The organism is Butyrivibrio sp. NC3005 (genome assembly GCF_000424545.1).
Lineage (GTDB): Bacteria > Bacillota > Clostridia > Lachnospirales > Lachnospiraceae > Butyrivibrio.
On record NZ_AUKC01000014.1, the window covers coordinates 35,260 to 92,930 of the forward strand.

Here is a 57,671-nt window from a genome sequence, read left to right on the forward strand (position 1 = left end):
GTTTCGTGAGAACAAAAGTCAAGCGGCAAACTGGTCCAAGGCGAAGCCTTTTTAAATGGCCAGTTTGCGTAGTTTTTGGAACGTAGTGACAAAAATTTATATATTGAAAAAAGAAAAACCCGATTTGCATTTAGTATTGCAACTATGCAAATCGGTTTTTTTTAGCAGATATATGAAATAAGGAGTTTGAGAACGTTTTCTGCTCCTTCTTTGTGGCTTCTTTCATAGCCATGAGATGCATATACGCCTGCACCTATAAGCCCGTGTTTGAGATCATTTCCGGAACGAAGAGTTGCTTCAACATCGCTTCCGTAATGAGGATATACGTCAACTGCATAATCAGCGTTTGATTTTTTGGCAGCAGCTATGAGTCCTTTGACGACATCGTAGTTATATGGGCCTCCGCTGTCTTTAGCACAGATTGAAACCTGTTTTTCTGTACAGGAAAGACCTTCTCCTACACATCCCATATCTACAGAGATTGCTTCGCTGCATCCAGAAGGTACGCTTGAACATCCGCCGTGTCCTACTTCTTCGAATACTGTCACATGTCCATAGATTGCTCTATCAGGGGTTATATCGTTATCTACAAGATATTTTCCAAATCCCAGAAGGATTCCAACGCTGAGTTTATCATCGAGGAATCGGGATTTTATATATCCGCTTTTGGTAACGCGAACGTTAGGTTCAAAGCATACTATATCGCCTATGCTGATTCCGAGCTTTTCTACGTCTTCTTTGGAATTTACGTCTTCATCAAGTACTACTTCACAGGATTCCCATGTACGTTTGATGTTGTTATACTCTCCATTTACATGGATTGATGCATTGTTTAACTGGAATGTTCCTTCATAGATTCCGTCGAATTTTGTGACTACGCGCACGTTTTCGGTTTCTGCGTTATTAGGATTCATTCCGCCAAGATTTGTGAGCTGAAGGCGGCCGTTTGATTTGATAGTGGCTACCATTCCGCCAAGTGTATCAGTATGTGCTTCAAGGAGAAGACCATTTTCTTTATCTTTTCCGCCAAAGTCAATGATTACACCGCCCTTTGTGGTAAGCTTTGTTTCGAATCCGAGTTTGGAGAATTCATCTTTTACCCATTTTGCAGCATTCTCTGTGTAGCCTGTCGGGGAGTCTATATTAAGAAGCTGTGTTGTTTTTTCTACGATGAAATCGGTGTATGATTTAAGGTTTATCTTTTTCATTTTGCTACTCCTTTGTTTATGTCAGACTTTATCTAAACAGTACCACTTTAGCACATTTATCTGTGATTGGATAGAAGCGAGTGGCAATTGCCGAAAAAACGATGTATAATTAACTATAAATTAAGAAAAACTATAGTTTTCATAAATTTATCCGATATATTGTTTGTAACTGTGTTTTATATTTGAGGAGGCAGTGATGGCAGAGAAAGAGTTATCATTCGACAAAGAATTATTTAAACGCAGTGTGCTTTATAATATTAAAACTTTGTACAGACGCACACTTGAAGAGGCGACTCCGCAGCAGATTTATCAGGCTACGGCTTATGCAATCAAGGATCAGATAATTGATTATTGGATGGATACCCAGAAAGCTATAGAAGAAAGAGACCCTAAAACTGTTTACTATATGTCCATGGAATTTCTTATGGGAAGGGCTCTTGGCAACAACTTAATTAACCTTAAGGCTTATGAGGGGGTTCAGGAGGTTATGGATGAGCTGGGCATTGACTTGGATCTTATCGAAGATCAGGAGCCTGACCCTGCGCTTGGTAACGGCGGTCTTGGTAGACTTGCAGCATGCTTTTTGGATTCTCTTGCTACTCTTGGTTATCCTGCATATGGATGTGGCATTAGATATAAATATGGTATGTTCCGTCAGGAGATTCATGATGGTTATCAGGTAGAAAAGCCGGATGATTGGCTTGTTAATGGTAATCCGTTTGAACTTAGGCGCCCTGAGTATGCCAAAATCGTTAAATTTGGCGGATATGTAAATTCATTTACTGATGAAAACGGGCGCATGATTTTTCGTCAGGAGGGTTATACTGCTGTTCGTGCGATTCCTTATGATCTTCCAGTTATTGGATATGGTAATGGTGTAATTGATACTCTTCGTATATGGGATGCTGAACCTATTAATAGTTTCCAGCTTGATTCATTTGACAAAGGTGATTATCAGAAGGCTGTTGAGCAGGAGAATCTTGCCAGTCAGATTTGTGAGGTTTTATATCCTAATGACAATCATATAGCTGGAAAAGAGCTTAGATTAAAACAGCAGTATTTCTTTATTTCTGCTTCTGTTCAGACGGCAGTTCAGAAATATATGAAGAATCATAATGATATTAGAAAGTTCTATGAAAAGAATTTGTTCCAGCTTAATGATACGCATCCAACTGTTGCGGTTGCTGAGCTTATGCGTGTTCTTATGGACGACTATTTCCTTTCATGGGAAGATGCATGGGAAGTTACTACTAAGACTTGCTGCTATACTAATCATACTATTATGGCAGAAGCACTTGAGAAATGGCCTGTTGATCTGTTCCAGAGACTTCTTCCTAGAATTTATCAGATTGTAGATGAAATCAATCGTCGTTTCTGCAATCAGATTATTCAGACTTATTCACATATGTCTGATCATAGCATCGATGTGGATGAAAAGATTCGCAAGATGGCTATTATTTATGATAATCAGGTTAAGATGGCACACCTTGCAATCGTTGGTGGTCATAGTGTAAATGGTGTTGCAAAGCTTCATACTGAGATTCTCAAGAAGAGAGAGCTTAAGGATTTCTATGAGATGATGCCTGAGAAGTTCAATAATAAGACTAATGGCATTACACAAAGACGTTTCCTTCTTCATGCTAATCCAAAGCTTGCCAAGTGGGTTACCAAGAAGATTGGTGATGGATGGATAACTGATTTGTCACAGCTTTCTGGGCTTAAGAAATCGGTAGATGTGGCTAAGGCTCAGAAGGAATTCATGGATATCAAACGTGAGAACAAGGTTCGTTTATCCAAATATATTTTGGCTCATAATGGTATAACAGTTGATCCTGATTCTATTTTTGATTGTCAGGTTAAACGTCTCCATGAGTACAAGAGGCAGCTCCTTAATATTCTTCATGTTATCTATTTGTATGATCAGATAAAGAAGAATCCTAAGATGAAGATGCAAAAGGAAACTTTTATTTTCGGTGCCAAGGCAGCAGCAGGATACAGAAATGCGAAGCTTACTATTAAGCTTATTAACGCTGTGGCAGATGTTGTGAATAACGATTCTGATGTTGATGGCAGGATAAAGGTTGTTTTCATAGAAGATTATCGTGTTTCCAATGCTGAGCTTATTTTTGCGGCAGCTGATGTATCTGAACAGATTTCTACTGCCAGCAAGGAAGCATCCGGTACCGGTAACATGAAGATGATGTTAAATGGTGCGGTTACTCTTGGTACTATGGATGGTGCCAATGTTGAGATTGTGCAGGAGGTTGGAGAAGAGAATGCATTTATCTTCGGTCTAAGTTCGGATGAAGTTATTGAGCATGAACGTTTGTGTGATTACAGACCTGAAGATATTTATAACAAAAATCAGGAGATTAAGCGTATTGTAGATCATCTTGTTGATGGAACTTTCTCTAAGGATCGTGAACTGTTTAGACCATTGTGGAATTCACTTCTTAATACTAAGGATTCTGCAAGAGCTGATACCTATTTTATCCTGAAGGATTTTGAGTCCTATAAGGATGCTCAAGAGAGAGTTCGTGAGGCATATGGTGACAAGAAGAAATGGGCACACATGGCTATGATGCAGACCGCATGCTGTGGAAAATTCTCTTCTGACCGTACTATTCAGGAATACGTTGATGAAATCTGGTACCTGGATAAAGTTGAGAATTGATTGTTTTTGTGAGAATAGGATACATTTGACAAAAATTTATAGATTTTTGTCACTACGTTCCAAAAACTACGCAAACTGGCCATTTGAAAAGGCTTCGCCTTGGACCAGTTTGCCACTTGACTTTTGTTCTCACGAAACTCGCAGTAAATGCGAGTTTCTGATTATAAGTGACAAGAAGTCATGACTTCTTGCTGAGATTTAGGATAATCATCAGCAAGAATCCTACTTCGCAGGACAAAATTTGTCTTAACGACGAATTTTGGTCTGGTACGGTTCTTGATTTTCCTGATGAAAACAAGAAACTATATGATGTTACTGCTTACATATATAGGCGTGTAAGCGGTAACATCATATTATTGTTAATAGATTTTGGAGTCAGATTTAATAAAGTTGCATACAAGCGGTGTATTCTGTTATACTTATGAAGAATGCAGACTTTACCAATTTACACCAATGAAGTAGGAGGAGAAATTATGATAAAAACGTTTAATTGTGGTGCGTATCTTATAGATGGCAGAGATTTGATTTGCGATGAAGACGCTGCAGTATCTGAACTTGGTTCCAAGTATGGGATTACAGAAAGCAAAGAAGAAGCAAAGAAGAACACTATTGCATATGATATTCTGAAAAATCACAATGTTTCAGGTTCTATGGAGCAGTTAAATATTAAGTTTGACAAACTTACAAGCCATGATATCACATATGTAGGCATTATTCAGACTGCAAGAGCTTCAGGTCTTACAAAGTTCCCTATTCCATATGTTCTTACTAACTGTCATAACTCTCTTTGTGCTGTTGGTGGTACTATAAATGAAGATGATCACATGTTTGGTCTTACTGCTGCAAAGAAATACGGCGGTATCTATGTTCCACCTCATCAGGCTGTTATTCATCAGTTTGCAAGAGAGATGCTGGCAGTTTGTGGCGGTATGATTCTGGGTTCTGATTCTCATACCCGTTATGGTGCTCTTGGTACTATGGCTATGGGTGAAGGCGGACCTGAGCTTGTAAAACAGCTTCTTGGTCAGACTTATGATATCAGTATGCCTGAGGTTGTTGCTATTTTCCTTGAAGGTGAAGTTGTTCACGGTGTGGGTCCTCAGGACGTTGCACTTGCTATTATAGGTGAAGTATTTAAATCCGGTTTTGTTAAGAATAAGGTTATGGAATTTGTAGGTCCTGGAGTATCAAAGCTTTCAGCTGATTTTAGAATCGGCATAGATGTTATGACTACAGAGACTACATGTTTGTCCTCTATCTGGCAGACAGATGATAAGATTAAGCAGTTCTATGAGATTCACGGAAGAAAAGAGGATTACAGAGAGCTTAAACCAGGAAGAGTAGCATACTATGACAAGGTTGTAAAGGTTGATCTTTCCAGTATAAAACCTATGATTGCTATGCCGTTCCATCCTTCCATGGCGTATGAAATTGATTTTGTGAATGCAAATTTAGAGCAGATGCTTCATGAAGTTGAAGAGCGTGCCAAGGTTAGCTTTGGTGATAAGATTTCTTATTCTCTTAAAGATAAAATTGTTGATGGTAAGCTTTTGGTTGATCAGGGTATTATTGCTGGCTGCGCTGGTGGCGGTTTTGAGAATATTTGTGCGGCAGCAGATATTATGAAGGGTAAGTTTATTGGTGATGATAAATTTACTATGTCTGTTTATCCTGCATCTACACCTATTTATATGGAACTTCTCAGAAATGGTGTTGCTGCATCACTTTTGGAAACAGGTACTATTCTAAAGACAGCATTTTGCGGACCATGTTTTGGAGCTGGAGATACTCCTGCAAACAATGCATTTAGTATACGTCATTCCACTCGTAACTTCCCTAACAGAGAAGGTTCTAAGGTTCAGAACGGACAAATTTCTTCTGTTGCACTTATGGATGCCCGTTCAATTGCTGCTACAGCTGCAAATAAAGGTTTTCTTACTCCTGCAACAGAATTTGATGGAACATTTAATGAGTATACTTACCATTTTGATTCAAAGATTTATGCAAACAGAGTCTTTGATTCAAAGGGTGTTGCTGATGAGAATACTCAAATACAGTTTGGTCCAAATATTAAGGACTGGCCAAAGATGGTAGCACTTACAAACAACCTTCTTCTCAAGGTGGTATCTGAGATTCATGATCCGGTTACTACAACAGATGAGCTTATTCCTTCTGGCGAAACTTCATCTTACAGATCCAATCCTCTTGGACTTGCTGAGTTTACTCTTTCAAGAAAAGACCCAGAATATGTTGGAAGGGCTAAGGAGGTTTATGCTCAGGAGATTAAGAGACGTGAGAATACTCCGTTTGATGAGCTTGACTTAGATACTGCTTTAGCAATAAAAGCTATACTGTCTAAGTATCCTGATGTTAACTGTGCTAATACGGGTATTGGTTCTACTATTTTTGCAGTAAAGCCGGGCGATGGTTCAGCCAGAGAGCAGGCTGCATCCTGTCAGAAAGTTCTAGGCGGATGGGCTAATATTGCAAATGATTATGCAACAAAACGTTACAGAAGTAATCTTATTAACTGGGGTATGCTTCCTCTTATTATCAAGGAAGGTGAGCTTCCATTTACAAACCTTGATTATGTATTCCTTCCGGATATTAGAAAAGAGGTTGAGGATAAGGCAGACGCTATTAAGGCTGTAGCTGTTACGAAGGATGGCCTTAAGGAATTTACTATGACTCTTGGAAGTCTTACAGACCATGAGCGTAGAATTATTCTTGATGGATGTCTTATCAACTACAATAGAGAATTAGCTAACAAGTAAACTTGCTTTTATGCAAGAAGTCATAATTAAAAAATAGGGGGATAAAATGTATTGTTCTAATGCATTTATCAAAAAACTATTATGGGGAAGCGGGAAATGTGGCTGTAAAAGGCCACATTTTTTCCCTGTGCTTATTTCTTTATTCATATCATCTTCTGTCATTTTGTCTGGATGCAAAGATGATTCCAAAGATGAAGGTACTAGGAAAAAGATTGCAGACAGTTCGTATATGAACAGTCTTGAAGAGGAGGATCCTGCTCTTAGTCTTGTCCAAAATGAGTTTACGATTTCTCCTAAAATTGTGCTCAATCAGGATGGTTATCAGGTTGGGGCTGAGAAAACTATTCTTTTTATCGGAAAAACGTTCCCTGAGACTTTCGAAATAAGGCGAATTGAGGATGATTCTGTGGCTTTCACTGGGTCTATAGGTGCATCAAAGCATAGCGATGAACTTGATAGAGAGGTGGCTTTTGCTACATTTACAGATTTTCAGTCGGAGGGTGATTATTACGTTTATGCGGATACATTAGGGGATTCCTGCGCTTTTTCTATTCGAAATGATGCTTATGATATTTTATACAAACAGGCAAGTAAATCTGTTTATTATTCAAGGTGTGGAACGGATTTCGGTGAAGATGAGGAGAGGGATTCCAGAAAGCTGAAAGATGGTTGTCATACAAATGAAGCTTTTACAAAAGAAGACAATTCTGTAAAAAAGAATGTTAGTGGAGGGTGGCATACTGATAGCAAGGGTAACAGAGATGTCCGAACAGGGTGCCGGATTTTGAATAATATGCTGTTATCGTATGAGCTTAATAGTGGAGCTTTCGGAGATGATGCAGGAATTAAGGAAACTGGTAACGGTATTCCGGATATTCTTGATGAAGCATTTTATGAGGCTAAGTGGCTTCTAAAGATGCAGGATGCGGTATCAGGGAAGGTGTATGAGAGTGCAATAACTGATGGTGAGAAGATTGTACTTATTCCTTTTAATGAAAATACTGCTATGGAATGTGCAGGTAGCCTTGCCTGGTTTTCTAATCTATACAGAAAGTATAATGCTCAATTTGCAGATGAATGCCTAAGTGCAGCAAAAAAAGCTTTTCTAAGCGTTGATGCGTCTTCTAAAAATATTGAAGAGGAAACTAGGTTTTTTGCAGCAGTGGAATTGTACAGAATAACGGGTGATGGGGCGTATTCATCTGTTATAAATCCTTTTCTTAAAAGATCGGACTATTATCAGAGAATAATGGAAAATGATGAGATTTTTCTGGGGGATATCTGCTATCTTATGACCAGCCAGAAGGTTAATAAAAAGGTTTGCGCGAAGATAATAAATGCTCTGATGGTAGAAGCCGAGAAGGTTGCTACAGCCACTAAGACATCCGAGTTTAAAACTTCTGTGAAAAATCTTGATGCTCAGAAATTACTCAATAATGTCAGGTGTATGGTTGTAACAGAACATATTTTATCCAGTAATGAATACACTAAGATTTTGGAAGATCAACTGCATTATATTCTGGGTAGAAATGAACTTGGGGTTAATCTGGTGCAGACAGATTCGGAGTTTTCATATAAGAATTTGAAAGATTATGAGCTTTTGGGTGTTATGGATAATTTATATTTAAATTCAGAGTTTTTGGTTCTTCTTGGAACAATGAGGCGATGAAAATGGCGCAACCTTGATTTTGGAGTTTTTCCATAAATTAAGGTTGCGCCAGTATTTTTATTATTTGTTTTTTTGATATGCTTCTAAGATGATGTCATGGAAATATTTGTCGATATTTTTTTTCTGATCATCTTCAAGTTCGTTATATCTTCTTGGAGGAAGGTATTCGATTGTGACTTTCTGCCCTTTAATAAATGGGAGATGGTCTTCGAATACTTCTCTGGTGCGTGTTACAACTACAGGAACAACGGGACAGTTAGTGCGCTGGGCTGGTTTGAAACTTCCTTTGTGGAACTCTAACATATCATTGTCTGTGGTGTTTCTTGTTCCTTCTGGATAGATGGTAATGGATATGCCGGATTTTATTTTATTAATGGCATTTACGATTACTTTTGCGCTTTGTTTTATATCTTTTCTATCCATAAATTCGCAGTCAAGCAGTTTCATCCACCATGAAAGAACCGGTACTTTCAGGATTTCTTTTTTGGCAATATATCCTGTTGGATTTGGCACGAGCGGATAGCTTACGACGATATCGAAGAAGCTTCTATGGTTCCCGACGAAAAGAACAGGTTCGCCTGTAGGTACGTTTTCTTTGCCTATAACTGTCAAATGAATTCCGGACAGAAATGTTATGACTCTAAATGCCCAGGATACTATTGCAAGGGAACTTTTTTTCATAGTCATTGGAGAAAAATGCCCAATGATAAGTTCAATTCCTATTATCGGAATTGAGACGAGAAGAAAAGTTACAAGGAATAAAAAAACAAGTATCAGTCTTATCATATTTACCTCAATTTCGCTATTAAATATTTTTTTGTTGTGGTATTATAATTTAAGTTTTGTTTTGAATGTTTACTCAAAACAAAGTGTATTTCCATTCTTTTAATTATAAGTGAATGACAGGTTAATTACAATATTAACTTGTGCATGGAGGTTTCAATGATTCTGATTAAAAATGGGCATCTGATTAACCCTGAAAATGGGGATGAGTACGAGGGGAATCTGCTTGTTGGTGATGATGGAAGGATTGCCAAAATCAGCAAAGAAGATATCAAAGTTGATGACAGGTGCAGTGTAATAGATGCATCTAACCTTGTTGTTACTTCTGGTTTTGTAGATGCGCATGTGCATTTTAGAGATCCTGGACAGACACACAAAGAAGATATTCTTACAGGTGCAAAGGCGGCAGCAAAAGGCGGTTTTACAAGTGTAATCATGATGGGAAATACTATTCCTAGGATGGATAATGCTGATACTATTCGCTATGCTCTTAAAAAGGGAAGAACTACAGGTATCAACGTTTACTGCTGTGCGAATGCTACTAAGAATATGTCTGGAAAAGAGATTACAGATTTTGACAGTCTTGTAGAGGCGGGAGCAGTTCTTTTTACTGATGATGGTGTTCCGATAAGAGATGCTAAGCTTATGGAAGAAATCTGCGTGCAGGTTGCAAAGAAGAACATGGTGCTTAGCCTTCACGAAGAAAATCCCGAGTATATAAAAGAAAATGGTATAAATTCCGGCAAAATAGCAGAAAACCTTGGTTTGACAGGTTCTGACAGGATGGCTGAGATTTCTATGGTGGAGCGTGATATTGAGATTTCGAGGAAAACTGGTGCGAATCTTACTATTCAGCACATTTCTACCAAAGAAGCTGTAGACATGATTAGAGAAGCTAGGAAAGAAGGAGTAAATATTCATGCTGAGGCAACTCCTCATCATTTTACTCTGACTCAGGATGCAGTGCTTAAGTACGGAACTTATGCCAAGATGAATCCTCCGCTTAGACTTGAATCGGACAGACAGGCTATTATAGAAGGTCTTACAGATGGCACTATTGAAATGGTGGCAACTGATCATGCTCCTCACAGCATAGAGGAAAAAAATCAGGATTTCGTCAAGGCTCCAAGTGGAATTATTGGCCTTGAAACATCTTTTTCCTTAGGTTTAAGAGAACTTGTTCAAAAAAATCATATGTCTCTTGCGACTCTTTTAAACAGGATGTCATATGGAGCTGCAAATTTGTATAATCTTCCAGCAGGAAAGCTACGTGAAGGCGAATCTGCAGATCTTGTAATAATAGATTTGAATAAAGAATGGGTGTGCGATAAATTCTGTTCCAAGGCATGCAATTCTCCATTTACAGGAGAGGTTTTGCCGGGCGTTATAATGTACACTATTTGTAACGGAAAAGTTGTATACAAAGGTTGATGCAAAACCTTGTATTGAATAAATATGTGCGATATTAAATGTTTTTTGCAGAAAAGGAATAAGGTATGTCTAAGAAAAAGGAATCAGGAATTGTAATATCTCAACGTGAAATTGCTGATGGAATATTTGATTTGTGGATAAATACAGATATTTCAAAAACAGCAAAAGCAGGTCAGTTTGTAGGTGTTTATCCAGCAAATGGCGCTATGCTTCTTCCTCGTCCTATCAGTATATGCAAGGTTGATAAAGATAATAATGCGTTAAGACTTGTGTATAGAGTGGCAGGAAAGGGAACTTTAGAGTTTTCATTTCTTAAAAAGGGAGATAGAATCGATGTTCTTGGACCTTTGGGAAATGGCTATCCTGTCGATAAAGCTTGTGGGAAAAAAGTTATCCTTATGGGCGGAGGTATTGGTGTGCCTCCGTTACTGGAAATGTCAAGAGTTTTGAAGGATTTGGATGATAATAAAAAGCCTAGTGAAGTGTCTATTGTTATGGGATACCGCAATTCTCAAGATTTTCTTGCCGATGAATTCAGGGAAAATGGACAGTTCTATGTGGCAACTGATGATGGTAGTCTTGGAGTTCGTGGAACTGTAATTGATGCACTTAACAAAGAGAATATTGAAGGTGATGTTATTTTTGCCTGTGGCCCTATGCCGATGCTTCGCGCTATTAAGAAGTACGCAGGTGAACATAACATGGAAGCTTATATTTCTCTTGAGGAAAAGATGGCCTGTGGTGTGGGTGCCTGTCTTGGGTGCGTTGTAAAAACAAGAGATGTAGATGCCCACTCTCATGTAAAAAATGCAAGAATATGCACAGATGGCCCTGTGTATGATGCAAGAGATGTTGAGATTTAAGGGAATAAAAAGCAGTTTGCGCAGTTTTTATAAATAAATGTTGGAAAGGTTTCTTATGAATACTAAGGTAACAATAGCAGGTGTTGAATTTAAAAATCCGGTGATGGTAGCGTCAGGAACGTTTGGCTCTGGTCAGGAGTATGGCGAATTTGCTGATTTGAACAAGCTTGGCGCAGTGGTAACAAAGGGTGTTGCTAACAGGCCTTGGGAAGGCAATCCTACTCCAAGGGTTGCAGAAACTTCCAGTGGTATGCTCAATGCTATCGGTTTGCAGAATCCTGGAATTGATGTTTTTGTAGAACGAGACATTCCTTTTTTGCAGCAATATGATACCAAAATAATTGTTAATGTCTGTGGTCATTCAATCGAGGAGTATCTTGATGTAGTGGAGAGACTTTCCGATGAGAAGATTGATATGATGGAGATAAATGTTTCCTGTCCTAATGTCAAAGAGGGCGGAATAGCATTTGGTACAAGGCCTGATGCTCTCTTTGAAATTACAAAAGAGATTAAGAAAAAAAGCAAACAGCCTATTATTATGAAACTTTCTCCTAATGTTACAGATATAACTGAAATGGCGAAGGCAGCAGAGGCAGCAGGTGCAGATGCGATTTCTCTTATCAATACATTAACTGGAATGAAGATTGATATTCACAGGAGATGCTTTGCACTTGCCAATAAAACCGGTGGTCTTTCAGGTCCTGCTATTAAGCCGGTTGCTGTTAGAATGGTTTATCAGTGTGCAAATGCAGTTAAAATTCCGATTATCGGAATGGGCGGAATCGCAAATGCTGAAGATGCAATTGAATTTATGATGGCGGGTGCCAGTGCAGTTGCAGTTGGTATGATGAATTTTCATAACCCATATGCTACTATGGAAGTAGTAAAAGGTATTGAGGATTTCATGCAGAAGGAAAAGATAGAAGATATAAAGGATATCATTGGAATCGTAAAATAAAGCTCTAAAAAACTGTTGCAACCGTTTTTGGATGCAACAGTTTTTTTAGCTGTATAGGCAATGTTAAAAAGAAACTATAGGTTATTGTTTTCATCAGGAAAATCAATAACCGTACCAGACCAAAATTTGTCGTTAAGACAAATTTTGTCCTGCGAAGCAGGATTCTTGCTGATGATTATCCTAAATCTCAGCAAGAAGTCATGGTAATCGAAAAAACTTCCTGAAATTTAATTTAAGTTTCCTGATCGCTTTCGTCTTTTAGTTCTTCGATTCCGGTAAGTGTGATCCCGTTTTCTTCGGCCAGCTTTTTGAATCCATTCATTACTGCGTTATAGGTCTTTTGAGATATCTCAGGGAGTTTTCCGCCCCAGGTTTTTTCTGCCTGTTCATATCCTTTTTTGAAAGCATCAACCATAGTCTGAAGTTTAGAAGGATCTCCACCTGTCAATGCATTTGCAAAGTCCAGGATACGTTCAGATGTCTTATTAACACCCCAGTAGCCATCTTCGGAGATATCTTCTGTTGCCTGTTTTTTAGTTTCTTCGTCAACTTCGAATTTACCACTAGCAAGTGTTTTCCATAGTTCATCTTCACTTGGAATCTTAATGTCTACATTAGCAGTTGCTACAGTTGTTGCCTGCTGATTGAACATTTTTCTAACTAAATCCAGAAGTTGTTGCTTGCGTGTTTCCTGATCTTTTTTTAGCTTTTCAACTAATTCAGGATTTGGCTTGTAGGTTTTTGTCTGCTTTGAGGAAGATTCAGATGATTTCTCATATACTACACCAGTTTCTACGGCATCTTCTTTAATTTTGTCTTTTACAGTATCTTTTGCAACTTGCTCTTTTGCAGCTGCTTCATAAACTGGAGACGTGGTAGTAGTGTTGGAAATGTTGGATATATTTGATATTTCACTCATAGGGACTCCTTTCCCGCATCATTTGTGACAGCGATTTCTTCAATCCATTGAAGCTTTTGTTGAAACAGTATCAAAATTTAAATATCGAAAAATTCAGCAAGAAGTAACGACATTCGATATGAAATTTAATGATAAGGTTATTATTATACGTATCCATTTTATTTATCGGAAAATAATCCGAAATACATTAGAGATATTAATCTGTCTTGTTTTTTGTTTTAAAAAAAAATATAATGTTTTTTGTTGCATTAAAACGGAAAGGAATGAACATGATTACAAAGAATGCTTATGCAAAGATAAATCTTGGTCTGGATGTTACAGGCAGACGTGAAGATGGTTATCACATTGTCAGAATGATAATGCAAAATGTTGATATATATGATACTTTGACTTTTGAAAAAACAGCTGAGAATAAGATTGTGCTTACAGCTAATAAAGAGGATATTCCTACAGATGAGCACAATCTTATTGTCAAGGTGTGCAAAGTTCTTGTGGAAAAGTATGGAATTAAAGAGGGTGTAAGAATTCACCTTGAAAAGCGCATTCCGGTGGCAGCTGGTATGGCAGGTGGAAGTACAGATGCAGCAGCTTCTTTTTATGGTATGAAGGAACTGTTTGATTTGCCTATTACAGTTGATGAAATGTGTGATATGGCTGTTAAGCTTGGAGCTGATATACCGTATTGTATTAAAGGTGGTACCATGCTTTCGGAAGGCATTGGTGAAGTGTTAACAAAACTTCCTGATATGCCTGATTGTTACATTCTAGTAGGTAAGCCTTCAATCGGGGTGTCTACTAAATGGGTATATACAACTCTTGATTCCAAACCAATTGAAAAGCATCCTGATATTGATGGAATGTGCGATGCTATTAGAGACAATAGCTTAGAAGGTATAGTCAGCCGTCTTTATAATGTTCTTGAACCTGTTACAAAGTCTGAACATGATATTATCGAGAAGATTGAGAATGTGATGAAAGACAATGGCGCAGATGAGTCTATCATGACAGGAAGCGGTCCTACAGTCTTTGGCATTTTTACTGATGAAGAAAAGGCAAAGAATGCTTATGAAGCTTTGAAAAAGACAGAACTTTGCCCACAGCTTTTTTTGACAAGGCCTATTAATCCATTGGCATGATTGGGATTTGAGTATTCTTGTTTTTTATATAAACGTTAAAACAAAAATATTTGTAAACAAAATAGTTAAGATTCTTGTTTACATCAGGAAAAACATAATAAAGATTCGTAAAAATCTTTAGAAAGGTATTATTTTGGAGAATAAAGTAAAAGTTGTTGTTACAGGAGTTCATCTTAGAGGAAACGAGGAACCAGAGCAGATTGTTACTAAGTCGCTTGCGCTGTGGGAGGATTTAGAAAATGGTGCAATAAGACTTACATGTGATCCTATTAAGGATGATGCAGGCGAAGAAATTCTGTCTAAGTATGTTTTCTACGATAATAAGATTAAGAGTATTAGAAGTGGCCTTTGTTCATCTATCATGATTTTTGAAAAAGATAAGCCTTATACTACTACTTACACAACTCCATATGGAAAAATGGATATGGATATTAAAACTACAGCGCTTAAGATTAGAAAGGCAGAAGATAGAAATCTTATCGCAGAGATTGGATATGAATTATTCTCAAAAGGGGATTTGGTGTCTAAGACCGAGATCATGATAGAAGTATCTGCATGCTGACAAGATTTTGAAAATGTCTGAGGCAATGACGTTTTTACCAAAAACATGAGTAGAACAATGTTTTTGACTGATAATCAAATTATATGAATAAGAAAAGAAAAAGCAACAGAAATCAAAGTCTGTTGCTTTTTGCAAATAATCTATTTGAAATTTATTTGATTGGCTTTGCGCCAGCTTTTTCTTGAGCCTTTTCCCAAAGAGCTGCCCATTTACTCTTTTTCTTTTGTTCAACAGGAGCAGTGTTTTTGTTTCCGCGAAGACTCTTTACATAAGTTACGTAGATACCTGAAACGTAAGCTACAACTTCTTTCTTTTCTGGAACAGAATCGAAAATTTCATCTTTACAGATAAGGTTCATTATCTGCGGACCTGCTTTAACTTTAAGGACACAAACTTTGTGGCGACGCATAAGCTTTGGAATAGAATCCATAACCTGAGCTGGAAGTCCGGCGTCTTTATAAGCAACTTTTTTCTTGTTGATAATGAAAAGATTAACTTTCTGCTTTGCAGCTTCAATTTGAGCATCTGCCTCAGCCTGTTTTGTCTGGTACTGACTCCATCTAATGCTCATAAATGATGCAAAAGCTGCAAGTAGAATCAGTAGAATACCAAGAATATAATGATGTCCTACGAAAATAGTAAGGATTGCAAGTATTAATGCAGCGGCATCAAGTGCGACCATTACTGCGTGATTTTTGATAAAAGCTAACAAAATACATACCTCCGGAATAAAAGTACCTTCTTATTTTGAATAATAAAACAATTGCAACTTGCATTTTAACATTATTTGATGCGTGCGACAATGGTATTTGAGTAATTTATAATTTTTTTCGCTTATAACTTCTATTAAATGCTTTTATCGAAGCCAAAGGTATGGTAAAATTGACACGTTATCTTGAATTTATTTTTTTTATATAAAAATATTCTGGTGATTTTAGATATCATTGGAAAAATAGGAGAATGTTATGAAAAGAAAATTGGTTCTAATTCTGCTTACTGCTCTTACAACAGTCTCAATTGCAGGCTGCAAAAATGCTTCTAATGGCAATAATGCAGGTGCTTCTAATAGTTCACTTTCTACAGCACAGGCAGGTGCTTCTAATGCGGACAATGCAACAGGTAGCGCGTCTAATTCCGCAGCAACAGCTGCTTCTGTAAAACAGTTTAGCAAAGATGCATACCTTAGCAGTTACAAGGTATCTGATTATATAACACTTGGTGAGTATAAGGGAATAGAAGTTGAAGTTGCTTCTGTTAAGGTTTCCAATGAAGATGTAGAAGCTAGTATCAAGGATAACTATCTTCCACAGCTTAAAGAAGAAGTTAAGGATAGAGCTATTCAGAAAGGTGATACTGCAAACATTGATTATGTAGGAAAATATGCAGATACCAAGAAGGAATTCGATGGTGGTAGTGCCAAGGGATATGACCTTTCAATTGGTTCTGGAACATTTATTCCTGGATTTGAAGATGGTCTCGTAGGTGCCAAGAAGGGTGAAGTTAAAGATTTAAAACTTACCTTTCCTAAGGATTACAAGAGTAAAGATCTCGCTGGAAAAGAAGTTGTTTTCACTGTAACTGTTAACAGCATCAGCACAGCGGCCAAAGAAGTAACTGACAAAAATGTGGCACAGCTTGGAATTGATGGTGTTAAGAGCGTTAAACAGCTCAGGGTTTATGTTAAAAAAGATCTTGAATCAAAAGCTCAGAGTGAGTATGACAATACTCTTCAGAAAAAAGTTATTGATGCAGTTGTAGCAAAATCCAAGTTTTCTGACAAACTTCCTGAACCTATGGTAGAGAGATACATCAAGATGTACAACAATTCTCTTGAGTATTATGCAACAATGTATTCTTACTATACAGGCCAGAAACTTACAGGTGATGAATACTTAAAGAATTTCCTTAGCACTTCTGAAAATGAGAAGGATAAGAATGTTACTGATCTTGAAGCTTATAAGAAGGATAAGGCTTTAGAGCAGATTAAGGCTACTTTAGTAGCATATGCCATTGCAGAAGCTGAGAATCTTAAAGTTACAGACAAGGAAATCGAGAAAGAAATCACAACAGCAGCTTCTAGTGGTGGATATTCTGATTCTAAGAGTTATACAGATTATTACACACAGTCTGTTGGTATGGATGTAAAAGAACTCATTAAAGAGAGTCTTTTGGATGATAAAGCAGTTCAGTTTTTGGCAAAGAACGCAAAGGTTGTAGAGCCAAAGAAAGATAAAAAGTAATTTTTGACGGTAATGTGGAGGAATTAAAAATGGAGCTGACATATGTAAAGTCTTTGTTTGAAGACATTGATAAATATGCTGGAAAAGAAGTAACAGTAGGAGGATGGATTAGAAGCATCCGCGATTCTAAGGCAATAGGATTCATTGTATTGAATGATGGTACAGCATTCAAGCCACTTCAGGTTGTTTATACAGATGAGCTTGCAAACTTTGCTCAGATTAGTAAATTAAATGTTGGTTCAGCTATTTTTGCTACAGGTAAAATTGTTGTAACTCCTGATGCAAAGCAGCCTTTTGAAATGCAGGCTAAAAGCATTGAAATCGAAGGTGCATCAACAGCTGATTATCCGCTTCAGAAAAAGCGTCATACACTTGAATACCTTCGTACAATTCCGCATCTTCGTCCACGTACTAATACTTTTGAAGCTGTTTTCCGTGTAAGAAGCCTTGCAGCATTTGCTATTCATCAGTTTTTCCAAGAGAGAAACTACGTATATGTAAATACTCCTCTTATTACATCTTCTGATGCAGAGGGTGCAGGTGAAATGTTCCAGGTTTCAACTTTGGATTTGAATGATGTTCCAAAGACTGAAGATGGTGCGGTTGATTTTTCCAAGGATTTTTTTGGAAAGAAGACATCTCTTACTGTTAGTGGTCAGTTAAACGGTGAGACATATGCATGCGCATTTAGAAATATCTATACATTTGGACCAACTTTTAGAGCTGAGAATTCCAATACAACACGTCATGCAGCAGAGTTCTGGATGATTGAGCCTGAAATTGCATTTGCTGATCTTAAAGAAGACTGCGATATTGCTGAAGCTATGCTCAAGTATGTAATTAATTATTGCCTTGAGAACGCTCCAGATGAAATGGAATTCTTTAATCAGTTTATTGATAAGGGACTTCTTGATCGTCTTCATAATGTTGTAGACAATGAGTTTGGTCGCATTACCTATACAGAAGCTATCAAGATTCTTGAAGAGCACAATGATGAGTTTAGCTATAAGGTATCATGGGGATGTGATCTTCAGACTGAGCATGAGAGATTCCTCACAGAACAGGTATTCAAGAAGCCTGTTTTCGTAACAGATTATCCAAAGGAAATCAAAGCTTTCTACATGAAGCTTAATCCAGATGGAAAGACTGTTGCAGCAGCTGACTGTCTAGTTCCTGGAATCGGTGAGATTATTGGTGGAAGCCAGAGAGAAGATAATCTTGAGCTTCTCGAGAATCGTATGAAGGAACTTGGAATGAATGTTGAAGATTATCAGTTCTATCTTGATCTTCGTCGTTTTGGAAGTGTTCGCCACGCAGGATTTGGTCTCGGATTTGAGAGATGCGTAATGTACCTTACAGGTATGGGAAATATCCGTGACGTAATTCCATTCCCAAGAACAGTTGGAAACTGCGAATTATAATTTGTAATTTTGTATTTACTATGCTTTTAGTAAGATTTTGCGATGTTTACAAAATTGACGATTTAGCGCAAAATAAAGACAGAGTGAAAAGAGATTTTTATCTAACGAGGGGAATCGTTTATGAAAGTTGTACGTAGAATTCTGTCAGTTTTTTGCATAATAATACTAATGACAATGACACTGGTGGTGGTCCCTGTTTGGGCTGCCACCAGTTCTGAGTTGCAGAAACAACAGGATGAACTTAAGAAAAAACAGCAGGATATAAGGGAAAGCTATGATGATGCCAAAAGCTCTGCAAATGAAATACAGGCTCAGCAATCTAAGGTCAAAGGAAAGATAAATGAAACTAATAGTCAGCTTGTAACGCTTCTGGCCAATGTTGAGATGATAAAAGAGGAGATTGGAACAAAGGAAACAGAAATCGCCAAGACACAGAAGGAATATGATGATGCTGTAGATAAAGAAAAAACTCTTTATAAAGCTATGTGTCAGCGTATTAAGTATATGTATGAAAAAGGCGATAGAACATATATGGATATTTTGATGAAGGCGACAAGTTTCTCGGATTTGACAACAAAGGCTGAATATGTTGAACAGCTGTACGAGTATGATCGGCTTCAATTGGCAGAGTATGTAAAGGCTCAGCAGGCTGCGGCAACAGAAAAAGAGCGTCTTGAAGAAGAAAAAGGTGAGCTTGAGACTACAAAAGATGAGCTTGGTGAGCAGGAAGGCCAGCTAACAGCTTTGCTGAATCAATATAAAAATGAATATTCAGATTATGAAGTTCAGGTTGCTGCGGCAAAGCAGGAAGCGGCTGCATATAAGAGGCAGCTTGACCAGCAGACTGCGGCAATAGCTTCACTTGGAAATCAGATAAAGGCTAAAAAGGCTGAAGAAGAAGCAGAGCGAAAAGCAGCGGAAGAGGCTGCCAGAAAGGCTGCAGAGGAAGCTGCCAGAAAAGCTGCGGAAGAAAAGAAACAAAAAGAACTCGAAGAAAAAGCTAAGGAAGAGAATAATAGAATTTCTGAGAATTCAAATTCCGAGAATCAGAATTCTGATAATAGCAATTCTGAAAATAATGATACCAAAAGCCAGGAAAATAAGAAATCTTATCAGCCGGCAGGCTCGGCTTCGCCTGGTAATGTAGCAAATTATGCATGTCAGTTTGTAGGAAACCCATATGTTTTTGGTGGAACTAGTTTGACGGATGGATGCGATTGTTCTGGATTTGTATATTCTGTTTACAAGGCATTTGGAATAACTGTTCCAAGAAATTCCTATGCTCTTGCCTCTGCTGGAAGAGGAGTTTCTTATGAAGAAGCTCAGCCTGGTGATGTAATTGTTTATCCTGGACACTGTGCTATTTATCTTGGAAACGACAGGATAGTACATGCAAGTTCTGCACGAACTGGTATAAAGTACGGATATGCATTGTATCGCTCGGTTACGTCTATAAGGCGATTTCTTTAATTTTGTGTAAAAAGAATATTTGAATATTTAGTCAATAACACAAAAATAACCATGTTTTTTGATGTTTTTTCTACTTGCGAAGATTCATATGATTCGTTAAATTATAGTTGGTAGTTTGTTGTTTTTAGAAAACTTGTAACAGAAATGGAGAATATATGGCACAGGAACTTGTTGTCGTTCTCGACTTTGGCGGACAGTATAAGCAGTTAATTGCTCGTCGTGTTAGAGAGAATAACGTTTACTGCGAGATTCATCCTTCAAGTATCGGGCTTGATAAGTTGAAAGAAATGAATCCGAAAGGCATTATTTTAACAGGTGGACCGAACAGCGTTTATGCTGCTGATTCGCCGTCATTTGATCCTGAAATTTTTAATTTAGGTATTCCTGTTTTGGGAATTTGTTATGGTTCACAGCTTATGGCACACCTTTTGGGTGGTGTTGTAAAGACTGCTCCTGTCAGTGAATATGGTCATACAGATGTTACTATCGATAAGAAGAATTCTATTCTCTTTGATGATGTCAATTCTGTAACTACTGTCTGGATGAGCCATACAGATTATATCGCAGAAGTTCCTGAAGGTTTCGAAATTTCTGCGCATACAAAAGATTGTCCTGTAGCAGCTATGGAGAATGAGTCTAAAAAGCTTTATGCTACTCAGTTCCATCCGGAAGTATTGCATACAAAAGAAGGCGAGAAGATGCTTCGTCATTTCGTTCTTGATGTATGTAAGTGTTGCGGCGATTGGCAGATGGGTTCTTTTGCTGAAAAGACTATTAAAGAACTGCGTGAAAAGATTGGTAGTGATAGAGTTCTGTTGGGACTTTCTGGCGGTGTTGATTCAACCGTTACTGCTGTCTTATTATCCAAGGCTATTGGAAAACAGCTTTATTGCGTGTTTGTTGATCATGGAATGATGCGTAAAAATGAAGGTGATGAAGTAGAAGCTGTTTTTGGACCAAACGGACAGTTCGGTGATTTGAACTTTATAAGGGTAAATGCTGGAGAAGACTATTTTGCTATGCTTTCTGGCGTGACTGATCCTGAAAAGAAGAGAAAACTTATCGGCGAGAAGTTTGTTGATATTTTTGGTAATGAAGCTAGAAAGCTTGCTGGTACAGGCGGTTTCAAATATATGGCTCAGGGAACTATTTATCCAGATGTCGTCGAAAGTGGAATGGGAAAAGATGGAGCTGTTATTAAGTCCCATCATAATGTAGGCGGTCTTCCCCATGATCTTGTTGTAGAGCTTGGCTTTGATGAGAATCCGGTTGAACCTCTTAGAGCTTTGTTCAAAGATGAGGTTCGTAAGGTTGGTTTGGAACTTGGAATACCAAGAGAACTTGTATATCGTCAGCCATTCCCTGGTCCTGGACTTGGAATTCGTGTGGTTGGAGAGGTTACACCACAGAAGGTTCATATCGTACAGGAAGCTGATGCAATTTATCGTGAAGAGCTTGAAAAAGCTGGAATAGATATGGGTAAAGGTCAGTTTTTTGCAGCCCTTTCCAATATGCGTAGTGTTGGTGTAATGGGTGACTTTAGAACATATGATTATGCAGTTGTGCTTCGTGGTGTTATAACATCTGATTTCATGACAGCAGAGGCTGCTGAGATTCCGTGGAATGTACTGCAGATTTGCATGAATCGTATTATTAATGAGGTTAAAGGTGTTAATAGAGTAATGTACGATTTAACGAGTAAACCACCAGGAACGATAGAACTCGAATAAAATAACAAGTGTTATTGTATTGGGCCCTGGAAACGCATATACGCGACTTCTAGGGCTCTGTTGTTATACTGGCTGAATTCGTCAGAGTCTAATCCTTAAGGCATAACCGTATGGGAATCAATACGGTTAGAAATCTCTTTACTTTTTTTCTGTGTTGTTATATATTGTCACTTGTATTTCAAGATAGTTCTTTTCAAAGTTCGTTTTGAAATGGCTGTTCTTTCTGGGACAGCTTGGTAATTCCCAAAATAATAGATAAAGAAGGGGCAAAAGAAGACGACTTACGTGAGCAGTGGCTTTTTTGAGCTACTATTCGCGTAGTGACATGCATGATATTCATGGCATCTACGTGAGATGTTGCTCTTGATTCTTGTGGTCCACGTAGAAATAAGTAGATATCAGGAAAATTAACGTGAGGAAGGGCTGGTTAACAAGAGTGTATCACGTAGAATGCCTGAATATCAGTGCAGCACTACGTGATAATAGTCAAAAGATAAAGTAGAGTCACGTAGATCTGAAAAAGGAGTTTGGTGATGCAGGATTACAAGGAAAAATTGGAAAAACAAATACAGGAGATAGATGCTCTAATAACCCAAATTGATAAGAAGGCGTTAAGGGTAAAAAGCTTGAGCAATTGTGGGATTGCAATAAGTAAGAGTAACGGGAAAGATCAGTATTACTGGGTAGACAAGCTTGCACAAAAGCGGAAGTATGCGAGAATCGAAGAAATGGACAAGCTGAAGAAGGTGGCACAGCGAGATTATGAAACGCTACTTAAAAAGAAACTTGTAAAAATCAGAAATGATATTTGGGAGTTTTTAAAGCTCTATGATATAAAGTCACTTGAAAATGTGTATATGGGCATGGCAGATGCAAGGAAAAAGCTTGTTACTCCGATCATTGAACCTCTGGAAATATATGTTGAGAATTGGAAGAAAGAAATCTACGAGCCGATGGGAATTAATGAAAGTGTTACAGATTTTTTTTCAAACAATGGAATAAGGGTAAGATCAAAATCTGAGCTGATAATAGCCAATATGCTGGAACAAAGTGGCATTCCATACAGGTATGAATACCCACTTGCACTTAAGGGAATGGGAGCAGTAAGACCAGATTTTACATGCCTTAATATCCGAACTAGAAAGGAATATATCTGGGAACATTTTGGAATGATGGATAACATAGCTTATGCAAACAAGAATATAGTTAAGATAGAGGCATATGAGCAAAGTGGATATTTTCTGGGGAAAAATATGATCATGACATTTGAGACTTCTCAACATGCCATCAGTTCTAATATAATAAAGGCTATGATTAAAGAATATCTAGTTTAGCAGGTTATGGCGCAATTCAACTTGAGGGATAAATGTCCATATAAAATGCCGGGAGGATAGCAGTTTTGGAAGATTACAGTAAACAACATAAGAAAGCCTGGGAGTTTGATGCTTACGAGTTCTGGGTTAGGACTGCAGGAACGCCGGTGGAAAGATGATCTGCAGTGACTTCCATCCATTTACTAAGAGTTCCGATTTACTTGGGCTGCAGCAGCCTGCCATGAGTTATTTCTCAACAGATATCTTTGAAGGTGAGATGGCGCACGCAAGATTTTACGATGAGGAGATCCGTAAGCAGATCCCGAAATGCCATTACAGGAAATACACCATCAGCGAGATCATCAATTCTATCATCGGGAGCGGATTTACTTTGGAGCGTTTTGATGAGGATCCTTCATGGAAGAATGAGAAACTCCCGGGGGAGTTTACTGCGATAGCAAGAAAGCGGTGAGTAAAGTTTTGTTATAACCATTCTCTCTATATGAAGCTGCCTGGGAGTCAGTTATCATTCTTTTTGTAAGGCGCCGATACAAGTAATAGGAAATAAGCAGAAACGAAAGGATGATAAAAATGAACAGAGATATTTTTATAAAAAACCTGACCGGAGACCGGATAGAAATGAGTCCCAAGGGCAGATGTGCAAACGAGCTTTCCGTTGAAGAATTTGAAAAAGGATATGAGAAGTTTTTCGAAATGGTCTTTGAGATCGCCGATACGGATGTTTCCTCCATAACCGGATATGGGGAATTCAACGAAGACAATAAAGCCCCCTTTGCCACATTCGAGGAATTTGTCCGTGAGACCTTTAACGAGGATCAGGAAGGCTACTGGCATAACTGGACGCAGATGTTTGAAACAACATTCCTCAAGAAAGATTATTATGACAAAATATATGCAAAGATCATGCAATATGCTCCCTACTGCGAAGGGCAGAGATTCCTAGCAAACAACAACACCTTCTTCGTCAACATGATCGTCGACGATGCAGGCAAAGCATACTGCGCAGACTGGGGACGTGCCGGCATCATGGACTTCCTTATGGATTTTGCAATCCTCGACTTGAATAAGCCCTATCTCCTGGTTCCGGAAAAACTGTATGAGTATGCAAAAAGAAAAAATATAGATATAAAAAACTATAAGGAACGTTTTCTGTGCATGGCGTATTTTAAGGGACTGCACACACTCATGTGGCATGCTTCCATCGACGATCTGGAGTCCTGTGAGTCCATTACCAGATCCATAAACCAATTGGAAGAGCGTATGAACAAACTGGTCTGATCAAAAATGAAATATGAAAATGCCAAGGATATTCTCCCCGCAAGTCTTTTGAAAGAAGTGCAAAAGTATGCGGAAGGAAAAGCTATTTATATACCCAAGTGCGAAAAAACTAAAGGCTGGGGAGAAGCATCCGGATATCGTGAAAAACTGAATAAGAGAAATACCCTCATCTGTAGCAGATATGCTGCAGGTGCCGGCATCGTAGAACTGGCTGAAGATTTCTACCTGTCTCCGGAATCAATCAAAAAGATTGTATATGGTAAGAAGATAAAGCTTCCCGTGTATTCCCCGAGCATTTACTCTGCAAAGCAGTATTCGGATGCAGGCGTAGGTGAAGAATGGGTAAGGATATATCTGGAGAATGGAGGACTGGAAACACCTGACGGGGAGGAGTTTTTCCTGTCTGAACTGGTAAAGATACCCCTTCGGCTTATAGAAGATGATGCAGATGTAATCATAAATAAAAAATCGGATGGATACACAGATGTACCGTTGATCGCTTTATTTGAGGGACACAGATTCAGAAGTTTCTGTGGAGAAGAAAATCTTGCTTTGCTGAGAAAGGAAAAGAAGAACGCTCACTGGGCTTTTATTTTCGTGAGCCACAAGGAGTACAGTTACTATCTTAACAACTTCGGCAAGCAGTTTCAGAGAGGAACATAATTACCTGGAAAAAAGCGTGGAGGAATGCGTATTGACAAATGTTTTAGAGAAGGCAAAAGTCATTTATGATTTAGAGAATTATGAGTTTGAACAAGTGGGCGGACATGACGGCGGAAGAAACCTCGTCTATGTCTGCAAACAAGAGGAAGAAAAGAAATGCGTATTAAGAATATCCGCGCTTGGTGACAGGACGATGGAGGAATATGAGGCAGAGACGGAATTCGTGCATTACCTTGCGAAAAACGGTGCATCCGTCGCGGATGTGATCCCTTCGAGGAGCGGAAAACTCGTGGAACGCATGCAGGTAAAACCTTCTGTGATCGGTTTAAGCGAGGCTGCTGATGGAGCAGAAGGGGATGCGGAATGCTTTGTATCTTTGTTTGCGTATGCTAAAGGAATCCTTCTCAGCGAAAACGGATATCATTACAGAGATGGGGCACCGCTTTCCGAGCTGTTTTACAACATGGGAAAGACCATCGGAGCGATTCACAGGCTCTCGAAGCAATATCGGCCGACACACCAAAGGCAACAATATTTTGACAAGTACAACATGGAGTATGTCGATAAGGTGATCCCTGATGCTTATGCGGAGCTGAAGGCGGCCATTGCGGATCGCCTGGAGAGGTTCAGGACGCTCCCCGTGGATCCGGAGAGCTATGGCCTTGTACATTTTGATTTCAGCGACGGGAATTATCACGTGGATTTCAGTGACGGCGCAATTACGACCTTTGATTTCGACAATTGCATCTATTGCTGGTACATGTTTGACCTTGCACATCTTTGGACTCATGGCGTTGGCTGGTGTCAGTGGATGCCGGACGGAGAGAAGCGTCTGGCCTACATGAATGAAGAGTATTTTGCGACCATTTTAGAGGGTTACCGGAGTGAGACAACGGTTTCCGAGGAGCTGTTGGAAAAGCTTCCGCTCTTTATCGACATGGTGCTGATCGAAGGCATTGTGGACGAGTTTGAGTGCTCCGCCAGGGAAGGTGAGGAGCCGGACCCGGAGGACGTGGAAGATTACGTAAAGTGCCTGGTGGAAGCCATTCCATACGCAGGCATAGGAGTAGACTTATAATGGCTCTATCCTGGTTCATAGCGCTGAAAAATAGTGGAGGAAACAGATGGAAGACTACAGCAAGCAGCATAAGAAAGCATAGATTATTGGGGTGAGTGATACCCACCAAGGAAGCTATAGTATTGTCATCCGTGACAATAAAATGACAATACAAACCTTAAAAAGTATAGTAGATACATTCAAACAGTTCAGAAATGAACTGTTAAACCGGCCTAAATTCGCTCAAAATAAACAGTTCAGAAAATGTATTTGCGAGCTGGAATAATTAACGAAGTCTGAAGAATACAGTATTTATGCGGATTCTAAGAATTTTGAAAAGCGATTTGATAACAAAATGATAACACTTGATAAATGAGCATTATTTATGAGTAATGCAAAAGGTTAGCAGGTGAGGTTTCGGCAAAGACTAAAAAAGGTCTTGTTAAGCTAATGAATAGCTTAGCAAGACCTTTTCTTTTTGTCTTTACTTCGAGGGAGAGGATCTCAAGGAAATCGAAAAGGGACGGAACAGCGATTGGTCCAAAGAGTTCTTTGTAAGAAAAAAAGCCGAGGCGTTGGAATCTTTGAATGAACAATATGCAGAAACGACAAATGCCGTTGAGGTGAATGAAACGGTTTTGGAGGAACTGAACAAGCAGACTGAAGAGGCGATTCAGACAATGGTTGAAACGGAAGCTCAGAAAGAATTCATGAGGTACGCATTCCTCAAAGAACCCAAAACTCCAATTGGAAAGCTTGTCGCCGGAGCATGGCGGAAGTTTAAAGAGTGGTGGGATATGCACAAGCGTAAGGAAGTTGAAGAAAAGACCAGGGAAAGTGTTCTTGGCAAACTTGCGGAGTTAAAGAAAGAAACGAAGGAGCATCCAAGGACCCCGGTTGTACCCAAAAAACACAGGGAAACAGAGTTGGAATAACCTTTCCCTTGATTGACAGCGACGGGGGCGTGACACGCTCCCGTTATATGTCGATTAAGCAGGAATTATGTAAAATTATATGGACAAATACGAAACAAAATATATGGACACTTTGCCGTGTCCATGATATAATCACAGAGTATATGAGAGGAGGCTTTAGATGGTTATTGGATCTGAAAGTGAAACCGTTGAGTTTAAGCTTACTACCGGAGAAAAGAATGAGGCTGTAGAAGCTATGGCAGCCATTTTGAATAAACATTGCCGAGGCACAGTGTATTTTGGTGTAGATGATTCCGGATTTGTTAGAGGACAACAGATTAGTGATTCTACCAAAAAGGATATATCAAGAATAATTAGCGACGCCATTGAACCGAGAATTGCGCCAACTATAGAGGTGCTCACTATAGAACAGCGAACGATAATTAAGGTGTCTTTTTCCGGACATAATAGACCCTATGCAGTTAATGGCAAGTATCTAATTCGAACAGGGACAGAGAATAGGCGTATGTCTCCTGATGAATTAAAACGGCTGATAAAGAATGATGATTACTCTTCCAAATGGGAAGAAGAGTTGACGGATTATACTGCTGATGACCTGGATGATGATGCCTTGAAGGATTTTTATCAGTCTGCAAAAGACTGTGGCCGTTTGTCCATGAAGGAGTATGACAAAGAGAAACTGCTCACTACCATTGATATCGTACGCGGAGGACAAATAAACAATGGTGGGTATGCACTTTTTGGGAAAAATGCCAAGATTGGGTTAAAGCTGGCATCATATGCTACAGACAATAAAGTCACTTTCACTGATTTGAAACTCCTTGAAGGTAATATTTATAATCTTGTAAATTCTGCTTTAGATTACATTTTGAATCGTATCAATTGGCGAGGCGAAATCGGAACTAGAAAGAGGAAAGAGATTCCGGAAATTCCGGAAGAGGCAATTCGCGAAATCATAGTAAACGCATTTGCACATGCAGATTATGAAACTGTTCCGGAGATTGAAATCGGTATTCATCCGGGCAAAATTGAGATATATAATCCTGGATCATTTCCGGATGATTTAACGCCGCTTGATTTTATATCTAGGAATTTGCCTTCATATAAGCGAAATAAGCTAATATTAGACATTCTGTTTAGAAGTAAAGACGTTGAAAAGTCAGGTACAGGCTTCCAGCGTGTAAACGATTTTTGCAAGCAACAGAACGTGACTTGGAACTATAGAAAAGAAGCATACGGTTTCTTCTTCGAATTTATCAGGACAAATGTCCAGATAAATGTCCAGATAAATACTGAACTTACAGAAGCAGAGCAGGTCATTTTTAATCTGATTCAGAATAATGATGGTATCTCAAAAGCAGAGATGGCTATAAGAATCGGAAAGTCGGAAAAGACTGTACAGAGGCTTATATCTTCACTCATAAAGAAGCAGGTGATTGAGAGAGAAGGATCTAATAAATCAGGCAGTTGGAAAATAAAGATATAGGGGAGAAAGATAATTATTTATGGATTGGGACGACGATAATGATGCTCACTGTTCAACCATTGCTTTTTCATAGGTTATTTAGATGATTGCATAGAAAGCATATGTAAAGCCAGCGAAAGAGTTATTCTATTCGTGGGTATATGCTAATGGATTAAGATAAAGACTACTTTTTAGATAAAACTTAGCTAAGGAATGAATTAGAATGACAGATTTTTCTACTATCACAGCTTGTGGTGAGTGCTGTGTTGGATGCTCAAAAAAGATAGATGGATTATGCCCTGGGTGTATAGAGGCAGATGGGCATGTCCCTGAATGGGCCCAGTCAGGCATGTGTAAGGTACATGCCTGTTGTAAGGAGCATAATGCTCGGTTCTGTGGTCTGTGCAGCGAGTTCCCGTGTGATAAGCTCCCTCAGTTGATCTCATGGAATCCAGACATCATTCAACACCTTTCCGCTTTGCGGGATGAATATATTATTAATGGATTGTCCGGTGAGTACGTAGTCAGAAGGTTGGCTGAGGAGGATATCCCGGAGATTCTTGCACTTTGTGAAAAGAATACACTCTATTATAGATACTGCCCGCCATTTGTGTCGGAACAGAGTATACGAGATGACATGAACGCGCTTCCGCCCGGAAAGACCGTATCTGACAAGTATTATGTTGGATATTATGACGGAGAGCGTCTGATTGCTGTTATGGATATGATTATGGCATTCCCCGAAAAGACTACATCGTTTATAGGCTTTTTTATGACGGATATAGAGGCACAGAATAAAGGATTAGGTAGTTTCATTATTTCGGAACTGTGCAAAGTTATGACTGGAATGGGAATGAGAGAGGTTCGACTTGGTTGGGTTAAAGGTAATCCCCAGGCAGAGCATTTCTGGAAAAAGAATGGCTTTGTTGAAACAGGGGCAACCAATGAGACAGATAAATATACAGTTGTAGTAGCTCGAAGGGGATTGCAGTAATGAGCAATCATACAATGAATTTAACACCTTCTACATTCAAAATGATTCGAGAAGGAAAGGAGAAATACTTATGGCGAAGATAATAGCGATCTGTGGGAAAATATGTTGTGGAAAAACCTATTACGCCAATCAAATAAAAGAAAAAGAGAAAGCGGTTGTTTTATCATGTGATGAATTGACAAAAGATTTGTTTGATAATGATTTGGGTGAGAAACATGACGAAATGGCGTTAAGAATTTGGAGTTATTTTAAGAAAAAATCGGTGGAATTAGTGAACGTAGGTTGTACTGTTATCTTAGATTGGGGATTTTGGAGATTAGAAAACAGAAGAAGCTTGACCGATTTTTGCCACTCTCAGAATGTTCATTGTGAATGGCATTACATAGAGGTTGATGACCAAACATGGAATAAAAACATTGAAGAACGAAACTGCAGGGTATTAAACGGTGAAGGTGGTTCAGATTATTATCTGGATGAAGGGCTTATGGGAAAATTATTGTCTATGTGGGAAGAACCCACTAAAGATGAAATAGATGTTTGGTATACATTAAAAAGAAAATAGAATTGCTATTAGGCGACTTGATAACACTTCCGTGATAACAATTTGATAACATTAGCTGATACAGTCCATGTGATATGGACAGCTGAAACTAAATGAAGTCAAATCGTGACAGATAACCCTAACAAAAATGTTTAAGATACAGGTTTAGTTAGGGAGCTAGAGTGACGGTGAATTTTTTGTGCTAGCCCTGCTGATTGAAGCAGGGCAGCAATTCTATTAAATTCTTTGTATTCTGATGCCTTTTCGACAGCATCTTACGCTGTGAAGCATCGGAAAATCATGATTATTTCAATCTTGATGCTTATTGCCCGGAATATTTGGGAACGGAGCATCACAAATCCATGAATTAGTCTAAAAAGATGCCTTTCGCCTTCCGGGAATGACGGAAATGCGCCTGTCGACATTTCGGAAAATTAAAAATTTAAAATTATATGCTACGGCTTTCGCACCTTTACGTCGCGTCGCACCTTCCGAAAACCGGCGGCATCAAGAATCTAAAAATATGTTAGTTTTGATGCTTGGGACATGGTAATACATTCATGTGAAGCGTCGAAATAATTGATAACATCTGAAATTGATGCTCTTCACCTAGAAGATACCTTCTATACAGCATCAAAAATCTTAATATGCACCATTCTCGATGCTTATTCCCAAGTTCAAGAATGCATCAACCAAGCTAATTTGAAGCGACTTCGTCGACAGGGCTTGGCTGACTCCTGATTCATGTTCTCACGAAATCCGCAGTCAGTGCGGATCTCTGTAATTTCATTTAAGATGTCACACAAACCTGATTCAGGCTTATTACCCTACCGATTACTCTTCAGATACCACCACTAATATCACCAAATAAAATTTTCAAATCAAGAAAGGATTTTCAAATGAAACAATGCAGAAACAATAATTTACTTCGGAACACAGCATTATATGATGAGGCAATGAGACGATATAAGGAGATTTCAGAGCATCAACTTGTAGCTGAAAGAGAACTACAGAAAACACCGCCTGGTATTATTCATGTTGTGAAGAGTGGGACTAGGATTCAGTTTTATCTTCGAGCAAACAAATCTGACAAAGGCGGTAAGTATATTCATAAATCAGATACTCATACTATACAGACATTTCTTCAGAAGTCATATCAGGAGAAAGTATTGAAATTATTGATAATTGAAGGAAAGAATATTGAATTGTTACTGAAGAAATCTGATAATATTACAGAAAAGATAAAAAGACTCTACTCTGATCTACCGTCGCAAATAAAGTGCTACATCAAACCCATTGATATGTCAGATGAAGATTATGTTTCAAAATGGCAGAGTAGGCCATATGTCGGAAAAGAAATACCTGATTATGTCCCGATGTATGAAACCGCTAGAGGGGAACGAGTGCGCTCCAAATCGGAATTGACCATTGCTAACATGTTGGCAGAGAAGGAAATTCCATATAAGTATGAATGCCCGAATACACTTCCAAATGGGAAGGTTTTTTATCCTGACTTTACTATATTGAATGTGAAGGCGCGGAAAGAAATTTATTGGGAGCACAGAGGAATGATGGATGACAGAGAATATGCCAGACAGGCGGTGTTTAAAATGAAGTCTTTGATGAAAAATGGGATTATTCTTGGTGACAATCTTATTATTACAGAGGAAACTACAACAAATCCTTTAGGGACGGATGAAATAGAGAGCATTATTAGCAAGTGTTTTGGTAAAGCAGATGAGGAAAAGACTGATAGAGCGTGATGCCTCGTCGACAATTTGATAAATTATTTCATTTTGTAATTGCTCAAAAGTCAGTGAGATACCATACATCAATGACACGTGGGGAGTTGGCATCGCAGAGGATGCTGAACTTCATAGAAGAACTGCTATAAGAGTATGTGATTGAAAGAATTGGATTCTCGGGACAGGCTCGTGGCTTATAAAATAGTGAGGACGTGAATTACACATGTTGATTAAAATAGGCGAATTTGATTGTACTGAATGTTGGGATGAAGTCTTTTATAAAAAACTTGCAAATTACCCCGCTATTACAGAATGGGAAATCCAAACTGTATTGGATTTTGAACACTATGAAAAGCAAAATGGCAGGGAATGTTTTATAGAGGTTGATAATTACATTTTAAAAGCGATTGAAGATTATAAAAAAACATATGAATCCGGCAAACGTGCGAATGTTCCGGAAAAGATAACAGAGTGTGTAGCTTGCCCAAAGTATAAAGGATGTATGACAGATTATGTTTGTCATACGGCTCCTGTTGAAAATGCCATTAATATTTTTAAATGCGGTTCGCTCCAAGCTCCTACTAAATGGAGAGGAGTAACTGCTTCGGTGCTAAAAGCAGAGGATAGAAATGCTGCGAATGATCCGGAGGATTATTTTGATTATATCTGTTGGATATCATAGTTAAGTTGGTGATGAATTTGCTGGATATGAAATATTAGGTGGTATGCATTAGAAATTGCAATAAGCCTCATTTATGGCTATTTATATCAGAGAGGTAACATATGAGAACAGAAAAAGAAATACTAGATATAGTTTTAGATACAGCAAGAGAAGATGACGCCGTCAGAGCAGTCATCAGAACAGATTTACTTCCGATCAGGAAGTATTTATATTCATATCAGTTTTGCTTCATCGTAGATGATATTAAAAAATACGATGATGACAAAACTTTCGAGATATGCTTTGGAAAAAGAGTCTTGCTATACAGAGGTGATAAGAACTATCCGGAGATGTTTCCAGGTGCCAAAGCTCATCTGATGGTATTTGAGGACGGAATTACTCTTGTCATTAACACTATGGACAAAGATACATTCCTTAGCAGGTTCAACAGAGAAAACTCTTATGAAAATGTTTGGATAGGTGATACTTATCAAAAGATTCTGGACAAAGATAATATACTTCCTGAAATAGAGCGCCTTGAAGAAACACAGACTATATTTGCTGATACGCCAACTAAAGAGATATTCGATAATACCTGTAATGAATTCTGGTGGGTGATGAAAACATTTGCTGAGTATACTTTGAGAAAAGAGCTTCCATCCGCAATGTTTTATCTTAACGTAGCAGTCAGGGATCTTCTAAATAAAATGCTTAGATGGCATATATACCTGGAATCAGGTAAGCCTGTAGATATGGGCGTTTTAGATAGTAAGCTTGAAGAATTACTTGAGGACGAACTTTTTGCTCTTTACAAAAAGACATATCCAAACGCTGATTATGATCAGATCTGGAGCGCATTTAATGCGGTGGCGACGCTTTGGAATAAAGCTGGGAATATGGTTGCAGATAGCTGCGGATTTCCATATCCGGAAAAAACAGAAATAGAAATGATGGAATTTATCGCAAGGCTTAAGGAAAATTAGGAGGACGAAACGTGGAATATACACATTTTGTTTCTGTAGCAGGTCTTGTATGCAATGACAAGGACGAGATTCTTTTGCTAAAAAGCCCCTCTAGAGGATAGGAATATCCCGGCGGAATGGTTGAGCCAGGTGAAACACTTCAGGATGCATTGATCAGAGAGATCAAAGAAGAAACGAGCGTTGACGTCGAAATCACCGGCTTTATTGGAGTATGTAAAAACATTCAGAAAGATATAGTTAATATAGATTTTTTCTGCAAATACACAGGCGGAGACCTTGTAACAAGTGATGAGAGTCTGGAAGTAAAATGGGTTCGCAGAGATGAAGCGCTGAATCTGGTAACTTTTCCATTGACCAAAAAGAGACTGGAAAATATGTTATCAGCAGACGATACAGTCAAATGCTTCAATTTCAAGAAAGAACCCTTTGAGGTAGTTGCAGAAGAAAAATACACAGTTAGGAGATAAACGTAGTCGTATGAATCAAGTTAGTATACAAAAGCTTACGCCTGACATGGCAGAACAATATGTAGCATATTTTGATAACAGAGCATTTTCGGATGGCAACGAACAAAAAGGCTGTTATTGCGTGTGGCATCATTGGACTGAGCAGAAGGAAGATGAAAGAAGTGCAATGCCTGAAGCAGAGAGAACTTTTTGCAAAAGAAACTATGCCTACGAATTGGTTAAGAATGGAAAATTAAACGGATTCGTAGCAGTTTCTGATGGAGAGATAGTTGGATTCTGTAACGCGGATCTAAAAGAAAACTACTTCAGACACAGTAGAGATAATGACCCAGAAAGCTGGGATGGAATCGAGTTTGATTCTAAGGTATTAACCATAGTATGTTATATCGTTGCCCCGGATATGAGAGGGATGGGAATAGCAGATTCATTATTGGAATATGAAATTCTCGACTAAACTGCCGCATGATATTCAAAAGACAGCGAGAAGAAAGCTTGTTATGATACACTCGGCTACAAACATCAATGATTTGAGAACACCACCGTCCAATCATCTGGAAGAATTAAAAGGTGATCGTGAGGGACAGTATAGTATCAGGATTAATGATCAGTATCGAATATGCTTCTATTGGAACAATGGAAATGTGATTATTGAAGAAATAGGTGATTATCACTAAGGAGGTGACATTTATGATGGATTTAGAACCTATATCACCAGGCGAAATTTTACAGGAAGAATTCCTGACCCCTTTGAATATAACAGCATATAGACTTGCCAAAGAGATTCATATTCCTCAGTCAAGAATTAGTGATATTTTAAGCGGCAAGAGAGGAATTACAGCAGATACTGCAATGAGATTTGCAATGTATTTTGGAACTACCCCACAGTTTTGGCTGAATATTCAGAATCAGTACGACTTGGATATGCTTAAGGTATCCGGTAAGATTGTAAATATGTCTGATATCAGACCATATAATTTGATGCAAGGATAATCGGTTGCAAAAAGGATCGGATTTTACTCCGATCCTTTAAAAATGCAATCCTTATTTTTCTGTAAAAAGAATTATTAAATATCTTTTGCTTCAGTCCATGAACAGTTCTCTATAAAAGACAGGAGTTCATTTGCAAGATCAGTTCCTTTATCAACCTTTTCGATTGAAAGATCATTAAGTGGATGCCATCCGAAATGATTCGCAACTAAAGCAGCGGTATCTTCAACACTTCTGCTATTATCACGCTCAACCCAGAAGTAATTACTCTGCTTAATATAGTTGTATGCTTCAATGTTTAGTTCAGTCAAAGTCTGCTCGCATGTTGCCTTGGCTTTTTCGTAATCAGTTGCGCTGTGGATAAAATCACTGAACGGTTTGTGGTCCGGACGGTTACAATATGTATCCACAATATTCTCAGGCTTGGAGATCATGAAAGCAATTCTGGAAGGATCTGTAATTAGGTCAGCTTCCTCTACAAAGATGTGAAGATCGCACAAAATAATCTGATCTCTTGAAAGCTTGATAAGATCAAGCAGTACATAATCGAGCTGCTCTCGCTTATTTCCCAAAAGCCATTTTTTATACTCATCTACGCTTCTTCCAAAGAACTCATCCGCATCCCTGAAATGGGTATTCATAGAGGGCTGATGCTCTTTGTCTGACATAAGCTGATGAACTGTGAACTGATCATCAATAATATATACGGGAATACCGTATTTTTCACTGAGCGCCTTAGTAACGGTTGTCTTGCCGCTCTTAATTTCATGATTTATATATTAAAACAATATCAGAAAATAACGCAAGACAGGAAATGATTTATTTTTTATGTTATCATTGTAGGGTGTGTTTAGGAGAATAAACATATATTGAATTTTTGATTATGTAATGTTTGCATGGGGTAATTGTCAGGCCGGGGACAGGCTGGTCATGGAGAGAAAACTGAAGCACTTTCCAACTGATGAAGATTTGAGCGAAAATTTTACTCCGGGAGTGAGATTTTTCTTCAAATATGATAAAATCGTAAAACATCCTAATGCCACTTTCGAGGGCGTCTTGCCACTAAAGGTCAAAGACGAAGTGGTTTTGTCAGATTGGGTTCACACAATTATTATTCCATTAGATAAAAGAAATATACTATAATCATACATTCCAGCTAATTTGAAAGATAGAGTATTATACATAGAAAACGACTGTGCTGATATTTGGGCATGGTCTGAGAAGGTATATGAATTTGCAAAAAATCATAAGTGAAAAAGATAAGCAAGGATGATAAAAGATGTTTAAAAAATATTATGAAAAGCTTTTTAAGCAGATAGCTGTTGATTATAACTGTACTCCGGAAGATTTGAAGAAGGGTGAGATCATCATCACAAAATCAGAATGGAATGATGGCAGAAGAAGCTACAGCCCGGATATGCCTTTTTTGCAAATGGCGACACTTGGAGCAAGCACAGTGATCATGGCTGATGAATGCCTGCATGAGTTTTTGCACGGTTTTATCAAAGATGTGGAGGGGCATAGACTGTTTGAACTTGATAATCTTCTAAAGCTAAACGAAGAGCTGAAACAGTATGGTTATCAGATGAATTCTACACATCATATGTTTTTGCCCTGCCTTGATGTAACCGTACCAGAACGTTTTCAGGTGAAGTGGCTTTATGATAGTGAAATAAACCAGTTCTACGGAGATCCGCGCTTTCCCAATGCGATTGCATATCCAGAGCCTTGCCCGGTACGGCCTGACAGGATCGTAGTCATTGCTACCGATGGAGATAATATTATGGGAATGGCAGGTTGCTCGGAGGATGCGCCGCACTGGCAGCAGGTTGGAGTTGATGTGCTTCCTGAATACAGGTCAAGAGGGATCGGCACTTACCTGGTGACACTATTAAAGAACAAGATCATTGAGATGGGCGATACACCTTTTTACGGAACTGCAGCAGCAAATATCATGTCGCAAAACATTGCCATTAAGAGCGGATTCAGACCTGCATGGGTAGAAACTGATGCAGTTAAGATTACATAAGATCATTCTTGATTGGAAAAAGAACTAATAAGGGGGGAGAAACATTTGGAAGATTACAGCATGCAACATAAGAAAGCTTGGGAGTTCGATGCTTACGATTTCTGGGTGAGAACTGCAGGGACACCGGAAGAAATGGCATTAAAGGATAAAGAAAATCCCAAGAAAATGCTGAAACAGTATGCAAACTATTTTGATTCATATAAGGGAATCAAGGTTGCCAATATATGCGGATCATGCGGCAAAAAAGCAATTCCGCTGGCACTTCTAGGAGCCGAAGTAACTGTCTTTGACATATCAGAAGCGAACAAAAAATATGCAGTAGAAACAGCAGATGCAGCAGATGTCAAAATAGGCTACGAAGTCTGTGACATCATGGAAATCGATATGGACAAGTATGCCGGCTTTTTTGATGTTGTCTTTATGGAGGGTGGAATCCTTCATTATTTCCACGATATAAATGCTTTTATGAAAGTTATGAACAACCTTCTTAAACCCGGTGGAAAGATGATCTGCAGTGACTTTCATCCTTTTACCAAAATCTCGGATATATTGGGGTTACAGCAGCCTACCATGAGTTATTTCTCAACAGATATCTTTGAAGGTGAGATGGCGCACGCAAGATTTTACGATGAGGAGATCCGTAAGCAGATTCCGAAATGCCATTACAGGAAGTACACCATCAGCGAGATCATCAATTCTATCATCGGGAGCGGATTTACTTTAGAGCGTTTTGATGAACATCCTTCATGGGAAAATGAAAAACTCCCGGGTGAGTTTACAGCGATAGCAATAAAGCGGTGAGTAAAGTTTTGTTATAAGCGTTCTTTCTATATGAAGCTGCCGGGGTAAATGATAAATGCGCACAGAGAAAGATATGATGGAACTGATCCTGCGTACAGCGAAGGAAGATGCCAGAATCCTTTATTCTGGACAAGGAGTGGATCCGGCGGTTTGGGGATATACTTATGATAATGCACCGATGGAGCGGTATTTCAACACATTATATAGAATGGCAAGGGTAAGTGCCCTTGCTATTTTTTGATAATATGATTCTTTATATTGACATATATCGAACGTCGATATAGTATTTAGATATGCGATATATAGATGAACGATATAAGGAGGGAAAAATGGCAGTTGATAAATCATTATTGACAGGAAGCATGACAATGCTTGTTTTAAAGCTTTTGTCTGAGAAGGACATGTATGGATATGAGATGATTGATACTCTCAGAAAGAAGTCCCAGAATGTATTTGAGCTAAAAGCTGGTACTCTTTATCCACTTCTTCATGGCCTTGAAGAAAAGGGGATGCTTACTGTTTATGAGCAGGAGTTTTTGGGAAAAACAAGAAAATATTACAGCATTACAAAAGAGGGAAAGAAACTTCTCAAAAGCAAAAAAGAGGAATGGAATGAATATTCAGGTGCTATAGCAAATGTTCTGGCATTGGAGGTGTGAAAATGGAGGAGTATATCAGGCAGCTTCTTGAACAAGTGAGGTTTAAGAAGGCTCATAAGAGTATTGAAAGGGAAATACGTTCTCATATCGAAGATCAGATAGAAGCCAATATTGCTGACGGGATGGATCCTGCTACTGCTGAACAAAAAGCAGTGGAAGATATGGGAAATCCGATAGAAGTTGGCATATCCATGGACAGGGTTCATAAACCACAGATGGCATGGAGTATTGTGGTGGCAGCAATTGTTGTTGGAGTTCTTGGAACTGTAATACAGATTCTTTTGACTAAGGATGCTGTTGCAAGTGGGAAAGAAGTCTTTGTTGGTGGAAGCGGAAAATACATTCTCTACACTGTATTGGGCATTATGACAATGATTCTTTTTTACTTTATAGACTATACAAATATAGCGAAATATTCCAAGCCTTTGGTAGTGATACTGCTTGCGATGTTTATGTTAGTAATAAATGATACATTGTTTGTATTCAGATACGAGGCAATTAGAGCTTCATCACTTGTTTTGCTGATGGTCCCAGCATATGCAGGAATTGTTTATAAATATAAAGGTGGAGGTTTTGGTGCATTTATAAAATCTCTTTTGTGGATAATGATTCCATGTGGAATTGTATTTATTAAGTTCCAGAAGATGCCTGCTATAGTAATGATGATTAGTATGCTTGCGCAGCTTACGATAGCTGTTTTTAAAGGATGGATTAAAGTGCCAAAGATTCCTGTTGTAGTGGCTATGTGGTCTTTTATTACAGCTATTCCTGTGGTCTTGGTTGTAATAATGGTCAAGTTTGGACTAATGGCAGATTATCAGATGGCTAGAATCAGGGCCATGATGAATACCGACTCGGAGGCAAACTACACGATAAGAATGGTCAGAGAAATTACAAAATCTGTTAGCGAGTCCGGAAAAAATTCTTCGGAAATAATAGGCGTGTTGCCTAATCCTGATGCGGATTATATTTTGACTTATATATTAGCAACATGGGGAGATGTCATGGTATTAGCAGTAATCACGGTAGTAGCTTTGGTTATAGTATCAGGATATGTCATCTCATCGAAAGCAAAGAACCAGTTGGGTGTTGTTATGGGAAGCGGTTGCATGATGGCACTGACAGTAAATGCTATTGCTAATATGTGTGCTGGATTTGGCATGACTCCGTATTTTTCATCATTCTTCCCGTTCATTTCAGCCGGTGGAAGTAATCTCATAATTTCATATGCTTTTCTTGGAATAATAATGAGCATATATAAGTACAAAGAAGCTTATTCGCAGCATGTAGATATAGGTATACGCAGGTATACGCGGGAGATTTAAGCTTGGTAATATTGACAATATCATGGAGATGAGTTGGCTCAGCCAATAGAGAACTTTAAAACCATTTATAGACGCGCAAAAGCGGAAGGGCTTAAATTAAAAGCCCATGTTGGCGAGTGGGGAACAGCTGAGGATGTAAGACGTTAGGAAGAATAAGATTTAGGGGACGAAAGTACGAGGTGTATATGCCACTATTTGATTTAGAACGGTCTACTGTAAGAACAGATTATGCTGATATGTATCAGGATATTGATAATATCAAAAAAGTAATTGATGGATATCCATTGACATATGAGTCAATAGTTGTGGGTTCAAACTATGCAAGGAACACAGTTAAAACTATATACAAAAATGTGTTTTTATGCAGCCAAGAGGTTGAGTCTATACTGAACAGGACTCATCCATCCTAGTTTCTCTTTAATTCTTTGCTCGTTGTAATACTTTATATATCGTTCTATGTATCGTATGATATTAATCTTGCTAAAGATTATGCCGGATATATAGCTGGAGAGATTGTAAGTATAAAAGATAAGTAAATATCAACTTGAATAATGCTATGGTTGACGTATATTGTATGCCAAAGGAAAGAGACAGTGTATGGGGCTAAAATTTATTTGCAGGAATCTACATAAACTTGTTTGTACAACTTGAACATATATGTTTGATGAACTATAATGGTATTAATCATTAGGCAAGGAGTACAAGTGTGATTAATATAAATTGCGAATATAAAATCAAAGAAGACATTGATTTTATTATTGAGACAGAAAAAATAAATAAAATAGAGTTATCAAAAAAAACCGGTATTTCAAGAGTGACACTTGACGGCATTTCTAAAAATAAAAAAACAACGGATAGTGTTTGCGAAAAGTTTTACTCATATGTATATGAGAGCAATTACAGGATAAATACTGTAAAAGAGGAATTGATAAAAGAAAAGTATGGAGAAGTTCTTTTTCATGGATCAAAGAATGGTTTATCACAGGTTTCTATAAATGGATCTAGAGATAATTGTGATTTTGGCAATGGCTTTTATTTGGGTGAGAACTATAACCAGGCACTTTCTTTTGTATGTGAAAATGAAAAATCTTCAGTCTATTCTTTCAGATATTCTCTTAAGGACCTCAATATTTGTAGGTTTGATTGCTCTATGGAATGGATGCTTGCAATTTGCTATCATCGTGGAACCCTAGGTGCTTATTCGGATAATGAAAAAGTAAGAAAAATCGTAGAAAAAATAAATAAAGCCGACGTGATCATCGCTCCGATTGCTGATAATAAGATGTTTTACGTTATGGCACAGTTTACTGATGGTGAGATAAATGCTGATGTTGCACTTCACTCATTATCGGCATCGAGACTTGGATTTCAATATATTTTCAAGACTGAAATGGCACTAGAAAAGTTGATTCCGATTGAAAAGTATTATCTATGTAGGCCTGAACGTGTAGAATGCAAGAAACTACTCATTGAGCGAGGTTTCGAAATAGATACAAAGTTAAGGCTGGCGAAAAGGGAGTTTAAGACGGGGTTGTATATTGAGGAGATATTCGATGAGAGAATTTGATCATAATGGACTTCTGCTTGCTGAATATCAAGGAAAGTTATTTGAAAAATCTTGCGACTTAAATTGTTCTACAGCAATTTTTTTAAGGAGATTCTTGCATTCTGAATTGTTGAATTCATTAGATACTAATAATCCGTCATTGCTATCGTTGGATGTGAATGAAGGTATTGCAGCCATTACTGAGCAATTTGGTGATACGGATTATGGAAAGATAAAGTACTCTAAAAGTTCATTATTTTGGATTGGATATTTGTATAGATATATTTCATATACAAGAGAAGTATCAACTAGATTTGTTATGGAGTTGTTTGCATATAATCAGCTGAATGATGTATATTACTCCTTTCATACCCAGGATCCGGAATGGTGTATCAGAAGCTTGCTGGATATCAATCAATTGGATGATGACATTTTTGATAACAATCTTCGCCTAAAAAAAATTATGAAAGAAAAAGGAGAGTATTAAACTTCTTTGTTCAATATGTACAAATAAGTTTTGGAATTCGTAATTGTAAAATAAGTAAATGTACCTTATAGTTAATGAAAGATTACAGGCGTTGTTCGATTGTTGTCATTCTGTTGTCAGAAGTAGCGGAAGGATAAAAATTTATGAATGAAGAGCAGTACTTATTGAGAATAAGTCAATTGGAAAAAGAAATTGAATATTTGCATGGACTTCTTGATGAGGCTGGCATTTCTTATAAAAGGGAAGCAAAAGATAATTGTGGAGAATGTAAAAATCAAAAATACAAAGAATTGAAAGGAAAAGTGCTATATGAGCATTTGATGGGGAAGAAAGAGGATGTTTCGGATGTTATAGGATTATATCCGATGTTTCCAGATGAAACCATCAATTTTTTAGTTTTCGATTTTGACTGTCACGACGATAATCTCGAAGGAGATGATGGTGCAAATCCTTATACGGAATGGATGACGGAGGTAAATACTTTCAGAAGGATTTGTGAAATTAATGAAGTTCCAATTTGGGTTGAGCGTTCTAGTACAGGTTAGGGAACTTGAGTGGAAAAACTGTAAATTTTAAATATTGTATTGACAAAGAGCTTCAAATGGCATAACGTAATATTTGATTGTTACAATGTGAACTTTTTCAGAAAGGAGGTAAACGCAATGATTAAGACTAGATATATTGATGGACTGAATATGGTAATTGTGGTTACCTCGCAGAAGTTTGCCAAGTAATTATATTAGGCATATTTTGGCGTGGTATCCGCTCAGGAGACCACGCCTTTTATATTTTTGGGTACATGCGCGCGATGTGCTACAGACGATAACTAGGCGATAGGGTCTCCGATCCTGTCGCTTTTTTATGTAATGGGATATTGAAGGCAACAGGCTAACTGATAATGTGTACAACCCGTGGGGTTGTAGATAGAGGGGTTAAACAATGAAAAAGTATTTGATAAGAAACTGGTGGCGATACCTGATTGGAGGAATCGCTCTAATCTGTAGCACCGCAATTGATGTAATGCTGCCTTTCGTTACCCTGTCCATGGTTGACGATGTCATCGTGGGCGGAAATATGGATATTTTCAGGAGAGATATCATTCTCTTCGTTGCAGCAGGCCTTGGAAGAGCCTTCTTCCAGTTTGTTAAGGAATTTTTGTGTGACATGTCAGGATGCCGTGTGGCGTCCGGTCTTAGAAAAGAAATGATGAAGCACATATTCTCCCTAAACAAGGGTTATTTTGACAAGACCAACACCGGCGAGCTCATGGCAAGAGTCAAGGACGATGCCGGATCAGTATGGGATCTTACGGGCTTTGTAGGTATGCTCCTTACGGAAGCTACTGTTTACTTCATCGGAGTTGTCTTTTGTATGATTGCTCTGAATTGGAAACTCAGCATAGTGCCGCTGGCATTCATGCCGCCTCTTGCATACGTGGCTCTTCATCTTGAGAAAAAGCTTAGCAAGGACTACGACGAAATCAGCGAAAGAAATGCTGCTCTCACCAAGGTTGTTGAAGAGAATATCTCAGGCGTCAGGACTGTAAAGGCATTCTCTGCTGAGGGTCTTGAGATGAAGAAGTTTGATGAGAAGAACGAAGCCTATGGCGATGCCAACAAGCAGTTTGCTTCCGATCTTGCGGACAGCGATCCTCTTATAGGTCTAATCCCCAAGATTATGCAGGTTCTGGTGGTGACCATCGGTGGTTACGCTGCCATTAAGGGCAGCATCACCTACGGTACTCTGGTGGCATTTGTGGCCTACTCTATTCAGATAGTATGGCCAATTGAAAATCTTGGATGGATGCTTTCTCAGGTTTCCCAAGGCTTTGCAGGATACAAGAAGATTAACAAGGTTATGAAGACCGAGCCGGAGATTACAGATACCTGGGCAAAAGAGCTACTTAAGGAAGGTAACAAGCCTGGTGAGATTAGATTTGACCATGTGAGCTTTAAAATAGATGGCAAAACAATCTTAGAAGACGTCAGCTTTAACTTGGAGAAAGGCAAGACGCTTGGAATAATGGGGGCCACCGGTGCAGGAAAGAGCACCATCGTAAACCTCATTGAAAGGTTTTACGACGTCACAAGTGGCAGCATCAAGATTGAGGGAAAAGAAATCAAGAAGATGCCTCTTAGCGATGTAAGGGCCTTCTCTTCAGTTGTAATGCAGGATGTATTTCTTTTCTCAGATACAATCACTGAGAACGTCAGACTGGGATTCAAGGACACTATGGATGTAAGAACCGTTAAGTCTGCCATCAAGAGTGCTCACGCTAAGGAGTTCGTTGAGAAGATTACCGACAGTTATGATGCTGTTATCGGAGAAAGAGGTATCGGCCTTTCCGGAGGACAGAAACAGAGGCTTTCTATCGCAAGAGCTCTTGCCAAGAAGGCAGATCTTCTGGTACTGGATGATTCAACATCCGCACTGGATATGGAAACTGAAGCTGCAATTCAGCAGGAACTTCAGGAAAAGAATGATATGAGCAAGATCATCATAGGACACCGGATTTCATCAGTGAAGGATGCTGATGAGATCCTTGTACTTGAAAATGGAAAGGTGGCCGAAAGAGGAACCCACGCTGAGCTCATCAGAAAAGGAGGTCTGTATTACAGCACCTATGAGGCTCAGTATGGCGACTATCACAAAGCTATGGCTGCCTGTGAATAATAAGAAGGGGGATATTATATGGCAATAAACAGCACCAGAGAGGATGAGGACTTAAAGCAGACCCTAAAGATTGATGTACTAAGGCGCCTTCTTAAAAATCTTTTGGAATACAAGGGAAAGATTGTACTGGTAACAATGCTTATACTGATTACTGTAGCAATCTCAACCACTTATCCTCTGCTGATTGAAAAAGTAATAAACGACGAGATTATAGACAAAAATGTAAAAGGACTGTTCATTATGGCTTGCATTATGGTAGCCATGGCTCTTATACACTACGTAGCCAACAGAATATGGAGGCGCATAATGGCCACCATCTCCAATGATATGGTTAAAAACATCAGAAGAAAGCTCTACGTTCACATTCAGGAACTTGGAGTGGATTTCTTTGATCAGAGACCTTCGGGCAAAATCCTAGCCAGGGTAACCGGTGACGTAAATGCCCTAAAGGAAGTTCTCTCCAGTACAATTACAACCTTATTTCCTGAGGCTATAAGTCTTGTGGCGATTCTTACAATAATGATTGTTAAGAGCCCAGTCCTTTCTCTTTCTGCGGCAGTAGCGGTTCCCATCATCATGCTGGGACTGTTCTTATGCGAGATCCTTGCCCACAAGAGATGGCAAAAATGGAAGAAGAAGGACTCCAATATGACAGCATTTATCCACGAGGGCATTGAGGGAGTATCGGTAATACAGAGTTTCAACGCTCAGGAGGAATCCTCGAGAGAGTTCAATGGAATAGTAGACGAAGTTATCCATGCATTTAGATCCGCGGTGCTCATAGCTGACCTGTACAGTCCTACTATTGAGATTGCAGGTGGTCTCGGAACAGCAACACTGTATTACCTTGCTATCACCAGGCTTGGCGTGACTCAGGAATCACTAGGAACGCTATCAGCCTTTGTATTGTACCTTGGAATGTTCTTTAGTCCCATAAGGAACCTTGCAAGTTACTACAACAAGCTTATAACCAACCTCTCATCTGCAGAAAGGGTTTATGAAATCATGGACATGGAGCCTTTGGTAAAGGATGGCGAAAAGGCCATCGATCTTCCTGAAATCAATGGCGATGTGGAATTTGATCATGTTACATTTGCTTATCCGGACGAGCCTGATGTGGACATTCTACACGACGTGAGTTTTACAGCTAGGCAGGGCGAGACTATCGCGCTTGTCGGCCCCACCGGTGCAGGAAAGACCACCATCGTAAGCCTTCTTAGCCGATTCTATAACACCAAGGCGGGAAGAGTTTTGGTGGATGGATATGATATCAGCAAGGTTACCGTCCAGTCTCTTAGAAATCAGTTTGGAATCATGACACAGGACAACTACCTGTTCTCCGGAACCATAAGGGACAACATTAAGTACGGAAGACCGAATGCCACTGATGAAGAAATGATAGAAGTTTCCAAGGCGGTGCACGCTCACGACTTCATCATCAAGCTAGAGAAGGGCTATGACACAGTCATAACCGAAAGGGGCGGAGGACTTTCCAACGGCCAGAGACAGCTAGTAGCTTTTGCTAGAACTCTTTTGACTGATCCCAAGATACTGATTCTGGACGAGGCCACAGCCAGCATTGACACCAGAACCGAGATTCTGGTTCAGCAGGGAATCGAAGAGCTTCTTAAAAAAAGGACTTCCTTTGTGGTGGCTCACAGACTTTCAACCATCAAGAAAGCAGACAAGATTTTTGTCATTGACGATGGTGGAATTCTGGAGTGGGGCAATCACGAGAGCCTCATGGCTAAGAAGGGCGCTTACTACGAGCTGTACTCCGCTCAGTTTGTGAGAGCCTCATAAGTACCGATTCTTCAAATATGAAGTATTAAGTCGGGGGATTTGCTAATGGATTGAGATATCCACTTTATAATTTGCTAAAACTACAGAAATGGGGAAAGGGTCGGATTTTACTCCGACCCTTTATTTTAATATAAGCCTATTTTAATTTAATAGACGTTAGATATCTTTTGAATACAGAAGATCATTATCGCCACTATAATTAGTAATCTCCTTTTCAAACGAATATCCGTAGTGTTCATACAATCCTACATTTTCTACAGGTGTAGGAATATAGCTTTTTTTTAAGCCATGCGCTTTCAGATATGCATTTGCATGATTAATCAGCTTTCCGCTGATTCTTTGTCCGCGGTATTCTTCAGATACAAATACACAGGATATCCAAGGATAAATATCAGGTAGAGGATAATAATCCTCTTTCATGGCAGATACCATTCCTATTATTTTGTCCTTGCTCTTTGCAACAAACATCGTTTCCCAGTCGGTGAATTACCATTTTCTTACAAGATCTGCAATGTGATCTTTTGCTTCATTCCATGAACAGTTCTCTATAAAAGATAGGAGCTGATTTGCAAGATCAGTTCCTTTATCAACCTTTTCTATAGACAGATCATTAGGAAGATGCCATCCGAAATGATTTGCAACTAAAGCAGCGGTATCTTCAACACTTCTGTTGTTATCACGTTCAACCCAGAAGTAATTACTTTGTTTGATATAGTTATATGCTTCAATGTTTAGTTCAGTCAGAGTCTGCTCGCATGTTGCCTTGGCTTTTTCGTAATCAGTTGCGCTGTGGATAAAATCGCTGAACGGTTTGTGATCTGGACGATTACAATATGTATCCACAATGTTTTCAGGCTTGGAGATCATGAAAGCAATTTTGGAAGGATCTGTAATTAGGTCAGCTTCCTCTAAAACTATGTGAAGATCGCACAAGATAATCTGATCTCTTGAAAGCTTGATCAAATCAAATAGTACATAGTCGAGCTGCTCCCTCTTATTTCCTAAAAGCCACTTCTTGTACTCCTCTACGCTTCTTCCAAAGAACTCATCTGCGTCTCTGAATCTGGTATTCATGGTAGGCTGATGCTCTTTGTCTGACATGAGCTGATGAACTGTAAACTGATCATCAATAACATATACGGGTATACCGTATTTTTCACCGAGTGCTTTAGTGACTGTTGTTTTGCCACCGCAAGCAGTGCCTGAAATAAAATAAACGTTGCGTAAATACTCTTTGATTATATTGTCTTGAAATATCATTTCGATTCTCCTTATATAAATAGTTTTCGTTTCGAGTTAATCGAAGCATGAAACTATTCTATAAGTTTCATGCTTTTAGATATTTCTTAACTTTAAAAACATAACCATATGTTTCATCTCCTTTTCTAATTTTCTAAAATATATATTAAATTATATTATTAAGCATTTTAAGACAGAAAATTTATTATTTTTCATTTGGAATATATGATTAAATGTTTAATTTATTTAGAAACAAAAAGGTACTAGATAGTGACAATACTGAATAAAGGTATATTGCAGGTAAGGTTTGCACGATTATAAGAGAGTTTTATGGAGTCACATTGGTGGCTCCATTTTTTATGGGCGTAATCTAGTTTAGTTTGCGTAGTGTGTGAAATATAGAATGTCACTACGTGGGGATTGATTGGTATTTTAGTCATATTATCGATGCTTAGGATGTATTTTTTGATTTTATAAAAAAAATTACAAAAAACAGAAAAAATATAATAAAGAAAAAAGCAAAATTGTGTGAAAAAACGATTGACTTTAGCACGGTAATAATATAAAATGTAAAACTGTAACGCGTTAAAATGATTTTGAAGGAGGAAAAAACTATGAAACCTATGTTTAAGGTTATTAAGGTTGCTGGATGCATGAATTCATGGGGAAGAACAACTTTAGTATAATTTATAGTGAAAGACAAAAATAAGCGGTCTTTCACTATAAATCACTAGCGGATGCATACTTTTGCTGTTCGCAACAAAAATAATTGAGGGACTATGAAAAAGATTCACAGTCCCTTTAAGAAGAACAATGGAGAAGTAAACATGAAATTTCCTCTAATAGTCAAATGGGCGATAACAGATAAATGTAATTTTTCATGTAAGCATTGTTATAGAAGTCAGCGAAAAAAAGAAATATCGCGAGAAAATGCGAATATGATTATTGAAGAACTCCATAAAGAAAGAGTTGGTTGTGTTGCGATAACGGGTGGTGAACCATTGATGGCAAAGGAGTTCATTTATATTATTAATAGTCTTCATGAAAAAGGTATTGAAACTGAGATTGCAACTAATGGTTATTTTATTACAAAAGATATTATTTCGTTATTTAAAAAGAATGGAATATCAACTATACAAATTAGTTTAGAAGGTTATAACTCGGAACAAAATGATTATATAAGAGGTTGTGGGACATTTGAACATATTGTTAGAAATATAAGATTTTTAGTGTCCTCAGGCATAAACGTTGTGCTGGCTAATACGTTAAATCATGCCAATTGTAAAGATATTGATAATATGGTGAAATTTGCTAATGATTTACGAGTTGCAGCTTTGAGATTTGAAATATATATACCGATACGAGATGATATAAACGGATTGAGATTAGATGAAAAGGATATGCAGTTTTTAAAAAATAAATTTTCTGAATACAGCGGATATAAAAATATCATACTACCGGTATTTCATAGTGCAATTAATTGTGGCGCTGGTGAATATATGACAATGATTAATAGTGACATGACAGTATCACCATGTGACCTGTTATGTGATCATGTAAAAAGTGAATTACATATAGATAATGAACATAGTATCAAATATATATGGCAGAATGATCTTGAACTTAAAAAATGGAGACAACGACCATTTGATGGTTGTATGTTAACTAGTAAAAATCACTTTACTGATTATAGGAGAATGGCTTAAATGAATGCAATAAAAAAAGCAAATCTATTTTTGATACTGAAGGCTTTACTTCAATTCCAAGGTTTTATAGGACCAGTTATTTTTGTTTTTTATACTCAATATATGGGACTGACAACCTCTGAATATCTTATTTGCGATTCGATTTTATTTATCATAATGGCTATTTGTGAAATGCCAAGCGGTATTGTGGCTGATTATATTGGTAGAAAAAAAGCATTAGTGATATCACAAACAGCTATTATCGTTGGAATGATTGTTTTGATTATTAGTGCAAGTTTTTGGGGGGCAGTTATTGTTGCATGTATATATGGCATATTTGGTGCGTTAGAATCTGGTGTAGCAGAATCAGTATTATATGAAACATATGAGTTGAATAAATGCAAAGATGAATATGAATATTTACAGGCAAAAACAGGTGGCATAGGGTTTGTAATTTCTATATTATATGCTGTTGCATCGGGTTATTTGGTAGAATATAAGGTAACATTGCCTGTTATCCTTGATTTAGCGGTATGTGTTATAACTTTGATAGCTTCTGTAATTCTTCTTGAAGATTATAAAAAATATGATAATAAAACAATTGATTTACCTAATAAATCTGAGGTGAAAAATGTAATATTTATTATATTTATTGTGACTATATTATCATCATGTTCAAGAGTAATGTTTTCGTTTTACCAACCTATTTTATTAGAGGCAAATATTCCAGTATTCTTTTTAGGATATGCAAGTGCAATATATAGTCTTGTATCAGCGGGGGCGGCTTTTTTATATAAAAAAATACGGAAAAGTTTATCGATTTCTATGATGTACACTGTGATTATTGGATTACAATTCATTTCTACTTTAGGAATTGGAATAATGCGAAATTATACTGTTGTTGTATTTATTTTAATACAACAAGTGCAGAGGGGATTGATGGGAACTTTTTTGTATATGCAGGTAAACAGATATATTGATACTAATAGCGGAAACAGAGTTTCACTTATGTCTGTTATGTACTGTGGAATAAGTATATTGACAGGAATATCATTATATATATCGTCTGCTCTGACAAATATAGGAAGTATGCGTTTTGCATTATCTATCTATATAGTATTGATAAATGCAGCTTTGATATTGTCTATATTAGTATTTAAGAAAAATGAGAAAAAAATAATAAGATATGATGAGGTGTGAGTATGTTTCCCAGGGGAGCTTTAGTATATTTAACAAATGCATGTACAATGAATTGTAAGCATTGTGGGATTGTTAACAATTATACTCCATCTTTTTTGGATGATGAAAGTTTTGAAGCTGCGATGGATTTATTAACTGATATGAAGTGTTATATAGTTGCAATTTCAGGTGGAGATCCTATTTTACACCCTCACTGTTTTGATTATATTCGTGAAATACGTAGCCGAGGAATGCTTCCAGTATTAGGAATATCTGGAATTGAACTTAATGATAAAATTATCGGTCAGATAAAAAAAGCAGAAGTGGGATGTGTTCAGGTAAGTCTTGATGGGACTAATGAGTCAGAAAATGCTATTTTTAGAAAAAAAGGAAGCTTTGCGGAGATTATAAAAAACATAAAACTAATGCAAAAAGTTGGTATCAGGGTTAATATTGCTACATGTTTAGCAAAAGAGAATGTGTCGAGATTAAACGAAATGTTGATACTGTTCAAAGAGTTAAATGCATATCAGATAAAGTTGCAATTTTGGCAAAATATAGATGGAAACACTGAATTTCATGAATTGAGTGTTTCTGATAAAAAAGATGTTTATAGGAAAGTGAAAGAATTTGTTGATGTAAATAATGTTCATGGATGGGCAAATATTGACATTGCGTATAAGAGAAAACGTGCAGAAGATAAATTTATTTTATATCCGGATGGCAATGTTTATAACATGGAAAAGGGATTATGTATCGGTAATATATTAAAAGATTTTGAAAGGATTAAGACGTATTATGAAAAATGATTATTTGTATGATAACTATAGATTGGTAGAATTCTATGATGATATGTATAACTATGATGATGATTTTGAACTGTGGAAAGAGTATATCAAATCTGGTATGCAAGTGTTAGAGATGGCATGTGGCTCAGGAAGATTAACGAGAATAATCGTAGAAAACATTGCAGGTGTTACTGTAGATGCACTGGATTATTCTAAAGAAATGCTGGAATTGTTAGATAGGAAAAAAAGCTTTTTTGCTATGAAGCAAGAATCAAAGATTAATCTTATAGAAGCGGATATGAGAGAATACAAAACTGAAAAAAGATATGATGTAATTATTATTCCATCTAATTCGTTGAACCATATAGAAGAAAATGAAGATATGGAGAATCTGTTGAATAATTTATATTCTATGCTAAAACCCAACGGATATTTGTTATTTGATATTCTAAACCCTATTTTTTCATTTCTAGTACATGATGAAAATGAATGGCATGACGGCAATGTGTATTACAAAGAAAGTTGTAAAAAATATTTTTATTCTGATGAAAAATCTAAGTATGATTATTCAACTCAGATAAATAGTGTTAAATATAGATATTTTTATTGCAATAAACAAGGTGATAAGGATGCTGAGAGTCCTGAGTATAATATGGATATAAAAGTTAGGTTATATTTCCCAAAAGAAATGGACTATTATGTTACTAAATCAGACTTTACAAGTGTAAAGAAATATGATTGGTATGATAGGCGCCCATATATAGGAAAAACTTCGGAGCAGATTTATGTATTGCAAAAATGAAAAGATACGCAAATATCTTGAGGATAAATGCAAAAAGTATAATGTAAAAATTGATATTAGTCATGAGTTAACAAAGTGTGGAGCGGTGAACTACTATTACAAAGGAAACTATTATATTCTAGTTAATTCTAAGATATCAGATGATGACAAAATTTTTGCGATATTACATGAATTGAGTCACATAGAATTGAAACTTATTGGTGAAAAGTTTGAAAAAAAGTCATCAAAGTCAATTACTGAAAAGATTGTCAATTTGAATGTGATATTCAAAAATAAAGAGATTATCATGAATGGGAATCTTTTTATGCTTATGTTATTTGCAGTTGTTTCAGAGACTTTATTGGTAAAAAAAATTGTATTTGGAGAAAGAAAATGTACAGATTAAATAATCAATTAATAGTAAGAGAAGATGACAAATCTTTGTTTTCATTAGATAAAATGGAGGTATATGAGTTTAATGAAGTGGGTTTCGAAGCAATTAATCTTATTCATAATGGCAACATAGAGTCATATAGTCAGTGGGAGCAGGAAGTGAAAAATATAAAAGGGGCAGATGTGAGCGAAATGAAAGATTTTTTTCAAGGACTAATAGATTGCAATATAATTGAGGAAGCATTATAGAGTATACGATTTCTACAGGATTATATCACTGATTATTTCTATAAGTGCGATAACAAGATACTTTCTGGATTAGGACAAGCTTATGCCTGCGGCGGAGAGAATTTACAGAGAATATAGATAAGGTCGGAGGAGATGGCACGGGAGCGTTTACTTATGAGGCTATAAAGGTATATTGCAGGTAAGGTTTGCACGATTATAAGAGAGGTTTATGGAGTCACATTGGTGGCTCCATTTTTTTATCTAAAAATATTTAAAAAAGGCTGTTTTTTAGCGCATTACGTACCACTACGTTTATAATCAAGCGAAAGCGTGTCTGCGACGAAATATACAAACAGTAAAACGGACTATATAGAAACAATAAAGTATGACTTCTTGCTGAGATTTAGGATAATCATCAGCAAGAATCCTGCTTCGCAGGACAAAATTTGTCTTGACGCCAAATTTTGGTCTGGTACGGTTATTGATTTTCCTGATGAAAACAATAACCTATAGAATACTAAACCATTGAAAGAAACTTTTCATGAATTCTCATATCATTTGTTAATTCAGGATGAAAAGAAAGTCCAATTTGATTTTGGTATTTTACACCTACAATATGGTCGTTTATAGATGAAAGGATTTCCACACCTTCGTTTAACTTTGTAATATATGGAGCGCGGATAAATACCATTGGAAAATCCTTTATTTCATCAACATCTCCATTTGCTTCAAAACTGCCTAGTTGTCTTCCGTAAGCGTTTCTTCTTACAGTAACTGGAAGAGTTTTGAGGTAAGTGGCATTATCATTTTCTATTTTTTCTGCCAGAAGAATTAGTCCTGCACAGGTTGCTAGAGTAGGTAATCCGTGACATATTTCTGTTTTAATGTTATTGAATAAGTTAAGCTCGCACAAAAGTTTTCCCTGAACAGTACTTTCGCCGCCAGGCAGAATGATTCCATCGACATTTTTGAAATCCTTTTCCTGCCTGATTTCTTCGCATTCTACTCCAAGTTTATGCAATGCTTTTTCGTGTTCTAAGAAAGCGCCTTGGACACAGAGTACTCCTATTTTCATCTGAATTTATATGCCCCTTTCTTCCATGATTATCTTTATTTCGCTTGGATTAATTCCCACCATCGCTTCGCCTAAGTCTTCTGAAAGCTTTGCTATGAGTTTTGCATCATTATAATTTGTAACAGCCTGAACTATTGAAGCAGCTCTTTTTTGAGGATTTCCAGACTTGAAAATGCCGGAACCTACAAAAACACCTTCTGCACCAAGCTGCATCATCAAAGCAGCATCTGCAGGAGTGGCTATGCCGCCTGCAGCAAAGTTTACAACAGGAAGTTTGCCGTTTTCGTGAACATATGCAATCAGATTGTATGGAACACTTAGTTTTTTGGCTTCTTCATATAGTTCATCTTTGGATAAAGAAACGACTTTCCTTATCTCAGAATTCATTTTTCGCATGTGGCGAACAGCTTGCACTACGTCCCCTGTGCCGGGTTCTCCTTTTGTTCTAATCATAGAAGCTCCTTCATTTATTCTTCGCAGTGCCTCACCCAAATCTCTTGCACCGCAAACAAAAGGAACTTTAAATGTCGTTTTATCAATATGGTAAACATCATCTGCAGGTGATAAAACTTCTGATTCATCAATATAATCTATTTCAATCGCCTCTAAAATCCTTGCTTCAACAAAATGACCTATACGGCATTTGGCCATAACAGGAATACTCACAGCTTCTTGAATTCCTTTAATCATTTTGGGGTCACTCATTCTTGATACTCCTCCGGCTGCTCGAATATCGGCCGGTATGCGTTCGAGTGCCATTACAGCGCAAGCACCTGCTTCTTCGGCTATTTTTGCTTGTGTGGGTGTAGTGACATCCATGATTACTCCGCCTTTTAACATCTGTGCCAGTCCCTTGTTAAGTTCGTATTGAGTATATTCAGTATTCATTATATGCCTCCTTCGATTAAGTTAGAATGAGTATATAGTCAAACTGATGATAACAAAATTGCCAAAATACATCTTTTTTACATTCCAGATTAATACCAGTAGTTGAAGAAAAAAGTCACGTAGTTTAATATTAAAAGGGCAAATATTCAATTTTTTTTCATGAAAAAGGAGAGCTATATGACTATAAACGAAAGAGCTGAAAAAGCAGTTTGGTTAAAAACGCAAGGTGGGTATAACTGTTCACAGGCAGTTACTGCAGCTCTTGCTGATGAAACAAGCCTTTCCGAAGAAGAACTTAAACAGCTTTCTGCTGGATTTTGCGCAGGAATGGGCAATCTTCAGGCAACTTGCGGTGCTTTAATCGGAGCTGGCATGATAGCTGGACTTAAAACAAAAGGAAAAGGAACTCTTGCGGTTACCAGGAGTATTCAAGAGGAATTTGGCAGACGATGCAAGGCTATTAAATGTGGTGATTTAAAGGCAATGACAGATGGAAAACCTTTATGCCCATGCGAAGAATGCGTAAGGAATGCAGTACTTATTTACGGTGAAAAACTAATGAATGAGAACTAGAAAATGTCTGAAAGGAAATTATAATGAGGGCTGTAGTAACCAGAGTAATATCAGCATCAGTAGAAATAGATGGCAAAGAAGTTTCTGCAATTGAAAAAGGCTTCCTTGTTCTTCTAGGTGTACATAAAGATGATACAGAAGAAGATGCAAAGAAAACAGCAGATAAAATTTGCGGATTACGAGTATTCGAAGATGAAAATGGCAAAATGAATATAAATCCAAAGGATGCAGGAGCAAAACTTTTGATAGTAAGTCAGTTTACGCTTTTTGCTGACTGCAAATCAAGAAGACCAGGATTTACAGAAGCTGCCAGACCAGAAATTTCTAATCCGCTGTATGAACTGGTAGTAGCAGAATGTAAGGCTAGAGGTTTTGAAGTTGGAACCGGAGTATTCGGAGCAGATATGAAAGTTAAATCCGTAAATGACGGACCGGTTACTATTATTTTAGATACGAGGTGTGGACTATGAATGAAAATATATTTAAGAGAAACGAACTTCTTGCAAAAAAAGTAATTTCTGGACTTGAATCACGCAACATGAAAGGTTACTATGCTCAATCAAAGGAAGAAGCGCTTAAAATAGCTCTTTCTCTGATCCCTAAAAAGAGCAAAATCGCAATGGGCGGCGCACTCAGCGCACATGAAATAGGTCTTGTAGATGAATTAAAAAATGGAGATTATAACTTTATAGATAGAGATAAGGCAGCAGATAAAAGAGCTGCAATGCTTGAAGGATATGATGCAGATTTTTTCCTTTCAAGTGCAAATGCAATTACTGAGGACGGGGTGCTTGTAAATATTGATGGAAATGCAAACAGAGTATCAGCTATAGCCCAGGGACCCAAAAAAGTACTCTTTATCATAGGGATGAACAAAGTCTGTGATGATGTCGATGGAGCTATGAAAAGAGCTAGAAATGTAGCAGCGCCAATCAATGCTCAGAGGTTTGGACTTTCAACACCATGTGCAAAAACGGGATCTTGCATGAACTGCAAATCTCCTGATACAATTTGCTGCCAGTTTCTTATTACGCGTTTTTCCAGACATGCAGATAGAATAAGCGTAATTATGGTTAATGACGAGCTTGGATTCTGATAAAAAGAAAAGAGGATATATGGGGAATAGTAAAGAATTTCAAAGCTTTTTAACAGCGTTTGATATTCCGGATTATAAGAAAATACGAGTGATAGTAGATACTGATGCAGCTTGCGAGGCAGACGATCCATTTGCAATTGTTCATGCGCTTCTAAGTCCAAAGCTCATAGTAAAAGGAATTGTTGCAGAACACTTCAATGAAAAAGGCTCTATGGAAAAAAGCTATAAAGAAATCCAGACTATACTTGATGCAATGGAAATAAAAGTACCTTTTTTTCAAGGTCAAAGAGGAGCATTAAAAGATGATGATGTTACATCTGAAGGGGTGGATTTTATCATACAAGAAGCGCTAAAAGATGACGAGAGACCGTTGTATGTTTTGTGCCAGGGAGCGATTACCAACGTTTCTTTTGCTCTTAAAAAGTGTCCGGAAATAAAGGAAAAACTAACAGTAATATGGATAGGAACACATGGACAGGCACCGTGCAAGGCACCTTTTAGAGAGTTTAATGCAGGAAATGATATAGAGGCGGCAAACTATATACTGGAAAGTGGGACGAATCTATGGCTGGTTCCTTCAAATGTATATATTACAATCAATATCGGGATAGCAGAAATAGTAAAAAGAGTGCGTCCGTGCGGCCAAATTGGAAAGCATCTTTGCGATAATCTTATAGCATATAATAGCTCTGAATTTGCAGGTTGGACACAGGGAGAAAGCTGGTCTCTAGGAGATTCACCGGCTATAGCAATTGCTGTTAATCCAGGCTGTGGACACTATTTAACAGTCAAGGCACCGCACGTTTTGGAAGATACTTCGTCTGAGAAAAAAGATGATAATCCAAATGTAAGAATATATACTGATGTTGATTCAAGATATATTTTGGAAGATTTTATTTCTAAACTTGAATTGTTCACTCAAAACAAATGATTTTAGAAGTGATTTGAAATGAAATAGCAAAAAAGAACAGGTTACCACATAAGGAAACCTGTTCTAAGCGCAGAGCGTGGGATTCGAACCCACGCACCGTAAACGGCCTAAAGCATTTCGAGTGCTCCCTCTTGGACCTCTTGAGTAGCTCTGCATGTAAAAGTGATTGATATATAGCAGTCGCAAAACAAGCTGTTTTAAGCAGTTTGCTCGCGCATTTACCATTATATTACCTAAATAAAGTCTTCGTCAAGATATACCAAAACATGTTATAATAAAAAGTAGTGTTATGGTTGCGTAAATGAGCAATAAGTAGGTGGATAGTAACGTGTTAAGGGTAAAGTTCACAGATAGCAGAAAATACTTTGGCGTTTACTGCAAAGGAGAACTATTCAGCTTTCAAAAGTAGGAGGTTGAGTTAAAATGATGAGAATTGGAATGCTTACAAGTGGTGGAGATTGTCAGGCTTTAAATGCTGCTATGCGCGGAGTTGTAAAATGCCTTGCAAACAGCGGACAGCCAATGGAAATTTATGGCTTTTTGA

The 57,671-nt window shown here is 37.8% G+C and carries 61 protein-coding genes and 1 tRNA gene (1 of these 62 running past the window's edge); 51 read left to right on the forward strand and 11 right to left on the reverse strand.

Features of this window, described 5'->3' with window-relative positions; all coding sequences use genetic code 11:
* Positions 1-161: 161 nt before the first annotated feature.
* A complete protein-coding gene (locus tag G634_RS0104825) occupies positions 162-1,208 on the reverse strand; it encodes a M42 family metallopeptidase (protein WP_026504339.1) in 1,047 nt (348 codons plus the stop codon).
* A gap of 196 nt (positions 1,209-1,404) precedes the next feature.
* Here G634_RS0104825 and G634_RS0104830 point away from each other — a divergent pair, with 196 nt between their 5' ends.
* The 3 genes from G634_RS0104830 (at position 1,405) to G634_RS0104840 (ending at position 8,325) form a co-directional block, all read left to right on the forward strand.
* Positions 1,405-3,882, forward strand: coding sequence for a glycogen/starch/alpha-glucan phosphorylase (locus G634_RS0104830; protein WP_026504340.1), 2,478 nt, complete (start codon positions 1,405-1,407; stop codon positions 3,880-3,882).
* Positions 3,883-4,355: 473 nt separating this feature from the next.
* A complete protein-coding gene (locus G634_RS0104835; RefSeq protein ID WP_026504341.1) occupies positions 4,356-6,656 on the forward strand; it encodes a hydratase in 2,301 nt (766 codons plus the stop codon).
* A 46-nt stretch (positions 6,657-6,702) separates the two neighbouring features.
* Positions 6,703-8,325, forward strand: a complete 1,623-nt coding sequence (locus G634_RS0104840) for a glycoside hydrolase family 9 protein (RefSeq protein WP_026504342.1) — start codon at positions 6,703-6,705, stop codon at positions 8,323-8,325.
* A gap of 60 nt (positions 8,326-8,385) precedes the next feature.
* On the opposite strand, the gene G634_RS0104845 is transcribed toward G634_RS0104840, so the two are convergent.
* A complete protein-coding gene (locus tag G634_RS0104845; RefSeq protein WP_026504343.1) occupies positions 8,386-9,111 on the reverse strand; it encodes a lysophospholipid acyltransferase family protein in 726 nt (241 codons plus the stop codon).
* 156 nt (positions 9,112-9,267) lie between these two features.
* Between G634_RS0104845 and G634_RS0104850 the strand changes: the two genes are divergently transcribed.
* The 3 genes from G634_RS0104850 to G634_RS0104860 all read left to right on the forward strand — a co-directional run bounded on the left by G634_RS0104850 (position 9,268) and on the right by G634_RS0104860 (position 12,360).
* Positions 9,268-10,539, forward strand: a complete 1,272-nt coding sequence (locus G634_RS0104850) for a dihydroorotase (RefSeq protein WP_026504344.1) — start codon at positions 9,268-9,270, stop codon at positions 10,537-10,539.
* A 65-nt stretch (positions 10,540-10,604) separates the two neighbouring features.
* A complete protein-coding gene (locus G634_RS0104855; RefSeq protein WP_026504345.1) occupies positions 10,605-11,402 on the forward strand; it encodes a dihydroorotate dehydrogenase electron transfer subunit in 798 nt (265 codons plus the stop codon).
* Positions 11,403-11,457: 55 nt separating this feature from the next.
* Positions 11,458-12,360 (forward strand): dihydroorotate dehydrogenase, encoded by a 903-nt coding sequence (locus tag G634_RS0104860; RefSeq protein WP_026504346.1) that lies wholly within the window; start codon positions 11,458-11,460, stop codon positions 12,358-12,360.
* Positions 12,361-12,592: 232 nt separating this feature from the next.
* Here G634_RS0104860 and G634_RS18030 read toward each other — a convergent pair whose 3' ends face one another.
* Positions 12,593-13,279 (reverse strand): hypothetical protein, encoded by a 687-nt coding sequence (locus G634_RS18030; protein WP_051233691.1) that lies wholly within the window; start codon positions 13,277-13,279, stop codon positions 12,593-12,595.
* Between the two features lie 269 nt (positions 13,280-13,548).
* On the opposite strand from G634_RS18030, the gene ispE reads away from it, so the two are divergent.
* Complete coding sequence (gene ispE / locus G634_RS0104870; protein WP_330364760.1) at positions 13,549-14,415, forward strand: 4-(cytidine 5'-diphospho)-2-C-methyl-D-erythritol kinase; 867 nt, start codon at positions 13,549-13,551, stop codon at positions 14,413-14,415.
* A gap of 133 nt (positions 14,416-14,548) precedes the next feature.
* Complete coding sequence (locus tag G634_RS0104875) at positions 14,549-14,977, forward strand: DUF1934 family protein (RefSeq protein ID WP_026504348.1); 429 nt, start codon at positions 14,549-14,551, stop codon at positions 14,975-14,977.
* A 151-nt stretch (positions 14,978-15,128) separates the two neighbouring features.
* On the opposite strand, the gene G634_RS0104880 is transcribed toward G634_RS0104875, so the two are convergent.
* Positions 15,129-15,689: a hypothetical protein gene (locus G634_RS0104880; RefSeq protein WP_155830512.1), complete on the reverse strand. Its 561-nt coding sequence runs from the start codon at positions 15,687-15,689 to the stop codon at positions 15,129-15,131.
* Between the two features lie 253 nt (positions 15,690-15,942).
* On the opposite strand from G634_RS0104880, the gene tig reads away from it, so the two are divergent.
* The 20 genes from tig (at position 15,943) to G634_RS0104990 (ending at position 34,951) form a co-directional block, all read left to right on the forward strand.
* Positions 15,943-17,217 (forward strand): trigger factor, encoded by a 1,275-nt coding sequence (gene tig, locus G634_RS0104885; protein ID WP_026504350.1) that lies wholly within the window; start codon positions 15,943-15,945, stop codon positions 17,215-17,217.
* Positions 17,218-17,246: 29 nt separating this feature from the next.
* The gene (asnS, locus tag G634_RS0104890) at positions 17,247-18,638 is read left to right on the forward strand and encodes an asparagine--tRNA ligase (RefSeq protein WP_026504351.1); all 1,392 of its coding nucleotides are present in this window, start codon (positions 17,247-17,249) and stop codon (positions 18,636-18,638) included.
* A 120-nt stretch (positions 18,639-18,758) separates the two neighbouring features.
* Positions 18,759-20,108 (forward strand): C40 family peptidase, encoded by a 1,350-nt coding sequence (locus G634_RS0104895; RefSeq protein WP_026504352.1) that lies wholly within the window; start codon positions 18,759-18,761, stop codon positions 20,106-20,108.
* 155 nt (positions 20,109-20,263) lie between these two features.
* Complete coding sequence (gene guaA / locus G634_RS0104900) at positions 20,264-21,838, forward strand: glutamine-hydrolyzing GMP synthase (protein ID WP_026504353.1); 1,575 nt, start codon at positions 20,264-20,266, stop codon at positions 21,836-21,838.
* 533 nt (positions 21,839-22,371) lie between these two features.
* Positions 22,372-23,172 (forward strand): hypothetical protein, encoded by an 801-nt coding sequence (locus tag G634_RS0104905; RefSeq protein WP_026504354.1) that lies wholly within the window; start codon positions 22,372-22,374, stop codon positions 23,170-23,172.
* 154 nt (positions 23,173-23,326) lie between these two features.
* Entirely contained in the window at positions 23,327-23,623 is a 297-nt protein-coding gene (locus G634_RS18035) for a hypothetical protein (protein WP_242826764.1), read from the forward strand.
* 119 nt (positions 23,624-23,742) lie between these two features.
* A complete protein-coding gene (locus G634_RS0104920; protein ID WP_026504355.1) occupies positions 23,743-24,450 on the forward strand; it encodes a hypothetical protein in 708 nt (235 codons plus the stop codon).
* Positions 24,451-24,456: 6 nt separating this feature from the next.
* Positions 24,457-25,113: a CD3324 family protein gene (locus G634_RS21860; protein ID WP_330364761.1), complete on the forward strand. Its 657-nt coding sequence runs from the start codon at positions 24,457-24,459 to the stop codon at positions 25,111-25,113.
* Positions 25,114-25,144: 31 nt separating this feature from the next.
* A complete protein-coding gene (locus tag G634_RS18045; RefSeq protein WP_051233692.1) occupies positions 25,145-26,191 on the forward strand; it encodes a phosphotransferase enzyme family protein in 1,047 nt (348 codons plus the stop codon).
* Between the two features lie 563 nt (positions 26,192-26,754).
* The gene (locus tag G634_RS18050) at positions 26,755-27,105 is read left to right on the forward strand and encodes a hypothetical protein (RefSeq protein ID WP_026504356.1); all 351 of its coding nucleotides are present in this window, start codon (positions 26,755-26,757) and stop codon (positions 27,103-27,105) included.
* A gap of 160 nt (positions 27,106-27,265) precedes the next feature.
* On the forward strand, positions 27,266-28,591 hold the full coding sequence (locus G634_RS0104945; RefSeq protein ID WP_026504357.1) for an RNA-binding domain-containing protein: 1,326 nt from the start codon (positions 27,266-27,268) through the stop codon (positions 28,589-28,591).
* 202 nt (positions 28,592-28,793) lie between these two features.
* Entirely contained in the window at positions 28,794-29,564 is a 771-nt protein-coding gene (locus G634_RS0104950) for a GNAT family N-acetyltransferase (protein WP_242826765.1), read from the forward strand.
* 70 nt (positions 29,565-29,634) lie between these two features.
* Entirely contained in the window at positions 29,635-30,126 is a 492-nt protein-coding gene (locus tag G634_RS0104955) for an AAA family ATPase (RefSeq protein WP_026504359.1), read from the forward strand.
* Positions 30,127-31,004: 878 nt separating this feature from the next.
* Positions 31,005-31,868, forward strand: a complete 864-nt coding sequence (locus G634_RS0104960) for a hypothetical protein (RefSeq protein ID WP_026504360.1) — start codon at positions 31,005-31,007, stop codon at positions 31,866-31,868.
* A 205-nt stretch (positions 31,869-32,073) separates the two neighbouring features.
* The gene (locus tag G634_RS0104965; protein WP_026504361.1) at positions 32,074-32,532 is read left to right on the forward strand and encodes a hypothetical protein; all 459 of its coding nucleotides are present in this window, start codon (positions 32,074-32,076) and stop codon (positions 32,530-32,532) included.
* A 101-nt stretch (positions 32,533-32,633) separates the two neighbouring features.
* The gene (locus G634_RS0104970; RefSeq protein WP_026504362.1) at positions 32,634-33,494 is read left to right on the forward strand and encodes an aminoglycoside 6-adenylyltransferase; all 861 of its coding nucleotides are present in this window, start codon (positions 32,634-32,636) and stop codon (positions 33,492-33,494) included.
* A gap of 116 nt (positions 33,495-33,610) precedes the next feature.
* Complete coding sequence (locus tag G634_RS18055; RefSeq protein ID WP_196805287.1) at positions 33,611-33,961, forward strand: NUDIX domain-containing protein; 351 nt, start codon at positions 33,611-33,613, stop codon at positions 33,959-33,961.
* 10 nt (positions 33,962-33,971) lie between these two features.
* Positions 33,972-34,415, forward strand: coding sequence for a GNAT family N-acetyltransferase (locus G634_RS18060; RefSeq protein ID WP_035798970.1), 444 nt, complete (start codon positions 33,972-33,974; stop codon positions 34,413-34,415).
* A gap of 43 nt (positions 34,416-34,458) precedes the next feature.
* On the forward strand, positions 34,459-34,635 hold the full coding sequence (locus G634_RS0104985; protein ID WP_242826766.1) for a type II toxin-antitoxin system RelE/ParE family toxin: 177 nt from the start codon (positions 34,459-34,461) through the stop codon (positions 34,633-34,635).
* A 13-nt stretch (positions 34,636-34,648) separates the two neighbouring features.
* Positions 34,649-34,951 carry a HigA family addiction module antitoxin gene (locus tag G634_RS0104990; RefSeq protein WP_026504364.1) on the forward strand — a complete coding sequence of 101 codons (303 nt, stop codon included), beginning with the start codon at positions 34,649-34,651 and terminating at the stop codon, positions 34,949-34,951.
* A 74-nt stretch (positions 34,952-35,025) separates the two neighbouring features.
* Here G634_RS0104990 and G634_RS18065 read toward each other — a convergent pair whose 3' ends face one another.
* Entirely contained in the window at positions 35,026-35,589 is a 564-nt protein-coding gene (locus G634_RS18065; protein WP_051233694.1) for a hypothetical protein, read from the reverse strand.
* Positions 35,590-35,878: 289 nt separating this feature from the next.
* Between G634_RS18065 and G634_RS18070 the strand changes: the two genes are divergently transcribed.
* From G634_RS18070 to G634_RS22090, 7 genes are all read left to right on the forward strand, one after another.
* Positions 35,879-36,091 carry a hypothetical protein gene (locus tag G634_RS18070; RefSeq protein WP_155830513.1) on the forward strand — a complete coding sequence of 71 codons (213 nt, stop codon included), beginning with the start codon at positions 35,879-35,881 and terminating at the stop codon, positions 36,089-36,091.
* 136 nt (positions 36,092-36,227) lie between these two features.
* Positions 36,228-36,977, forward strand: a complete 750-nt coding sequence (locus G634_RS0105005; protein ID WP_026504366.1) for a GNAT family N-acetyltransferase — start codon at positions 36,228-36,230, stop codon at positions 36,975-36,977.
* 45 nt (positions 36,978-37,022) lie between these two features.
* Positions 37,023-37,778, forward strand: a complete 756-nt coding sequence (locus G634_RS0105010) for a class I SAM-dependent methyltransferase (protein WP_026504367.1) — start codon at positions 37,023-37,025, stop codon at positions 37,776-37,778.
* Positions 37,779-37,833: 55 nt separating this feature from the next.
* Complete coding sequence (locus tag G634_RS0105015) at positions 37,834-38,019, forward strand: hypothetical protein (RefSeq protein WP_026504368.1); 186 nt, start codon at positions 37,834-37,836, stop codon at positions 38,017-38,019.
* A gap of 88 nt (positions 38,020-38,107) precedes the next feature.
* The gene (locus G634_RS0105020; RefSeq protein WP_026504369.1) at positions 38,108-38,437 is read left to right on the forward strand and encodes a PadR family transcriptional regulator; all 330 of its coding nucleotides are present in this window, start codon (positions 38,108-38,110) and stop codon (positions 38,435-38,437) included.
* A gap of 2 nt (positions 38,438-38,439) precedes the next feature.
* Entirely contained in the window at positions 38,440-39,762 is a 1,323-nt protein-coding gene (locus tag G634_RS0105025) for an FtsW/RodA/SpoVE family cell cycle protein (protein ID WP_026504370.1), read from the forward strand.
* A 185-nt stretch (positions 39,763-39,947) separates the two neighbouring features.
* Complete coding sequence (locus G634_RS22090) at positions 39,948-40,172, forward strand: hypothetical protein (RefSeq protein ID WP_026504371.1); 225 nt, start codon at positions 39,948-39,950, stop codon at positions 40,170-40,172.
* On the opposite strand, the gene G634_RS22095 is transcribed toward G634_RS22090, so the two are convergent.
* Positions 40,122-40,292: an IS3 family transposase gene (locus tag G634_RS22095; protein WP_081676503.1), complete on the reverse strand. Its 171-nt coding sequence runs from the start codon at positions 40,290-40,292 to the stop codon at positions 40,122-40,124. The genes G634_RS22090 and G634_RS22095 overlap by 51 nt on opposite strands.
* Positions 40,293-40,468: 176 nt before the next feature.
* On the opposite strand from G634_RS22095, the gene G634_RS0105040 reads away from it, so the two are divergent.
* The 5 genes from G634_RS0105040 to G634_RS0105060 all read left to right on the forward strand — a co-directional run bounded on the left by G634_RS0105040 (position 40,469) and on the right by G634_RS0105060 (position 46,271).
* A complete protein-coding gene (locus G634_RS0105040; RefSeq protein ID WP_026504372.1) occupies positions 40,469-41,329 on the forward strand; it encodes a DUF3990 domain-containing protein in 861 nt (286 codons plus the stop codon).
* Positions 41,316-41,795: a hypothetical protein gene (locus G634_RS0105045; protein WP_026504373.1), complete on the forward strand. Its 480-nt coding sequence runs from the start codon at positions 41,316-41,318 to the stop codon at positions 41,793-41,795. Before G634_RS0105040 ends, G634_RS0105045 begins: the two co-directional genes overlap by 14 nt.
* A 143-nt stretch (positions 41,796-41,938) precedes the next feature.
* Positions 41,939-42,340: a TOTE conflict system archaeo-eukaryotic primase domain-containing protein gene (locus G634_RS0105050; protein WP_026504374.1), complete on the forward strand. Its 402-nt coding sequence runs from the start codon at positions 41,939-41,941 to the stop codon at positions 42,338-42,340.
* A gap of 394 nt (positions 42,341-42,734) precedes the next feature.
* On the forward strand, positions 42,735-44,468 hold the full coding sequence (locus G634_RS0105055; protein WP_026504375.1) for an ABC transporter ATP-binding protein: 1,734 nt from the start codon (positions 42,735-42,737) through the stop codon (positions 44,466-44,468).
* Positions 44,469-44,486: 18 nt separating this feature from the next.
* Positions 44,487-46,271 carry an ABC transporter ATP-binding protein gene (locus tag G634_RS0105060; RefSeq protein ID WP_026504376.1) on the forward strand — a complete coding sequence of 595 codons (1,785 nt, stop codon included), beginning with the start codon at positions 44,487-44,489 and terminating at the stop codon, positions 46,269-46,271.
* A gap of 156 nt (positions 46,272-46,427) precedes the next feature.
* Here G634_RS0105060 and G634_RS18075 read toward each other — a convergent pair whose 3' ends face one another.
* Complete coding sequence (locus G634_RS18075) at positions 46,428-46,739, reverse strand: GNAT family N-acetyltransferase (RefSeq protein WP_242826767.1); 312 nt, start codon at positions 46,737-46,739, stop codon at positions 46,428-46,430.
* Positions 46,740-46,757: 18 nt separating this feature from the next.
* Complete coding sequence (locus tag G634_RS21520) at positions 46,758-47,531, reverse strand: ATP-binding protein (RefSeq protein ID WP_242826768.1); 774 nt, start codon at positions 47,529-47,531, stop codon at positions 46,758-46,760.
* Between the two features lie 806 nt (positions 47,532-48,337).
* On the opposite strand from G634_RS21520, the gene G634_RS0105075 reads away from it, so the two are divergent.
* From G634_RS0105075 to G634_RS0105100, 6 genes are read left to right on the forward strand one after another with little or no spacing between them, the layout of a single operon-like run.
* Positions 48,338-49,216: a radical SAM/SPASM domain-containing protein gene (locus tag G634_RS0105075; protein ID WP_242826769.1), complete on the forward strand. Its 879-nt coding sequence runs from the start codon at positions 48,338-48,340 to the stop codon at positions 49,214-49,216.
* Positions 49,217-50,395 carry an MFS transporter gene (locus tag G634_RS0105080; protein WP_026504378.1) on the forward strand — a complete coding sequence of 393 codons (1,179 nt, stop codon included), beginning with the start codon at positions 49,217-49,219 and terminating at the stop codon, positions 50,393-50,395. It abuts the gene before it with no gap.
* 2 nt (positions 50,396-50,397) lie between these two features.
* Positions 50,398-51,183: a radical SAM protein gene (locus G634_RS0105085; protein WP_026504379.1), complete on the forward strand. Its 786-nt coding sequence runs from the start codon at positions 50,398-50,400 to the stop codon at positions 51,181-51,183.
* Entirely contained in the window at positions 51,173-51,964 is a 792-nt protein-coding gene (locus G634_RS0105090; protein WP_026504380.1) for a class I SAM-dependent methyltransferase, read from the forward strand. The genes G634_RS0105085 and G634_RS0105090 overlap by 11 nt, the downstream gene beginning before the upstream one ends.
* Positions 51,948-52,349, forward strand: a complete 402-nt coding sequence (locus G634_RS0105095) for an ImmA/IrrE family metallo-endopeptidase (RefSeq protein WP_026504381.1) — start codon at positions 51,948-51,950, stop codon at positions 52,347-52,349. Before G634_RS0105090 ends, G634_RS0105095 begins: the two co-directional genes overlap by 17 nt.
* Positions 52,337-52,585: a hypothetical protein gene (locus G634_RS0105100; protein ID WP_026504382.1), complete on the forward strand. Its 249-nt coding sequence runs from the start codon at positions 52,337-52,339 to the stop codon at positions 52,583-52,585. Before G634_RS0105095 ends, G634_RS0105100 begins: the two co-directional genes overlap by 13 nt.
* A gap of 496 nt (positions 52,586-53,081) precedes the next feature.
* On the opposite strand, the gene pdxT is transcribed toward G634_RS0105100, so the two are convergent.
* Both pdxT and pdxS read right to left on the reverse strand, forming a co-directional pair.
* The gene (pdxT, locus tag G634_RS0105105) at positions 53,082-53,639 is read right to left on the reverse strand and encodes a pyridoxal 5'-phosphate synthase glutaminase subunit PdxT (RefSeq protein ID WP_026504383.1); all 558 of its coding nucleotides are present in this window, start codon (positions 53,637-53,639) and stop codon (positions 53,082-53,084) included.
* A gap of 6 nt (positions 53,640-53,645) precedes the next feature.
* Positions 53,646-54,527 carry a pyridoxal 5'-phosphate synthase lyase subunit PdxS gene (pdxS, locus tag G634_RS0105110; protein WP_035798974.1) on the reverse strand — a complete coding sequence of 294 codons (882 nt, stop codon included), beginning with the start codon at positions 54,525-54,527 and terminating at the stop codon, positions 53,646-53,648.
* Positions 54,528-54,704: 177 nt separating this feature from the next.
* On the opposite strand from pdxS, the gene G634_RS0105115 reads away from it, so the two are divergent.
* The 4 genes from G634_RS0105115 to G634_RS0105130 are packed head-to-tail and all read left to right on the forward strand — an operon-like array spanning position 54,705 to position 57,127.
* A complete protein-coding gene (locus tag G634_RS0105115) occupies positions 54,705-55,100 on the forward strand; it encodes a C-GCAxxG-C-C family protein (RefSeq protein WP_026504385.1) in 396 nt (131 codons plus the stop codon).
* Between the two features lie 23 nt (positions 55,101-55,123).
* On the forward strand, positions 55,124-55,570 hold the full coding sequence (dtd, locus tag G634_RS0105120) for a D-aminoacyl-tRNA deacylase (protein ID WP_026504386.1): 447 nt from the start codon (positions 55,124-55,126) through the stop codon (positions 55,568-55,570).
* Positions 55,567-56,196 carry a lactate utilization protein gene (locus G634_RS0105125; RefSeq protein WP_026504387.1) on the forward strand — a complete coding sequence of 210 codons (630 nt, stop codon included), beginning with the start codon at positions 55,567-55,569 and terminating at the stop codon, positions 56,194-56,196. The genes dtd and G634_RS0105125 overlap by 4 nt, the downstream gene beginning before the upstream one ends.
* 19 nt (positions 56,197-56,215) lie before the next feature.
* Positions 56,216-57,127, forward strand: coding sequence for a nucleoside hydrolase (locus tag G634_RS0105130; protein WP_051233695.1), 912 nt, complete (start codon positions 56,216-56,218; stop codon positions 57,125-57,127).
* A gap of 68 nt (positions 57,128-57,195) precedes the next feature.
* Here G634_RS0105130 and G634_RS0105135 read toward each other — a convergent pair.
* A tRNA-Ser gene (locus G634_RS0105135) sits at positions 57,196-57,281 on the reverse strand.
* Positions 57,282-57,550: 269 nt separating this feature from the next.
* Here G634_RS0105135 and G634_RS0105140 point away from each other — a divergent pair.
* Positions 57,551-57,671, forward strand: the 5' portion of a protein-coding gene (locus tag G634_RS0105140; protein ID WP_026504389.1) for a 6-phosphofructokinase. It continues 953 nt past the right edge of the window; only the first 121 of its 1,074 coding nucleotides appear in the window; it begins with the start codon at positions 57,551-57,553; its stop codon lies off the right edge, out of view.

Coding starts and splice junctions, on each gene's coding strand:
- G634_RS0104825 (WP_026504339.1), bottom strand. CDS start 1,208: ATGAAAAAGATAAACCTTAAATCATACACCGATTTCATCGTAGAAAAA.
- G634_RS0104830 (WP_026504340.1), top strand. CDS start 1,405: ATGGCAGAGAAAGAGTTATCATTCGACAAAGAATTATTTAAACGCAGT.
- G634_RS0104835 (WP_026504341.1), top strand. CDS start 4,356: ATGATAAAAACGTTTAATTGTGGTGCGTATCTTATAGATGGCAGAGAT.
- G634_RS0104840 (WP_026504342.1), top strand. CDS start 6,703: ATGTATTGTTCTAATGCATTTATCAAAAAACTATTATGGGGAAGCGGG.
- G634_RS0104845 (WP_026504343.1), bottom strand. CDS start 9,111: ATGATAAGACTGATACTTGTTTTTTTATTCCTTGTAACTTTTCTTCTC.
- G634_RS0104850 (WP_026504344.1), top strand. CDS start 9,268: ATGATTCTGATTAAAAATGGGCATCTGATTAACCCTGAAAATGGGGAT.
- G634_RS0104855 (WP_026504345.1), top strand. CDS start 10,605: ATGTCTAAGAAAAAGGAATCAGGAATTGTAATATCTCAACGTGAAATT.
- G634_RS0104860 (WP_026504346.1), top strand. CDS start 11,458: ATGAATACTAAGGTAACAATAGCAGGTGTTGAATTTAAAAATCCGGTG.
- G634_RS18030 (WP_051233691.1), bottom strand. CDS start 13,279: ATGAGTGAAATATCAAATATATCCAACATTTCCAACACTACTACCACG.
- ispE (WP_330364760.1), top strand. CDS start 13,549: ATGATTACAAAGAATGCTTATGCAAAGATAAATCTTGGTCTGGATGTT.
- tig (WP_026504350.1), top strand. CDS start 15,943: ATGAAAAGAAAATTGGTTCTAATTCTGCTTACTGCTCTTACAACAGTC.
- asnS (WP_026504351.1), top strand. CDS start 17,247: ATGGAGCTGACATATGTAAAGTCTTTGTTTGAAGACATTGATAAATAT.
- G634_RS0104895 (WP_026504352.1), top strand. CDS start 18,759: ATGAAAGTTGTACGTAGAATTCTGTCAGTTTTTTGCATAATAATACTA.
- guaA (WP_026504353.1), top strand. CDS start 20,264: ATGGCACAGGAACTTGTTGTCGTTCTCGACTTTGGCGGACAGTATAAG.
- G634_RS0104905 (WP_026504354.1), top strand. CDS start 22,372: ATGCAGGATTACAAGGAAAAATTGGAAAAACAAATACAGGAGATAGAT.
- G634_RS18035 (WP_242826764.1), top strand. CDS start 23,327: ATGATCTGCAGTGACTTCCATCCATTTACTAAGAGTTCCGATTTACTT.
- G634_RS0104920 (WP_026504355.1), top strand. CDS start 23,743: ATGAACAGAGATATTTTTATAAAAAACCTGACCGGAGACCGGATAGAA.
- G634_RS21860 (WP_330364761.1), top strand. CDS start 24,457: ATGAAATATGAAAATGCCAAGGATATTCTCCCCGCAAGTCTTTTGAAA.
- G634_RS0104945 (WP_026504357.1), top strand. CDS start 27,266: ATGGTTATTGGATCTGAAAGTGAAACCGTTGAGTTTAAGCTTACTACC.
- G634_RS0104950 (WP_242826765.1), top strand. CDS start 28,794: ATGACAGATTTTTCTACTATCACAGCTTGTGGTGAGTGCTGTGTTGGA.
- G634_RS0104955 (WP_026504359.1), top strand. CDS start 29,635: ATGGCGAAGATAATAGCGATCTGTGGGAAAATATGTTGTGGAAAAACC.
- G634_RS0104960 (WP_026504360.1), top strand. CDS start 31,005: ATGAAACAATGCAGAAACAATAATTTACTTCGGAACACAGCATTATAT.
- G634_RS0104965 (WP_026504361.1), top strand. CDS start 32,074: ATGTTGATTAAAATAGGCGAATTTGATTGTACTGAATGTTGGGATGAA.
- G634_RS0104970 (WP_026504362.1), top strand. CDS start 32,634: ATGAGAACAGAAAAAGAAATACTAGATATAGTTTTAGATACAGCAAGA.
- G634_RS18055 (WP_196805287.1), top strand. CDS start 33,611: ATGGTTGAGCCAGGTGAAACACTTCAGGATGCATTGATCAGAGAGATC.
- G634_RS18060 (WP_035798970.1), top strand. CDS start 33,972: ATGAATCAAGTTAGTATACAAAAGCTTACGCCTGACATGGCAGAACAA.
- G634_RS0104985 (WP_242826766.1), top strand. CDS start 34,459: ATGATACACTCGGCTACAAACATCAATGATTTGAGAACACCACCGTCC.
- G634_RS0104990 (WP_026504364.1), top strand. CDS start 34,649: ATGATGGATTTAGAACCTATATCACCAGGCGAAATTTTACAGGAAGAA.
- G634_RS18065 (WP_051233694.1), bottom strand. CDS start 35,589: ATGAATACCCATTTCAGGGATGCGGATGAGTTCTTTGGAAGAAGCGTA.
- G634_RS18070 (WP_155830513.1), top strand. CDS start 35,879: ATGGAGAGAAAACTGAAGCACTTTCCAACTGATGAAGATTTGAGCGAA.
- G634_RS0105005 (WP_026504366.1), top strand. CDS start 36,228: ATGTTTAAAAAATATTATGAAAAGCTTTTTAAGCAGATAGCTGTTGAT.
- G634_RS0105015 (WP_026504368.1), top strand. CDS start 37,834: ATGCGCACAGAGAAAGATATGATGGAACTGATCCTGCGTACAGCGAAG.
- G634_RS0105020 (WP_026504369.1), top strand. CDS start 38,108: ATGGCAGTTGATAAATCATTATTGACAGGAAGCATGACAATGCTTGTT.
- G634_RS0105025 (WP_026504370.1), top strand. CDS start 38,440: ATGGAGGAGTATATCAGGCAGCTTCTTGAACAAGTGAGGTTTAAGAAG.
- G634_RS22090 (WP_026504371.1), top strand. CDS start 39,948: ATGCCACTATTTGATTTAGAACGGTCTACTGTAAGAACAGATTATGCT.
- G634_RS0105045 (WP_026504373.1), top strand. CDS start 41,316: ATGAGAGAATTTGATCATAATGGACTTCTGCTTGCTGAATATCAAGGA.
- G634_RS0105050 (WP_026504374.1), top strand. CDS start 41,939: ATGAATGAAGAGCAGTACTTATTGAGAATAAGTCAATTGGAAAAAGAA.
- G634_RS0105055 (WP_026504375.1), top strand. CDS start 42,735: ATGAAAAAGTATTTGATAAGAAACTGGTGGCGATACCTGATTGGAGGA.
- G634_RS0105060 (WP_026504376.1), top strand. CDS start 44,487: ATGGCAATAAACAGCACCAGAGAGGATGAGGACTTAAAGCAGACCCTA.
- G634_RS18075 (WP_242826767.1), bottom strand. CDS start 46,739: ATGTTTGTTGCAAAGAGCAAGGACAAAATAATAGGAATGGTATCTGCC.
- G634_RS21520 (WP_242826768.1), bottom strand. CDS start 47,531: ATGATATTTCAAGACAATATAATCAAAGAGTATTTACGCAACGTTTAT.
- G634_RS0105075 (WP_242826769.1), top strand. CDS start 48,338: ATGAAATTTCCTCTAATAGTCAAATGGGCGATAACAGATAAATGTAAT.
- G634_RS0105080 (WP_026504378.1), top strand. CDS start 49,217: ATGAATGCAATAAAAAAAGCAAATCTATTTTTGATACTGAAGGCTTTA.
- G634_RS0105085 (WP_026504379.1), top strand. CDS start 50,398: ATGTTTCCCAGGGGAGCTTTAGTATATTTAACAAATGCATGTACAATG.
- G634_RS0105090 (WP_026504380.1), top strand. CDS start 51,173: ATGAAAAATGATTATTTGTATGATAACTATAGATTGGTAGAATTCTAT.
- G634_RS0105095 (WP_026504381.1), top strand. CDS start 51,948: ATGTATTGCAAAAATGAAAAGATACGCAAATATCTTGAGGATAAATGC.
- G634_RS0105100 (WP_026504382.1), top strand. CDS start 52,337: ATGTACAGATTAAATAATCAATTAATAGTAAGAGAAGATGACAAATCT.
- pdxT (WP_026504383.1), bottom strand. CDS start 53,639: ATGAAAATAGGAGTACTCTGTGTCCAAGGCGCTTTCTTAGAACACGAA.
- pdxS (WP_035798974.1), bottom strand. CDS start 54,527: ATGAATACTGAATATACTCAATACGAACTTAACAAGGGACTGGCACAG.
- G634_RS0105115 (WP_026504385.1), top strand. CDS start 54,705: ATGACTATAAACGAAAGAGCTGAAAAAGCAGTTTGGTTAAAAACGCAA.
- dtd (WP_026504386.1), top strand. CDS start 55,124: ATGAGGGCTGTAGTAACCAGAGTAATATCAGCATCAGTAGAAATAGAT.
- G634_RS0105125 (WP_026504387.1), top strand. CDS start 55,567: ATGAATGAAAATATATTTAAGAGAAACGAACTTCTTGCAAAAAAAGTA.
- G634_RS0105130 (WP_051233695.1), top strand. CDS start 56,216: ATGGGGAATAGTAAAGAATTTCAAAGCTTTTTAACAGCGTTTGATATT.